The organism is Amycolatopsis sp. 505 (assembly GCF_031625235.1).
In the GTDB taxonomy this organism is placed as follows: Bacteria; Actinomycetota; Actinomycetes; order Mycobacteriales; family Pseudonocardiaceae; genus Amycolatopsis.
Genome location: NZ_JACKQP010000002.1, coordinates 225,036 through 282,706, shown reverse-complemented (window position 1 = coordinate 282,706; position 57,671 = coordinate 225,036). Strand labels below are relative to the sequence as shown.

General features: G+C 71.9%; 51 protein-coding genes (2 of these 51 cut by a window edge). 31 read left to right on the top strand and 20 right to left on the bottom strand.

Annotated features, from left to right (window positions below):
* Positions 1–525: the end of an MFS transporter gene (locus tag H5965_RS08295; RefSeq protein WP_310968765.1), read on the top strand. The gene continues 729 nt to the left of window position 1, outside the view; only the last 525 of its 1,254 coding nucleotides appear in the window; the start codon falls outside the window, past its left edge; its stop codon occupies positions 523–525.
* On the opposite strand, the gene glp is transcribed toward H5965_RS08295, so the two are convergent.
* On the bottom strand, positions 479–1,672 hold the full coding sequence (gene glp / locus H5965_RS08290) for a gephyrin-like molybdotransferase Glp (protein WP_310968763.1): 1,194 nt from the start codon (positions 1,670–1,672) through the stop codon (positions 479–481). The two genes, H5965_RS08295 and glp, sit on opposite strands and share 47 nt — an antisense overlap.
* A gap of 74 nt (positions 1,673–1,746) precedes the next feature.
* On the opposite strand from glp, the gene H5965_RS08285 reads away from it, so the two are divergent.
* The 5 genes from H5965_RS08285 to groL all read left to right on the top strand — a co-directional run bounded on the left by H5965_RS08285 (position 1,747) and on the right by groL (position 6,777).
* On the top strand, positions 1,747–2,424 hold the full coding sequence (locus tag H5965_RS08285; RefSeq protein WP_310968762.1) for a TIGR00266 family protein: 678 nt from the start codon (positions 1,747–1,749) through the stop codon (positions 2,422–2,424).
* Positions 2,424–3,047 (top strand): AIM24 family protein, encoded by a 624-nt coding sequence (locus tag H5965_RS08280; protein WP_310968758.1) that lies wholly within the window; start codon positions 2,424–2,426, stop codon positions 3,045–3,047. Before H5965_RS08285 ends, H5965_RS08280 begins: the two co-directional genes overlap by 1 nt.
* A 112-nt stretch (positions 3,048–3,159) precedes the next feature.
* Entirely contained in the window at positions 3,160–3,366 is a 207-nt protein-coding gene (locus H5965_RS08275; RefSeq protein WP_003085446.1) for a cold-shock protein, read from the top strand.
* Positions 3,367–3,430: 64 nt separating this feature from the next.
* On the top strand, positions 3,431–4,924 hold the full coding sequence (locus H5965_RS08270; protein ID WP_310968756.1) for a serine/threonine-protein kinase: 1,494 nt from the start codon (positions 3,431–3,433) through the stop codon (positions 4,922–4,924).
* Between the two features lie 224 nt (positions 4,925–5,148).
* Positions 5,149–6,777 carry a chaperonin GroEL gene (groL, locus tag H5965_RS08265; RefSeq protein WP_086857657.1) on the top strand — a complete coding sequence of 543 codons (1,629 nt, stop codon included), beginning with the start codon at positions 5,149–5,151 and terminating at the stop codon, positions 6,775–6,777.
* A gap of 47 nt (positions 6,778–6,824) precedes the next feature.
* On the opposite strand, the gene H5965_RS08260 is transcribed toward groL, so the two are convergent.
* The 3 genes from H5965_RS08260 to H5965_RS08250 all read right to left on the bottom strand — a co-directional run bounded on the left by H5965_RS08260 (position 6,825) and on the right by H5965_RS08250 (position 8,668).
* Entirely contained in the window at positions 6,825–7,145 is a 321-nt protein-coding gene (locus H5965_RS08260; RefSeq protein ID WP_310968755.1) for a hypothetical protein, read from the bottom strand.
* A gap of 298 nt (positions 7,146–7,443) precedes the next feature.
* A complete protein-coding gene (locus tag H5965_RS08255; RefSeq protein WP_310968754.1) occupies positions 7,444–7,662 on the bottom strand; it encodes a PspC domain-containing protein in 219 nt (72 codons plus the stop codon).
* A gap of 76 nt (positions 7,663–7,738) precedes the next feature.
* On the bottom strand, positions 7,739–8,668 hold the full coding sequence (locus tag H5965_RS08250; RefSeq protein ID WP_310968753.1) for an o-succinylbenzoate synthase: 930 nt from the start codon (positions 8,666–8,668) through the stop codon (positions 7,739–7,741).
* Between the two features lie 74 nt (positions 8,669–8,742).
* Between H5965_RS08250 and H5965_RS08245 the strand changes: the two genes are divergently transcribed.
* Positions 8,743–11,520 carry a BTAD domain-containing putative transcriptional regulator gene (locus H5965_RS08245; RefSeq protein ID WP_310968752.1) on the top strand — a complete coding sequence of 926 codons (2,778 nt, stop codon included), beginning with the start codon at positions 8,743–8,745 and terminating at the stop codon, positions 11,518–11,520.
* Between the two features lie 99 nt (positions 11,521–11,619).
* On the opposite strand, the gene H5965_RS08240 is transcribed toward H5965_RS08245, so the two are convergent.
* Both H5965_RS08240 and H5965_RS08235 read right to left on the bottom strand, forming a co-directional pair.
* Entirely contained in the window at positions 11,620–12,465 is an 846-nt protein-coding gene (locus tag H5965_RS08240) for a DUF72 domain-containing protein (RefSeq protein WP_310968751.1), read from the bottom strand.
* An 885-nt stretch (positions 12,466–13,350) separates the two neighbouring features.
* Positions 13,351–14,112: a DUF4253 domain-containing protein gene (locus tag H5965_RS08235; protein ID WP_310968750.1), complete on the bottom strand. Its 762-nt coding sequence runs from the start codon at positions 14,110–14,112 to the stop codon at positions 13,351–13,353.
* A gap of 294 nt (positions 14,113–14,406) precedes the next feature.
* Between H5965_RS08235 and H5965_RS08230 the strand changes: the two genes are divergently transcribed.
* Complete coding sequence (locus H5965_RS08230; RefSeq protein WP_310968749.1) at positions 14,407–17,457, top strand: BTAD domain-containing putative transcriptional regulator; 3,051 nt, start codon at positions 14,407–14,409, stop codon at positions 17,455–17,457.
* Between the two features lie 130 nt (positions 17,458–17,587).
* Here H5965_RS08230 and H5965_RS08225 read toward each other — a convergent pair whose 3' ends face one another.
* The gene (locus H5965_RS08225) at positions 17,588–19,234 is read right to left on the bottom strand and encodes a DNA repair helicase XPB (RefSeq protein WP_310968748.1); all 1,647 of its coding nucleotides are present in this window, start codon (positions 19,232–19,234) and stop codon (positions 17,588–17,590) included.
* Positions 19,235–19,323: 89 nt separating this feature from the next.
* Here H5965_RS08225 and H5965_RS08220 point away from each other — a divergent pair, with 89 nt between their 5' ends.
* Entirely contained in the window at positions 19,324–19,941 is a 618-nt protein-coding gene (locus H5965_RS08220) for a hypothetical protein (RefSeq protein ID WP_310968747.1), read from the top strand.
* Between the two features lie 3 nt (positions 19,942–19,944).
* Here H5965_RS08220 and H5965_RS08215 read toward each other — a convergent pair whose 3' ends face one another.
* Entirely contained in the window at positions 19,945–20,910 is a 966-nt protein-coding gene (locus tag H5965_RS08215) for an ABC transporter substrate-binding protein (RefSeq protein ID WP_310968746.1), read from the bottom strand.
* A gap of 186 nt (positions 20,911–21,096) precedes the next feature.
* Between H5965_RS08215 and H5965_RS08210 the strand changes: the two genes are divergently transcribed.
* From H5965_RS08210 to mdlC, 6 genes are all read left to right on the top strand, one after another.
* Positions 21,097–24,018, top strand: a complete 2,922-nt coding sequence (locus H5965_RS08210) for a nitrate- and nitrite sensing domain-containing protein (RefSeq protein ID WP_310968745.1) — start codon at positions 21,097–21,099, stop codon at positions 24,016–24,018.
* 13 nt (positions 24,019–24,031) lie between these two features.
* Positions 24,032–24,709: a copper homeostasis protein CutC gene (locus H5965_RS08205; protein WP_310968744.1), complete on the top strand. Its 678-nt coding sequence runs from the start codon at positions 24,032–24,034 to the stop codon at positions 24,707–24,709.
* A 418-nt stretch (positions 24,710–25,127) separates the two neighbouring features.
* Positions 25,128–25,340, top strand: coding sequence for a hypothetical protein (locus tag H5965_RS08200; RefSeq protein ID WP_310968743.1), 213 nt, complete (start codon positions 25,128–25,130; stop codon positions 25,338–25,340).
* Between the two features lie 44 nt (positions 25,341–25,384).
* A complete protein-coding gene (locus H5965_RS08195; RefSeq protein ID WP_310968742.1) occupies positions 25,385–26,347 on the top strand; it encodes a hypothetical protein in 963 nt (320 codons plus the stop codon).
* A gap of 166 nt (positions 26,348–26,513) precedes the next feature.
* Entirely contained in the window at positions 26,514–28,163 is a 1,650-nt protein-coding gene (locus tag H5965_RS08190; protein ID WP_310968741.1) for a S53 family serine peptidase, read from the top strand.
* 90 nt (positions 28,164–28,253) lie between these two features.
* On the top strand, positions 28,254–29,840 hold the full coding sequence (gene mdlC, locus H5965_RS08185; protein WP_310968740.1) for a benzoylformate decarboxylase: 1,587 nt from the start codon (positions 28,254–28,256) through the stop codon (positions 29,838–29,840).
* A gap of 45 nt (positions 29,841–29,885) precedes the next feature.
* Here the strand turns inward: mdlC and H5965_RS08180 are convergent, their stop codons facing one another.
* The 4 genes from H5965_RS08180 to H5965_RS08165 are packed head-to-tail and all read right to left on the bottom strand — an operon-like array spanning position 29,886 to position 33,386.
* Entirely contained in the window at positions 29,886–30,749 is an 864-nt protein-coding gene (locus H5965_RS08180; RefSeq protein ID WP_310968739.1) for an ABC transporter ATP-binding protein, read from the bottom strand.
* A 21-nt stretch (positions 30,750–30,770) separates the two neighbouring features.
* Positions 30,771–31,604: an ABC transporter permease gene (locus H5965_RS08175; protein ID WP_310968738.1), complete on the bottom strand. Its 834-nt coding sequence runs from the start codon at positions 31,602–31,604 to the stop codon at positions 30,771–30,773.
* On the bottom strand, positions 31,601–32,371 hold the full coding sequence (locus tag H5965_RS08170) for an ABC transporter permease (protein WP_310968737.1): 771 nt from the start codon (positions 32,369–32,371) through the stop codon (positions 31,601–31,603). Before H5965_RS08170 ends, H5965_RS08175 begins: the two co-directional genes overlap by 4 nt.
* Positions 32,372–32,381: 10 nt before the next feature.
* The gene (locus tag H5965_RS08165) at positions 32,382–33,386 is read right to left on the bottom strand and encodes an ABC transporter substrate-binding protein (RefSeq protein WP_310968736.1); all 1,005 of its coding nucleotides are present in this window, start codon (positions 33,384–33,386) and stop codon (positions 32,382–32,384) included.
* Positions 33,387–34,110: 724 nt separating this feature from the next.
* Between H5965_RS08165 and H5965_RS08160 the strand changes: the two genes are divergently transcribed.
* From H5965_RS08160 to H5965_RS08135, 6 genes are all read left to right on the top strand, one after another.
* Complete coding sequence (locus H5965_RS08160) at positions 34,111–37,254, top strand: nitrate- and nitrite sensing domain-containing protein (protein ID WP_310968735.1); 3,144 nt, start codon at positions 34,111–34,113, stop codon at positions 37,252–37,254.
* Between the two features lie 20 nt (positions 37,255–37,274).
* A complete protein-coding gene (locus H5965_RS08155; protein WP_310969662.1) occupies positions 37,275–37,733 on the top strand; it encodes a roadblock/LC7 domain-containing protein in 459 nt (152 codons plus the stop codon).
* 25 nt (positions 37,734–37,758) lie between these two features.
* The gene (locus H5965_RS08150; protein WP_310968734.1) at positions 37,759–38,538 is read left to right on the top strand and encodes a DUF742 domain-containing protein; all 780 of its coding nucleotides are present in this window, start codon (positions 37,759–37,761) and stop codon (positions 38,536–38,538) included.
* The gene (locus tag H5965_RS08145) at positions 38,519–39,127 is read left to right on the top strand and encodes an ATP/GTP-binding protein (protein ID WP_043776338.1); all 609 of its coding nucleotides are present in this window, start codon (positions 38,519–38,521) and stop codon (positions 39,125–39,127) included. The genes H5965_RS08150 and H5965_RS08145 overlap by 20 nt, the downstream gene beginning before the upstream one ends.
* Positions 39,128–39,493: 366 nt before the next feature.
* Positions 39,494–39,910: a roadblock/LC7 domain-containing protein gene (locus H5965_RS08140; protein ID WP_043776340.1), complete on the top strand. Its 417-nt coding sequence runs from the start codon at positions 39,494–39,496 to the stop codon at positions 39,908–39,910.
* 6 nt (positions 39,911–39,916) lie between these two features.
* Complete coding sequence (locus H5965_RS08135; protein ID WP_310968733.1) at positions 39,917–41,164, top strand: DUF742 domain-containing protein; 1,248 nt, start codon at positions 39,917–39,919, stop codon at positions 41,162–41,164.
* On the opposite strand, the gene H5965_RS08130 is transcribed toward H5965_RS08135, so the two are convergent.
* Together H5965_RS08130 and H5965_RS08125 are read right to left on the bottom strand one after the other, a co-directional pair.
* On the bottom strand, positions 41,161–41,721 hold the full coding sequence (locus H5965_RS08130; RefSeq protein WP_310968732.1) for a hypothetical protein: 561 nt from the start codon (positions 41,719–41,721) through the stop codon (positions 41,161–41,163). The two genes, H5965_RS08135 and H5965_RS08130, sit on opposite strands and share 4 nt — an antisense overlap.
* Before the next feature lie 56 nt (positions 41,722–41,777).
* Complete coding sequence (locus H5965_RS08125; RefSeq protein ID WP_310968731.1) at positions 41,778–44,015, bottom strand: helicase-associated domain-containing protein; 2,238 nt, start codon at positions 44,013–44,015, stop codon at positions 41,778–41,780.
* A gap of 90 nt (positions 44,016–44,105) precedes the next feature.
* Here H5965_RS08125 and H5965_RS08120 point away from each other — a divergent pair, with 90 nt between their 5' ends.
* A complete protein-coding gene (locus H5965_RS08120; RefSeq protein WP_176174556.1) occupies positions 44,106–44,285 on the top strand; it encodes a hypothetical protein in 180 nt (59 codons plus the stop codon).
* A 105-nt stretch (positions 44,286–44,390) separates the two neighbouring features.
* On the top strand, positions 44,391–45,779 hold the full coding sequence (locus H5965_RS08115; RefSeq protein WP_310968730.1) for an NAD-dependent malic enzyme: 1,389 nt from the start codon (positions 44,391–44,393) through the stop codon (positions 45,777–45,779).
* Positions 45,780–46,444: 665 nt separating this feature from the next.
* Here H5965_RS08115 and H5965_RS08110 read toward each other — a convergent pair.
* Positions 46,445–46,855, bottom strand: a complete 411-nt coding sequence (locus H5965_RS08110; RefSeq protein ID WP_310968729.1) for a PIN domain-containing protein — start codon at positions 46,853–46,855, stop codon at positions 46,445–46,447.
* Positions 46,843–47,109, bottom strand: coding sequence for a type II toxin-antitoxin system Phd/YefM family antitoxin (locus H5965_RS08105; protein WP_310968728.1), 267 nt, complete (start codon positions 47,107–47,109; stop codon positions 46,843–46,845). The genes H5965_RS08110 and H5965_RS08105 overlap by 13 nt, the downstream gene beginning before the upstream one ends.
* Before the next feature lie 80 nt (positions 47,110–47,189).
* Here H5965_RS08105 and moaC point away from each other — a divergent pair, with 80 nt between their 5' ends.
* Positions 47,190–47,660 carry a cyclic pyranopterin monophosphate synthase MoaC gene (gene moaC, locus H5965_RS08100; RefSeq protein WP_310968727.1) on the top strand — a complete coding sequence of 157 codons (471 nt, stop codon included), beginning with the start codon at positions 47,190–47,192 and terminating at the stop codon, positions 47,658–47,660.
* A complete protein-coding gene (locus tag H5965_RS08095; RefSeq protein WP_310968726.1) occupies positions 47,657–48,577 on the top strand; it encodes a molybdenum cofactor biosynthesis protein MoaE in 921 nt (306 codons plus the stop codon). The genes moaC and H5965_RS08095 overlap by 4 nt, the downstream gene beginning before the upstream one ends.
* A 390-nt stretch (positions 48,578–48,967) precedes the next feature.
* On the opposite strand, the gene H5965_RS08090 is transcribed toward H5965_RS08095, so the two are convergent.
* The 3 genes from H5965_RS08090 to moaA form a co-directional block, all read right to left on the bottom strand.
* Complete coding sequence (locus H5965_RS08090) at positions 48,968–49,603, bottom strand: transglycosylase family protein (protein WP_310968725.1); 636 nt, start codon at positions 49,601–49,603, stop codon at positions 48,968–48,970.
* Between the two features lie 973 nt (positions 49,604–50,576).
* Positions 50,577–50,828, bottom strand: coding sequence for a MoaD/ThiS family protein (locus H5965_RS08085; protein WP_310968724.1), 252 nt, complete (start codon positions 50,826–50,828; stop codon positions 50,577–50,579).
* 10 nt (positions 50,829–50,838) lie between these two features.
* Positions 50,839–51,846: a GTP 3',8-cyclase MoaA gene (gene moaA / locus H5965_RS08080; RefSeq protein WP_310968723.1), complete on the bottom strand. Its 1,008-nt coding sequence runs from the start codon at positions 51,844–51,846 to the stop codon at positions 50,839–50,841.
* A gap of 137 nt (positions 51,847–51,983) precedes the next feature.
* Between moaA and H5965_RS08075 the strand changes: the two genes are divergently transcribed.
* The 5 genes from H5965_RS08075 (at position 51,984) to H5965_RS08055 (ending at position 55,597) form a co-directional block, all read left to right on the top strand.
* Positions 51,984–52,463 (top strand): MarR family transcriptional regulator, encoded by a 480-nt coding sequence (locus tag H5965_RS08075; protein WP_310968722.1) that lies wholly within the window; start codon positions 51,984–51,986, stop codon positions 52,461–52,463.
* A gap of 33 nt (positions 52,464–52,496) precedes the next feature.
* A complete protein-coding gene (locus H5965_RS08070; RefSeq protein ID WP_310968721.1) occupies positions 52,497–52,901 on the top strand; it encodes a TOBE domain-containing protein in 405 nt (134 codons plus the stop codon).
* Entirely contained in the window at positions 52,898–53,707 is an 810-nt protein-coding gene (gene modA, locus H5965_RS08065) for a molybdate ABC transporter substrate-binding protein (RefSeq protein WP_310968720.1), read from the top strand. Before H5965_RS08070 ends, modA begins: the two co-directional genes overlap by 4 nt.
* Positions 53,708–53,768: 61 nt before the next feature.
* On the top strand, positions 53,769–54,533 hold the full coding sequence (locus H5965_RS08060) for an ABC transporter permease (RefSeq protein ID WP_310969661.1): 765 nt from the start codon (positions 53,769–53,771) through the stop codon (positions 54,531–54,533).
* Complete coding sequence (locus H5965_RS08055; RefSeq protein WP_310968719.1) at positions 54,530–55,597, top strand: ATP-binding cassette domain-containing protein; 1,068 nt, start codon at positions 54,530–54,532, stop codon at positions 55,595–55,597. Before H5965_RS08060 ends, H5965_RS08055 begins: the two co-directional genes overlap by 4 nt.
* A gap of 10 nt (positions 55,598–55,607) precedes the next feature.
* On the opposite strand, the gene H5965_RS08050 is transcribed toward H5965_RS08055, so the two are convergent.
* On the bottom strand, positions 55,608–57,386 hold the full coding sequence (locus H5965_RS08050; RefSeq protein ID WP_310968718.1) for a multicopper oxidase domain-containing protein: 1,779 nt from the start codon (positions 57,384–57,386) through the stop codon (positions 55,608–55,610).
* 190 nt (positions 57,387–57,576) lie between these two features.
* Between H5965_RS08050 and H5965_RS08045 the strand changes: the two genes are divergently transcribed.
* Positions 57,577–57,671, top strand: partial view of an HAD-IIA family hydrolase gene (locus H5965_RS08045; RefSeq protein ID WP_310968717.1) — the 5' portion only. It continues 700 nt past the right edge of the window; 95 of the gene's 795 nt are visible here — the first part of the coding sequence; it begins with the start codon at positions 57,577–57,579; the stop codon falls past the right edge of the window.

The following is a 57,671-nucleotide window of genomic DNA, read 5'->3' as shown; positions in this document are numbered from 1 at the left end:
CTGTCCCGCACGCTCGCCGCCGCACCCGGTCTGGTCGGCCTGGTGCTGGCGCTCGCCGCGGGCGGCGGGGTGCTCGGTGCGGTGCTGGCCGGGCGGCTCGGCGCGCGCTTCGGCACCGCCCGCGCGTTCCTGTTCTGCGAGGCGTTCGCCGCGCCGATGCTGTTGCTCGCGCCGCTGAGCGGACCCGGCTGGGGACTCGTGCTGTTCGTGCTCGCGGTCTTCGGGGTGTGCGCGGGCGTCGTCGCCTCGAACGTGCTGACCACGACGTTCCGGCAGCAGTATTGCCCGCCCGAGCTGTTCAGCCGGATCAACTCGAGCACCTCGATCGTCAACTACGGCACCATCCCGCTGGCCGGGGTGCTCAGCGGCGTGCTGGGCGAGGCGATCGGCGTTCGCCAGACGCTCTGGGTGCTGGCCGGGGTGCTGCTCGCCGCGCTGGCGATGCTCATCCCGCTGGCGAAGCTGCGGGACTTCCCGGTCAGAGCAGCAGCACGTCCACCTCTTCCCCTTCCCCAGCCGATGTGACGTCCTCCGGGAGCACGATCAGGCAGTTGGCCTGGGTGAACGCGGCCAGCAGGTGCGAGCCAGGGCCGCCGCGGGGGCCGACGATGCCGGTGACCTCCCGGTCGGACGGGGTGAACACGCCCCGGCGGTACTGGCGGCGCCCGGACGGCGAGGTCATCGCCTCGGTCAGCCGGGCCCGCACCCGCCGCCGCGAGACGTCGGTGTGGCCGAGTGCGGTCAGGATCGCCGGGCGCAGGAACGCCTCGAACGACACCAGCACGCTGACCGGGTTGCCGGGCAGCGCCACCACGGGCACGTCGTGCCAGCGCCCGCTGCCCTGCGGCCCGCCCGGCTGCATGGCGATCTTCGCGAACTCGACGCCCTGGCCGGTGAGGGCGTCCTTCACCACCTCGTACGCGCCCGCGCTGACGCCGCCCGAGGTGACCAGCAGGTCGGCGCCCGCCAGCCTGGGCTCGATGACCTTGCGGAACTCCTCGACGTCGTCGACGACGCTGCGGACCACCTCGACCTCGCAGCCGAGGCCGCGGATCGCCGCGGCGAGCATCACGCTGTTGGACTCGTAGATCTGGCCGTGGCGCAGCGGGGCGGGTGCGTCGATCAGCTCGGTGCCGGTCGAGGCCACCACCACCCGCAGCGGCCGGTGCACCCGCACCTCGGCGAGGCCGACCGCGGCCGCGAGGCCCAGCTGCGAGTGGCCCAGCACGGTTCCGGCGTGCAGGGCGACGTCGCCGTCGACGACGTCCTCACCGGAGCGCCGGATGTGCGCGCCTTCGCGGGCAGGCGCCGAAATGGTCACCTGCGACGTGCCGCCGTCGGTGTCCTCGACCATCACGACGGCGTCCGCGCCCGGGGGCAGCGGCGCGCCGGTCATGATCCGGTGCGCGGTGCCCGGTTCGAGGGGCCGGACGTCGACCCGGCCCGCCGGGATGTCGTCGGCGACCGGCAGGGTCACCGGGGCGGTGGTGACGTCGGCCGCGCGGACCGCGTAGCCGTCCATCGCGGAGTTGTCGAAGGGCGGCAGCGAGACGCCGGCGCGCACGTCTTCGGCCAGGACGAGGCCGGCCGCGGCGGCGAGGGGCAGCGTGGTCGCGGGGGCCGTGCCGAGGAGCGCGGCGACGCGGTCGCGGTAGTCGTCGACGGAGATCACCGGACCATCCTCCCCGCCATCGGCGGGCGTGCAAGACTCTGCCCCGTCACAGGCACGCCGGATGGGGAGCACGCATGCAGGTCGGAATCCGTCAACAGCCTTCGTTCGCCGTCGCCCGGCTGATGCTGGCGCCCGGCGAGCCGTGCCAGGTCGAGTCCGGCGCGATGATGGCGACCAGCTACGGCGTGCAGGTGCAGTCGCAGGCCCAGGGCGGGATCATGAAGGGCCTGGGCCGCGCGTTCCTCTCCGGCGAGTCCTTCTTCATCTCCACCTTCACCGCCCCGCCGAACGGCGGCTGGGTCGACGTCGCCGCCAACCTGCCCGGCGACATCCAGGTGATCACCCTCGACGGCCGCACCGGCTGGGCCGTCACCCGCGGCTGCTGGCTCGCGTCGTCGCACGGCGTGCAGACCGAGACCAAGTGGGGCGGGGTGAAGAACCTGATGGGCGGCGAGGGCGGCTTCCTGACCCACGCCACCGGCCAGGGCCAGCTGCTCGTCTCCTGCTACGGCGCGGTCGAGACCATCACGCTGCAGCAGGGCGAGATGGTGACCATCGACACCGGGCACGTCGTCGCCTACGCCGACACCGTGCAGTACCAGATCCGGAAGGTCGCGCAGGGCATCATCCAGTCGATGAAGAGCGGCGAAGGCCTGGTGTTCGACTTCGTCGGTCCCGGCCAGATCATGACGCAGACGCGCAACCCGTCCGCGCTGATCAGCTGGATCGTCTCCCACGTCCCGTCTCGCTGATGCGCGTCCAGACCCGGCACACGCCCGCCTTCGGGGTCGCCCGCGTCCTGCTGGACCCGGGCGAGGCCGTCCGCGCCGCGCCGGAAACCCTGCTCGCCAGCCGGTTCGGCGTCTCCGAGGCACCGGCCGGCCGGGCCGGTGCCCGCACGGGCAAGAGCGCGGTGTTCGTCTACACCGCGCCCTCCGACGGCGGCTGGATCGACTTCGCGCCGCTGCGCCCCGGCGACGTCTACCCGCTCGACGTCGGCGGCGGCACGGGCTGGTCGGTGCACCGCGACGCGGTCCTGGTGCGGCCGTCGTCGGTCCGGCACGACACCGGCTGGGGCCCGCTGCAGCAGCTCTTCGGCGCCGACTCGGGGTTCCTCGAGCACTACAGCGGAACCGGGCCGCTGGTGCTGGCCGCGCCCGGCCCGGTGGACGCCTTCGAGCTCGGCCAGGGCGAGCTCGTCACGGTCCGGCCGGACTACCTGCTGGCCTACCCCGACACCGTCCAGTGCCGGTTGCGGGCCCTCGATCCGGGCGGGCCGCAGTCGTTGCGCACGGGCGAAGGGCTCGCCCTCGACTTCGCCGGCCCCGGGACGGTGCTCGTGCACGCGCGGAACAGACGCCTTTCGGGTTCGTGATCTTCGGACGAATTGCCCATTGCCGAGGGGAATAATTCCGGTAGCGTGATTGGCACTTCCGCCGCTGGCCTCCGCTCGGGCCAGCGGATCCTTTGTGCTGAGGGAGGGCGCCGTGGCTGTCGGCACCGTCAAATGGTTCAACTCGGAAAAGGGCTACGGGTTCATCGAATCCACGGAGGGGCCGGACGTGTTCGTCCACTATTCGGCCATCCAGTCCGAAGGATTCCGCACTCTGGACGAAGGCGACCGCGTCGAGTTCGAAGTGCAGTCCGGTCGGGACGGCCGTAGCCAGGCAGCCGACGTCCGAAAGGTTTCGTAACACGCTCCTCCGCTGATCGGTGAACCCCCGGCAGGCGCCGAACCAGGGGCGTTAGGCTGCGGGCGTGACAGGCGATGTGTCGGGGGACCTCACCGGTCGCCGGCTGGGCAACTACCGCATCGACGGGGTGCTCGGCAAAGGCGGCATGAGCGTGACCTATAAGGCCACGGACGTGCGGCTCGGCCGCAAGGTGGCCCTGAAGGTCATCGGTGACCACCTCGGGGCCGACGCCGAGTTCCGCGAACGGTTCGTCGACGAGGCGCGCAACACGTCCGCGATCGACCACGCCAACGTCGTGCCGCTGTACGACTTCGGCGAGCTCGACGGCATGCTCTACATCGCCATGCGCATGGTCGACGGCGGCGATCTCGCCGGGCTGATCGCGGGCGGTGCCATCGGGCCCGCGCGCGCACTGACGATGCTCGACCAGGTCGCCGACGCCCTCGACACGCTGCACAACCGTGGTCTGGTCCACCTCGACGTCAAGCCGGCGAACGTGCTGGTGACGAAGAAGGAGACCGCACGCGAGCACGTGTACGTCGCCGACTTCGGGCTGACCCGGCGCGGCGCGACCGGGCACCGGACGCGCGGCGGCGACTTCCTCGGCTCGCCCACGTACGCGGCCCCCGAGCACCTGCGCGGGGAGCCGCTGGACGGGCGCACCGACCAGTACGCGCTGACGTGCGTCCTCTACGCCTGCCTCACCGGCAGCCCGCCGTTCAAGGGCGACGTCCCGACGGTGATCAAGGGCCACCTCAACGGCGAGCCGCCGGCGATCTCCCGCGCCGTTGCGCTGCCGCCGGCGATCGACGAGGTGATCCGGCGCGGCATGGCCAAGAACCCGGCCGACCGCTACCCCAGCTGCGTCGAGATGGTCGCGGCCGCCCGCCGCGCGCTCGGCCCCCTCGCCACGTCGGACACCCCGCCGGGTCCGCCCGGGTCCCATTCGGGCGGAATCCCCGCGCCGCAGCGTCCTGGTCAGGTACAACAGGGGCCGCACCAGAACAGCGCACCGCAGGGAGAGGGGGCCCCCGTGCACCCGTACGGAGGACAGCAGCAGCCCGGCTACGGCCAGGGGCCGCACGGGCCGGGCGGTCCGGGTGGGCCGCAGGGGCCGCCGCCGGGGATGCCGCCGCAGGGCCCGCCGCCCGGGTACGGCTACCCGCAGCAGCAGCAGCAGGGGATGCCGCCGCAGGGGATGCCACCCCAGGGCCCGCCGCCCGGGTACGGCTACCCCCAGCAGCCGGGCCTGCCCCCGCCGGGCTACGGCCAGGACCCGATGCGGCTGCGCCCGCCGATGCCCGCGGGCGGCGCCGGCGCGTTCGAGCAGCCGAAGAGCGGCGGCGGCAAGAAGTGGCTCTTCGTCGTGCTGGGCCTGGTCGTGGTGGCCGGCCTGGTCGTCGGCGCGATCTTCCTCTTCAGTGACGGCGGCAGCGGTGGGGGCGGCCAGACACCCGCGCCGAACATCCCGGTCGGCCCCGACGGCGGCTCGTCGACGAACGCGCCCTCGTCGCTGAACGCGCCCCCGACGTCGATCAGCATCAAGCCGAGTTCCTGATCGTGCGACGCTGAGCTGGGTTTCTTGCACTCTCCCCCCGAGAGTGCTAAACACGAACTTGGCACTCGACGCCGTCGAGTGCCAAAGGTCGGGACGGTGAGGCTGACCCCCACCCGGGTCCAGTCGTCCGTCGCGGGCACCGAGCCTGGCCGAGGAAAGAGTCCTGCTGCCGCCGCTGAAGACAAGCGCGGCGGTGGCGCCCAATACCGGAGGACCACACCGCAATGGCCAAACTGATCGCGTTCGACGAGGACGCCCGCCGCGGTCTTGAGCGCGGCTTGAACACCCTCGCCGAAGCCGTCAAGGTGACCCTCGGCCCGCGGGGCCGGAACGTCGTGCTCGAAAAGAAGTGGGGCGCGCCGACCATCACCAACGACGGTGTCTCCATCGCCAAGGAGATCGAGCTCGAGGACCCGTGGGAGAAGATCGGGGCCGAGCTCGTCAAGGAAGTTGCCAAGAAGACCGACGACGTCGCGGGTGACGGCACCACCACCGCCACCGTGCTCGCCCAGGCGCTCGTGCGCGAGGGCCTGCGCAACGTCGCCGCCGGCGCCGACCCGATCAGCCTGAAGCGGGGCATCGAGGCGGCCGTCGAGGCCGTCACCGAGCAGCTGCACAAGGCCGCCGTGCAGATCGAGACCAAGGAGCAGATCGCTGCTACCGCCTCGATCTCGGCCGCTGACCGCACCATCGGCGAGCTGATCGCCGAGGCGCTGGACAAGGTCGGCAAGGAAGGCGTCGTCACCGTCGAGGAGAGCAACACCTTCGGGCTCGAGCTCGAGCTCACCGAGGGCATGCGCTTCGACAAGGGCTACATCTCCGGTTACTTCGTGACCGACCCGGAGCGTCAGGAAGCCGAGCTCGAGGACCCGTACATCCTCCTCTTCGGCTCCAAGATCTCCACCGTCAAGGACGTGCTGCCGCTGCTGGAGAAGGTCATCCAGTCCGGCAAGCCGCTGCTGATCATCGCCGAGGACGTCGAGGGCGAGGCGCTGGCCACCCTGATCGTCAACAAGATGCGCGGCACCTTCAAGTCCGTCGCCGTCAAGGCCCCGGGCTTCGGTGACCGCCGCAAGGCGATCCTGCAGGACATCGCGATCCTGACCGGTGGCCAGGTCATCTCCGAGGACGTCGGCCTCAAGCTGGAGAACGCGGACCTGTCCCTGCTGGGCAAGGCCCGCAAGGCCGTCATCACCAAGGACGAGACGACCATCGTCGAGGGTGCGGGCGACGCCGACCAGATCCAGGGTCGCGTCAACCAGATCCGCGCCGAGATCGAGAACTCGGACTCGGACTACGACCGCGAGAAGCTGCAGGAGCGGCTCGCGAAGCTGGCCGGCGGCGTGGCCGTCATCAAGGCCGGCGCCGCGACCGAGGTCGAGCTCAAGGAGCGCAAGCACCGCATCGAGGACGCGGTGCGCAACGCGAAGGCCGCCGTGGAAGAGGGCATCGTCGCCGGTGGTGGCGTGGCCCTGATCCAGGCCGCCGAGGCCGCGTTCGCGGGCCTGAAGCTCGAGGGCGACGAGGCCACTGGCGCCAACATCGTCAAGGTGGCCGTCGAGGCCCCGCTCAAGCAGATCGCGATCAACGCCGGCCTCGAGGGCGGCGTCGTGGTGGAGAAGGTCAAGGGCCTGCCGCAGGGTCACGGCCTCAACGCCGCCACGGGTGTCTACGAGGACCTGCTCGCCGCCGGCGTGCCGGACCCGACGAAGGTCACCCGCTCCGCGCTGCAGAACGCCGCTTCCATCGCGGCGCTGTTCCTGACCACCGAGGCCGTCGTGGCGGACAAGCCGGAGAAGGCTTCGGCCGCTCCCGCCGACCCGTCCGGTGGCATGGGTGGCATGGACTTCTGAGCCACGCTCGAAAAGAGCCCGGTCCGCTTCGGCGGGCCGGGCTTTTTCTATGGCTTCGTGAAGAACCAGACGGCGTAGGCGCCGACGATCACGACACCGAGAGCGAGCACGCCCAGGCCCCCGAGCCAGGCGGTGCTCTTCCGGTCGGCTTCCAGGCCGACGACGATGGCGCCGATGCCGGTGAGCATGACCCAGATCGCCAGCGCCGCGGCGGTGTAGAGCACGGTCCTGGCGGCCCTCACCCCGCCGGTGTCACCGGAGGACAACACGGCATAACCGGCGAAAGCGGTCAGCCCCAGCCCGGCGATCAGGTACAACCCGCCCAAGATCCCGACGACGACCTTCGCGGCGGTGTTTCCGTGATCCACGAGCGCGAACCCTAGCCCCTCGAACGGGATTCGCGGTGCGGTTTTCGGCCGCTCGGCCGAGCCCGGTACGCCGAACGGCCCGGACGTCCCCTGGCGTCCGGGCCGTTCGCTTCGTGCCTGCCGCGTCCCCCGACGGCGGCATCCCCCCGACCCGCGCTCCCCACGCGGGTTGCTTCCCTCACTCGCACCCCCGCGCGAGTGGTGTCCGGTAGACCCGCGCCCCCGCGCGGGTCTGTTCAGCGCGCCCCCGGTGTCCGGCGGGCGCGGGCTTCCCCTGCGAGCCCGCGCCCGCCCGCGTTCAGGAGTCCTCTTCGGGGGTCAGGATGGCGGCGGCGACGTAGACCGGGATGGCGATCCCGACGGAGAGGAACACGGCGGCGACCATGCCGATCCGCAGGACGTTGGCGTCGATGCCGAGGTAGGTGGCCCAGCCGCCGCAGACGCCGGTGAGCATCTTGTCGGTCCGGCTGCGGCGGAGCTTCTTGGTGGTTTCCGGGGTGTACACGCTGTTCGTCATGGCTCAATAGTGGCTCCCGGGCACCCCGGCCACATCGGGAACGGCCCCGACCCCGACCCTGAACTTGCCCTCGGGGTCAGGACAGCGTGCGCACCCGGGCCAGCCGGTCCGCCCAGGCCGCCGCGACCCCGGGCGCCGCCGGGTAGGCCGCCGTGGGCTCCGGGGCGGCCCGCAGGACCGGCAGATAGCCGTCCACAGGGGACAGTGGATCCGCGCAGACGTCCCCCTCCAGCAACGAAAGCGTCCCGAGTCCACAAGCGAATTCCAGTGACGGCAGCGCGCCGGCCAGTGCCAGCCCGGCCGCCAGGCCCACGCTCGTCTCCACCGCCGACGACACCACGCACGGCAGCCCGCACGCCTCGGCGACCTCCAGGGCCCGCCGGACGCCTCCCAGCGGGGCGACCTTCAGCACCGCGATGTCCGCCGCTCCGGCGACCGCCACCTTCAGCGGGTCCTCCGCGCGGCGGATCGACTCGTCGGCCGCGATCCGGACGTCCACCCGGCGCCGGACCGCGGCCAGGTCCTCGATCGACGGGCACGGCTGTTCCGCGTACTCCAGCCCGCCCGCCGCCTTGTCGAGGTCGGCGATCGCGCGCACCGCCGTGTCGACGTCCCACGCCATGTTGGCGTCGACGCGGATCGCCCCGCCGGGGCCGAGCGCGTCGCGGACCGCCTCCACCCGGGCGCAGTCGTCGGCCAGGGAGACGCGCGGATCGGCGACCTTCACCTTCGCCGTGCGGCAGCCGGAGGCGCGGACCAGTTCGTGCGCTTTCGCGGGATCGACCACCGGCACCGTCGTGTTCACCTCGATCCGGTCGCGGACCGGCGCGGGCCAGCCGGCGTCGGTCGCTTCGACCGCCGAGTGCAGCCACGGGACGCTTTCGGCGTCGGAGTAGTCGGCGAACGGGCAGAACTCGCCCCAGCCCGCCGGGCCGTGCAGCAGCACGCCCTCACGGACGGTGATGCCGCGGAACCGGGTGCGCAGGGGGATCGCGTAGACCTTCATCGAGGCCGATCATGCCACCGTGCCGCGTCTCGCAAACAGGTGCCGAACTGCGCGTTTCCGGCAAGAATGACTCCGTGGTCCTCGATTTCCGCGTACTGGGTCCGGCCGAGGTCACGGCCGACGGCCGCCCGGTACCGCTCGGGGGCAGCCGGCCGCTGATCGTGCTGGCCGGCCTTCTGCTGCGCGCGAACCGGGTCGTGCCGGTCGACGAGCTCGGCCGCTGGCTGTGGAACGACGACCGCCGCCGCTCCAAGGGCGCGCTCCAGACGTACGTGCTCCGCCTGCGCCGGGCGCTCGGCGACCAGGTCGCCATCCGCACGGAGAGCGGCGGTTACCTGATCGAGCTCGACGACGACCTGCTCGACCTGACCCGGTTCCGCGCGCTCGCCGTCCGCGGCAAGGCGGCGATGGACCGCGGCGACAGCCGCCGGGCGGCCGCGCTGTTCGCCGAAGCGCTCGCGCAGTGGCGCGGCCCGGCGCTGCTGAACGTCGAGTCCGACGCACTGCACCGCGACGAAGCCGGCCAACTGGCCGAGGAACGGCTGCGCGTGCGCGAGCAGTGGGCGGACGCGCTGGTCGAAGTCGGCGAGTACGGCACCGTCGTCCCCGAGCTCGCCCGGCTGACCAGGGAGAACCCGCTACGGGAGCGGCTGCACGAGCAGCTGATGATCGCGCTGTACCGGTCGGGCCGCCAGGCCGAGGCGCTGGAGGTGTACCGCCGGATCAGCCGCGTGCTGGCCGACGAGCTCGGGCTCGACCCCGGGCCGTCGCTGCAGCGCACCCGGCAGGCGATCCTGACCGGTGCCGACGGCGGCGACCCCGTGCGCTACCGGCCCGGCGTCGACCCGCAGGTGCCGCACCAGCTGCCCGCCGACCTGCGGACCTTCTCCGGGCGCGAGGGCGACCTCAAGGCACTGCACGCGCTGCTGCCGGAGGCGGTCGACGCCGGCACGTCGACGCCGATCGCGTCCGTCGAAGGCATGGGCGGCATCGGCAAGACGACCCTGGCCGTGCACTTCGCGCACGAGATCGCCGACCGGTTCCCCGGCGGGCAGGTGTACCTCAACCTGCGCGGCTACGGCCCCGGCGAGCCGGTCGAGCCGTCGGCGGCGCTGGAGGCCGTGCTCACCGCGCTCGGCGTCCCGTGCGACCAGATCCCCGCCGACCTCGACGGCCGCGCGGCGAGCTGGCGGACGCACACCGCGGGACGGCGGCTCCTGGTCGTGCTCGACAACGCCAACCGCACCGAGCAGGTGAGCCCGCTGCTGCCGGGGCCCGGCTGCCTGGTCGTGATCACCAGCCGCTGGCAGCTGCGCGCGCTGGTCGCGACGCACGGCGCGCGCCGGATCGCGCTGGAGGAGCTCGGCGACGAGGACGCCGTCGCGTTGCTGGCGGCGACGATCGGCCACGACCGGGTGGCCCGCGATCCGGCGGCGGCCGAACGGTTCGTGCGCTACTGCGGCGGGCTGCCGCTGGCGATCCGGATCCTTGCCGTGCGCGCGGCGCAGTTCCCCGACCTGCCGCTCGACGAATTCGTCGATTCCCTCGACAGCGACCTGCTCGGCTCGTTCGACCTCGCCGACGGCGAAGGAACCAACATCCGGTCGGTGTTTTCGTACTCCTACCAGGCATTGGCGCCGTCGACGGCCCGGCTGCTGCGGCTGCTCGGGCTGCACACCGGCGTCGACTTCACCGCGCCGGCGGCGGCCGCGGTCGCCGGGCTCGACGTCGCCGAGACCCGGCCGATGCTCGAAACCCTGGCCGCCGCGCACTTGCTGGCCCAGCCACGCCCGGGCCGCTACCAGTTCCACGACCTCATCCGGGCGTACGCGGCTTCGCAGGTCGATTCGGCTTCGGAGCACGACGCCGCTCTGGACCGGTTGCTGGGCTGGTACCTGGCGTCGGCCCTGAACGCGTCACGGCGGATGCGGCCCGAGCGCTACTACCGGCTGCTGGAGCTCGACGACCTCGAGGGCGGCCTTGCGTTCTCCGAGTACCGCGAGGCGCTGGACTGGTTCGGCGAGGAGAACGGCAACCTCATCGCGGCGGTGCACCTGGCGCGGCGCCGGGGCCGCGACGACGTCTGCTGGAAGCTCGCCTGGCTGCTGCAGAGCTATTTCGTGACGCGCTCGCGGCTCGATGACTGGCGGTCGGTGTTCGCGGTGGCGCTCGAAGCCGCGCGGGCGAGCGGCCACCGGCCGGGCGAGGCGGGGATCCTGAGCGGGCTCGGCGTCGTCAACGGCGTCGCCCGGCAGTACGCGGAATCCCGGCGGTACCTGGAGCAGGTGCTCGCGATCCAGCGCGAGCTCGGGGCGCGCGAGGGTGAGGCGCGGGCGCAGTACAACCTGGCGATGGCGGCGCACAACCTCGAAGACTGCGCCTGGGCGTACGAGCACGGCGTGCAGGCGCTGGAGATCGTCCGCGAGCTGGGGCTGGGGCACTTCGAGGCGAGCGTGCTGCGGGCGCTGGGCGACATCTGCACGTCGATGGGCGATCACGAGCAGGCGCTGCGCCTGGCCGACGCGGCGCTGGCGATCCTGGACCCGGACGGGCGTCCGGTGGACACGCGGTTCACCCAGCACACGCGCGGCCTGGCCCTGATCGGCCTCGGCCGGGTCGAGGAAGGCATCGCGTGCATCCGCGACTCGGTGGAGATGTTCTTCGCGATGGACGAGCAGTACGAGGCGGCGGACGTCCTCGCCCAGCTGGGCACGATCCACCTGCGTCACGGCGACGCGGCCCTGGCCCGCGAGTGCTGGCTCCGCTCGGTGCGCCTGCTGACGGAGCTGGGTCACCCGGACGCGGACGACGTCCGCGCCAAACTGGCGGCGCTGGTGGTGGTGGGCGCCTGAATCTTCGGGTCCGGACGGCGCGCGTGCCGACCCCCAGTGGCAGCACGCAAGCCGTCCGGCCCGCAGGGTTCATTAGAAGGGGCGGCGCTCACTGTCCACTCACTGTCTCGTGATCGGTGCCACCCCGAGCAGGTCGGCGAGGCATTCGGCGTTCCGGGGAGCCTCGACTTTGACGTCGTTGTCGAAGTAGACGTGCACGTCCCGCCGTCCGCCGTCGTGCCAGGTCCGGATCTTTTCGGCCCAGTTGCGCAGGGCCCGGTCGGAGTAGCCGCTGACGTAGAGTTCTTCGTCGCCGTGCAGCCGGACGTAGGCGAAGTCGGCGGTCTGGTCTTCGAGGAACGGCCACTTGCCGGCGGTATCGGCGACGACGAGGGCGATGCCGTGTTTTTCGAGGAGCTTTTTGGCGGCGGGCTCGGCGAAGCTGGGGTGCCGGACTTCGAGGGCGTGCTGCAGTGGTTTCCGCGCGCCGGCTTTGAGGTGGGGAGTGCCCTTGAGCTTGTCGTCGTGCTTCGCGGCGAGCTGGGCGGCATCGGTGGTGGTGCGGGGAAGCAGGGCGAAGAAGTTCTCGAGCCGTTCGGGATCGAAGGAGAGTCGCGGCGGAAGCTGCCAGAGGAAGGGGCCGAGCTTCGCACCGAGGGCGAGGACGCCGGAGGCGTAGAAGTTCGCGAGCGCGGTTTCGACGCCGCGGAGTTGCTTCATGTGGGTGATGAAGCGCCCACCCTTTACGGCGAAGAGGAAGTCGTCGGGGGTTTCGTCGAACCAGGCGCGATAGCGCTCGGGGCGTTGCAGGGAGTAGAAGGAGCCATTGATTTCGACGGCGTTCATCCGCCGCGAGAGGTATTCGAGTTCCCGCCGCTGCGCGAGCCCGGGTGGGTAGAAAACCCCGCGCCACGGCGGATAGCGCCACCCGGAGGTCCCGATCCGGATCTCGGCGATCGTGCTCACCCGCCTTTCCGTCTGGGCGGGTGGTTCCCGGTCGTCCGGTGCTCCAAACGCGGGCTCGGCCGGACGGGCGGGCTGAGGGTTGGGACAGGTGACCCAGTTTCGTGGACGCTCGTCTTGCCTGTGTTCGAGGGCTGTCCTCGCCGGACGGGCAGGCTCTGGGATGAGCCCGGGGGCGCTTCTTGGCTCGCCTTTGTGTGTGGGTCGCCGGGTGGTCATCCCGTCGCCTGGGCGAGGCCTATCACTTTGAGCCAGGCCCGCAAGCTCGGGTTTTCGGCTTGGCTTGGTGGGGTGGTTGCGGGCCTGGCTCAAAGTGATTCGACGGCCTCAGGCGACGGGATGACCTCCCGGCTTCTTTTGGGTGGGCGGCTTTGCGGCCTGGCGGCCGCTTGCCGCCCAGGGGTGGCTGGCGTTCCGGCCCGGCCTCTGGCGCCGGCCACGCGACCGTCGCCGGCTCGCCGCCGGGCGGGGGCCGTCCGGTCGGTGGAACGGCGCGACCGTCGCCGGCTCGCCGCCGGGCCCCTCGCTGCCAGTCCGGGAGCGGCTGGAGTGCCGTCCGGCAGCGGAGCGGGCGCAACCTCGCCCTCGCCCGCGCCCGCGCCCGCGCCCGACCCGGCCTGGGTGCCCTCGCCCGACCCGCCCTGGCCTGCCTGGCCTGGCCTGGCCTGGCCGCGCGACCCTGGCCGCTCGCCGACCGGCAGCGGAGCGGGCGCAACCTCGCCCGCGCCCGGCTGGCCTCCGGTCTCCGGCCCGGCCGCGCGCCCTCGCCCGCTCGCCGCCAGGCGGGTGCGGCGTGCCGCCCGGCGGCGAAACGGGCGCAACCTCGCCCGCTCCGGCCCGGAGCCCGCGCCGACCCGGTCCCCGGCCCTGGCCGCGCGACTCAACCCGTCAAGCCCAGGAAAACCTCCAGTGCCGCGACTGGACCAGACCCGAGGCGTACTCCCGCAGATTCCCCGGCTGCCCCGCGAACGTCGGCAAGCTGAATGCCCGGTGCTCTGCCGCCACCGTCAGTGCGCGGGCCTGGTTCCTCGGTGGGGCCGCCACCGAGAGCTCCATTGCGTCGAACCCCAGCACCACCAGGGTTGCCCCGAAGCGGTCCTCCCAGCTCCTCAGCACCGCCGACAGCTCTGCCACCTGGTCCGTGCACTTGATCATGCCCGTCCAGCCCAGCAACGCCGGGATGTCGGCCGGGCGCTCCGTCTGGACCAAGCCCAGCCTGTGGGGTGCGCGCGTTGCCAGGATCGAACCCGTGTTGCCCGCCTCGGCCAGTGGGTCGGACCTGCGCGGGCTGCGCTTCGCCAGGCCCGGGAAGCGGGCGCCGAACGGACGGAGGCACGCGCCGTCGCAGCAGGAGCTGTCCCACCAGCGGGACAGGGCTGCCGCCGGGTCCGCTGTGGCCACCCGGTGGCCGGCCGGGGCCAGGCGGCCTCGGTCGTCGATCCAGTCCTCGCCGTTCGCCGCGAAGCGCTGGTCGTGGGGGATCAGCACCGGCCACAGCCCCGATCGCTCGAACTCGGCCACGCAGCCGAGGTAGCGCTCGGGCCGGGTCAGCGGCAGGTCGGACACCCACAGCCGGCCGTGCCACGACCCCGGTGGGAGGGTCTGGACCGGCGGCGCGGGCGTACCGGGGCGGAGCGGTGCGATCGTCATGGACGTCCCCTCGAACTTGTGTTCGGTTCCTGCATCTCGAACAGTAGTTCGAGGGTCCGACAATTTCCAGCGTTTCGGCCGCTCATCCGTTCGAGTGAATCGGCAAACATGCAGGTCAGCGCCTTGCTGATACGCGTGTGACGCAAGATGTTGCTGAGACACGCCACTGCGCCGAAGGGGTGGCGCAACCGACACGAGACGAACCCGACAGACCGGTCACCTGTGCGGATCTTGCCTAGCCGGTGATCGGTTGCCAGGCTCTCCGTCTAAGAGACACGCAGGCGGAGGGGGTGTATGGAATTCCACGTGCTCGGCCCGGTCGAGGTGGTCGTCGCGGGGACGGCGGCCGGCCTCGGCGGCCCGAAACCGCGCACGCTGCTCGCCCTCCTGGCCGTGAACGCCGGGCACGTCGTCCCGCTGAAGCAGCTGATCGACGCGATCTGGGGCGAAGATCCGCCCGAGCAGGCGCGCGCCGCCGTCTACACCTACGTCTCCGCCCTGCGCCGCGCGCTGGCCGACGGTGGTGACCCCGACGTCATCGCGCGGAGTGGTGGCGGTTACCGGCTGGCCGCCGACCTCGACCAGGTCGACCTGCACGCCTTCGTGCGGGAGGCGTCCGCGGGCCGGCGCGCCAAGGCGGCCGGCGAACCCCGGCGGGCCGTTGCCCACCTCCGGCAGGGGCTCGCGGTGTGGCGGGGGAACGCCCTCGGCGGGACGCAGGGCCGGTGGGCCGAGAACGAACGCGCCCGGCTGGACGAACTGCGGATCGCGGCGCTGGAGGACTGCGTCGACGTCGAACTCGAGACCGGCGAAGGCGAATCGCTCGTCTCGGAGCTGACGTCGGCCGTCGCCGAGCACCCGTTGCGCGAGCGGCTGCGCGCCCAGCTCATGCTCGCCCTGCACCAGAGCGGCCGCCGGGGCGACGCGCTCGCCTGCTACCAGGACGGGCGGAAGACGCTGCTCGCCGAGCTCGGCCTGGAGCCCGGCCCGGTGCTGCTCGCGGCCCACGAGCGCGTCCTGCGTGACGAACCCGAAGCGCCGGCGTCCCGGCCGGGAACCGACCTGCGGGTGCCGGTGCCGAGCCAGCTCCCGTTCGACATCGCCGACTTCACCGGCCGCGGGCACGAAGTGGCGGAGCTGACGCGCCGGCTGTCCGACGGCGAGGCCACCGGCTCGCGGCTGTGCGCGGTCTACGGCAAACCCGGCGCGGGCAAGAGCACCGTCGCCGCGCACGTCGCGCACCGCGTCCGGGGGCAGTTCCCCGACGGCCAGCTCTACGTCTCGCTGCGCGGGGTGCAGGCCGTCCGCGCCGATCCGGCCGAGGTGCTGGCGGGGTTCCTGCGCGCGCTGGGCGTGGCGGACGCGGACATCCCCGCGCGCCTCGAGGAACGCGCCCAGCTCTACCGCACCCTGCTCGCCGACCGGCGCATCCTCGTGGTGCTCGACGACGCGTCCGACGAACGCCAGGTCCGCCCGCTGCTGCCCGGCGGCCACACCGGCGCGGCGCTGGTGACGAGCCGGGAACGCCTCGGCGCGCTCGGCGGCGCGGCCCACCTGCACCTGCCCGTGCTGGACGAAGCGGAGGCGCTGGACCTGCTGGGCCGGGTCATCGGCGACGCCAGGGTGGCGGAGCAACCCGAAGCCGCCGGCGAGCTGGTGCGCTTGTGCGGCAACCTGCCGCTGGCCGTCCGGATCGCCGGGGCCCGCCTCGCCGCCCGGCCGCGGTGGAAGGTCGGCCGGCTCGCCGAACGCCTCCGCGTGCAGCACCGGGTCCTGCAGGAGCTCACCCTCGGCGACCTGGAGGTCCGCGGCAGTCTCGCGCTCAGCTACGACGGCCTGGACGACCGGGAACGGACCGCGTTGCGCCGGCTCGGCCTCCTCGACGTCTCCTCGTTCGGCGCGTGGGTGGTGGCGCCCCTGCTCGGCTGCGACGGCCACGAAGCGGAGGAAGTGGTCGAGCGGCTCGTCGACGCCCAGCTGCTCGATGTGTCCATTGTGGACGACAGTGGTGGCGCCCTGCGGTACCAGATCCACGACCTGACGCGCGCCTTCGCCCGGGAACGCGGTGAGGCGGAGGAGACCGCGGACGAGGCCAAGGCGTCGGCCGAGCGGGCGGCCGAGTGCTGGCTCGGCCTCGTCGAGCTCGCGGGCAGCCGGGCGCCGCACGCTCCCGCCGAGGGCAGCACGCTGGCGCGGTACCTGACGCCGGCGCAGGTCGACGAAATCCTCACCGACCCCGAGGCGTGGTTCGACGCGGAGCAGACCGGCCTGGTCGGGGTGGTCGAGCGCGTCAGCGGGCTGGACCTCACCGACGTCGCCACCCGGCTGGCGGCGGCGTTGTGCTCGTCGGTGTTCGCCGTGCGCAACCTGTTCGGGCAGTGGTGGCGCACGCACAACGCCGCGCTCGCGGCCGCGCGCCGGACCGGCGACCGCATCGGTGAGGCGCGGCTGCTGTCGGGCCTGGGCTGGCTGCGCTACGAACAGGACCGCTTCGACGAGTCGATCGCCTACCACGAGCAGGCCCTCGCCGCCTACGAGCTGGACGGCGACCGGCGCGGGGAGGCGATGAGCCGGCTCGACCTCAGCGTCGTGCAGTGCGAATACGGCCAGTTCGCCCAGGCGCGGCACTCGCTCGACCTCGCCCTGCCCGCGCTGCGGGAGCTGGGCGAGAAGCAGGCCGAGATCCAGGCGCTGCACGGGCTCGGCCGCGTCCTCGCCGAGCAGGGCGAGCTGGACGAGGCCCTGGTCGCCGCCGAACTCGCCGTGGCGGGGTACGCGTCGACGGGCGACAAGAGCAGCCACGCGCTCGCCCTGCGCTCGGTGAGCCTCGTGCACCGAGCCGCCGGACGGCTCGCCGAGGCGGCCCGGTGCAGCCAGGAGGCGGTGGACCTGCTGCGTCCCGCCGACGACCCGCTGATGTCCGCCTACGCCGTGCAGGCGCTCGCCAAGGTCCGCATCCGCCAGGGCCGGGGCGCGGAGGTGCGCGAGGCGATGCTCGCCTGCCTCGCCACCTGCCACGAGATGCAGGACGGCTTCGGCCAGGGACTGATGCTGCGCACCCTGGGCGAACTGGAGCTCGCCGCCGGCCGCTTCCTCGACGCGCGCGCCCACCTCGAGCGGTCGGTGCAGTGGTGGGACGCGCTGCTGCTCCCGGTGTGGCGGGCGCGTGCCCTGCGGGACCTCGCCACGACCCTCGACGCGCTCGGCGAGACCGCGGGCGCCGAAGCGGCGTGGACGGAGGCCGTGGGCATCTTCCGGCTGCACGGCAGCCGCGAGGCGCGGGAGCCCCGGCCGGTGCTCCGGCTTCCGAACCCGGCGGAGAGCTCTCCTACCGTTCGGAACTGATCGTTTCCGCTGGCCAGAGCGTTTTAGGTTTCTTTGATCGTGGTGGGAGACGCTGGTTCCGGGGTAAGGGTGAGGGCCACGTCGAGGGGGCGTGACCCTCACCCTTCTACTGACCCGGGCGCCTACCGGCTCACAGCGGCCTGAGCAGGTCGTCCGCGTCCACGATGTGGTACGCGTAGCCCTGCTCCGCCAGGAACCGCTGGCGGTGGGCCGCGTACTCCGTGTCCACCGTGTCGCGCGAGACGATCGAGTAGAAGTGCGCCTGCCGTCCGTCGCCCTTCGGGCGCAGCAGCCGGCCCAGCCGCTGGGCCTCCTCCTGGCGGGAGCCGAACGTGCCCGAGATCTGGATCGCCACCGATGCCTCCGGCAGGTCGATCGAGAAGTTCGCCACCTTCGAGACCACCAGCGTGCGGATCTCGCCGCGGCGGAATTTGTCGAACAGCTCCTCGCGCTCCTTGTTGCGGGTCGCGCCCTGGATCACCGGGGCGTCGAGCTCGTCGCCGAGCATCTCCAGCTGGTCCAGGTACGCGCCGATCACCAAGGTCGGCTCGCCCGCGTGCTTGGCCACGATCGACTTGATCACCGGGGTCTTCGTCAACGCCGTCGCCGCCAGCTTGTAGCGCTCGTCGGCCTCGGCCGTGGCGTACTCGAGGCGCTCGGCGTCCGTCAGCGTGACGCGGACCTCCGTGCACTCCGCCGGGGCGATCCAGCCCTGGGCCTCGATATCGCGCCACGGGACGTCGTAGCGCTTCGGGCCGATCAGCGAGAACACGTCGCCCTCGCGGCCGTCCTCGCGGACCAATGTCGCCGTCAGGCCCAGGCGGCGGCGGGACTGCAGGTCCGCCGTCATCCGGAACACCGGGGCCGGGAGCAGGTGGACCTCGTCGTAGACGACCAGGCCCCAGTCGCGGGAGTCGAACAGCTCCAGGTGCTTGTACTCGCCCTTGGTCTTGCGGGTGATCACCTGGTAGGTGGCGATCGTGACCGGCCGGATCTCCTTCTTCTCGCCGGAGTACTCGCCGATCTCCTCCTCGGTCAGCGACGTCCGCGCGATCAGCTCGCGCTTCCACTGCCGGCCGGCGACCGTGTTCGTCACCAGGATCAGGGTCGTCGCCTGGGCACGCGCCATCGCCGCGGCACCGACCAGCGTCTTGCCGGCGCCGCACGGCAGCACGACGACGCCGGAGCCGCCCGCCCAGAACGCCTCGGCGGCCATCCGCTGGTAGTCGCGCAGGTGCCAGTCCTGCTCGTCCAGCGCGATCGGGTGGGCTTCGCCGTCGACGTACCCGGCCAGGTCCTCGGCCGGCCAGCCGACCTTCAGCAGCGCCTGCTTCAGCCGCCCGCGCTCGGACGGGTGCACGATGACGGTGTCCTCGTCGATCCGGGCGCCCAGCATCGGGCTGATCTTCTTGTTCCGGACGACCTCGGCCAGCACCGCGCGGTCGGTGGTGGACATCACCAGCCCGTGCGCCGGGTGGTTGGCGATCTGCAGCCGCCCGAACCGGCCCATGACGTCGACGACGTCGATCAGCAGCGGCTGCGGCACGGGGAAGCGCGAATACGTCGTCAGCGCGTCGACGACCTGCTCGGCGTCGTGGCCGGCGGCACGCGCGTTCCACAAGGCCAGGGGCGTGATCCGGTAGGTGTGGACGTGCTCGGGTGCGCGTTCGAGCTCGGCGAACGGCGCGATCGCGACCCGCGCGTCATCGGCCTGGGGGTGGTCGACCTCCAGGAGCACGGTCTTGTCGGACTGGACGATCAACGGGCCATCAGTCACAACTACTGTTATACGTGCCTCGCTCCGGCCCGCTCCGCTCGCGGGTCCGCCGGTGGGACGAGGTGCCGAGGGGATCACTGGAGGGCACGTTGACCACACCGCCGTTCGACGACAACCCGTTCCGGTCGCCGGGCTACGCGCAGTCCGCGCCGATGCCGCCGGTTCCGGGGCAGCAGGCGATTCCGCACTGGTTCACCACGAAGGTGCGGATCACGCTGGTCGCGTGCGTCGTCGTCGCGCTGGGCCTGGGCGCGCTGGGCGCGATGGCCATCTACTGGGCCGACCGCAGCGGGCCGCCGTCCGACGGCGACTGCCTGTACCTGACGCGCGAGGGGGCGGGCAAGCTCGCCTACCACCGCGTCGGCTGCAGCGCGGACAGCGCGACGTACAAGGTCGAAAACACCTACCGCAGCGGCATCGCGTGCGGCTCCGGCGACTACGTGCGGTTCCGGCTCGGTTCCGGTTCGGCCTCCGGCCGCACGCTGTGCCTGGCCCTGAACGTCAAGGCCGGCGACTGCCTGCGTGACGTCGACGACGAGAGCACGATCGGCAAGGTCCTCTGCACCGACCCGGCGGCGCAGGAGCGGGTCGAGATCCTCTCCGGCTACGGCCGCGACGACAAGTGCGAAGGCGCCGACATGGTGTTCAGCTACTCCGGCCCGCCGGCCCGCACGGTGTGCCTGATCAAGACCGGCGAGAACATCTGACCGTCAGTAACCGGTCTGGTCGGGGAGCAGGCCCTGGACGTCGAGGCGATTCGCCAGCAGACCCGAGTTGTGCATCAGGTCGGCGACGCGCTGTAGCCGGATGCCGTTGAGCGAGGCCGGGTAGGAGCCGAGCGAGATCAGCGCGGCCGTCGTCGTGTCGATGTCGGAGAACTTCGGCAGCGCGTCGCGCACGATCGCCGGGTCGGTCGCGCTCTCCTGGGCCGTGCCCAGCGCGGTGCGGAACGCATGGAGCGTCCGCGGGTTGGCCTGCGCGAACGGCTTGGCCGCCGCGTAGCCCGACAGCGGGAAGTCCAGCGTCGACCCGCGGGCGCCGTCGGCCAGGATGTGCGCGCCGAGGTCCTTCTCGGCGCGGGTGATGTACGGCTCGATCATCAGCGCGGCGTCCGCGTCGCCCGCCTGCAGGGCCTGCGGCATCCGGTCGAACGGCACCGCCTGGAACTTGATCTTCGCTTCGTCGACGCCCGCGGTGCCCAGCACCGAGCGGGCGACGAGCGCGCCGACGTCGTCCAGCATGTTCACCGCGATCTTCGGTGACCTCTTCGCCGTCGGCACCGTGTAGTCCGAGTCCGGCAGGGTGACCAGGGCCATCGTGTTGGGGCCGGACGTGTAGGCCTCGCCCTGCAGCTGCAACGCCGTCCCCCCGGCCGCGGCCCGGAACATCGCGATGTCGGAGGCGAAGGTGACGTCGAGGTCGCCGGCGGCCAGCTTCGCGAGCCCGTCGTCCGCGCCGAGTTCGACGAGCTGCACGTTCAGGCCGGCGGACCCGAACTTCCCGGCCGCGACGGCGATCCGCAGCGGGGCCGTGTCGATGGCGTTGCCCACACCGACGCGCAGCGTGGTCCGCTCCAGCGGCGGCGGAGGCGCGGGCGTACCGGAAGAGAACACGCTGCACCCCGCGGTCGCCAGGAGCGCCGCTACCAGCGGAATCAGTCGTCCGCGTCTGTTCATGAACCTTCACCTACCGCGAGAATCTGGTTCTCGTGCTGGATCGTATGGTCCGCGCCCCATACGATCGCGGGCAGGGCCGTATCGTGCCAGCGCGGCTTTCGGATCTTCATGGGGCGGGCTACCGTTCAGTAGGTTCGAGTGTCGTTCGATCCGCGGGTTCCCGCCCGCGGCGGAAAAGGAAACCAGGTGACCCGTCGCGACAAGCGTCCCCGCAAGGGCGGCGACGCGGCGGACCCGCGTCCGGCGGGTGGCCGCTGGCGGCTGCGGAACTGGCGTCTCGGCACGAAGCTCTTCGCCGTCCTCCTCATCCCGGCGCTGGCCGTGATCGCGCTCGTCGGCCTGCGGATCAGCTCCGACCTGCGCGACGCCCGGCAGCTCGCCGAGTTCGCCACGCGCGGCCGGGTCGACAGCACGGTCGCCGAAGCCTTGCACGAGCTGCAGCGCGAGCGCGACCTCACCGTGCGCTTCGTCGCCCAGAACCGGCAGGGCGACACCGCGGACCTCACCGCCCAGCGCACCCGCGTCGACAAGGGCATCGGCACGTTCGAACGGACGCTCGCGGAAAGCAAGCCGCGGCTCGACGCGAAGGCCGCGGAAAGCCTGCAGCAGACCGACGACCGGCTGCGCGTGCTCGGTGGCCTGCGGTTTTCCGCGGAGCATTCGGCCTTCCCCGCGGACGCCGTGCTGCGCTCCTACAGCGAGCTGATCTCCGGCCTGCTCGACATCAGCGACTCCGCCGCGGCCGACGTCGCCGACCCGGAACTCGCGCGGATGCGGCTGGCGGGCAACGCCCTCGCCCGGATCAAGGACCAGATGTCGGTCAAGCGGGCGGTGATGGCCGAGGCGCTGGCGTCGGGCACCCTCAACCGCGACCGCACACGCGCGCTGCTCGGCGCGGAAGCCGAACTGGCGGCCGCGCGCAGCGACTACCGCACCTTCGCCACCCCCGACCAGCAGCGGATGTTCGACGACACGGTGATCGGCCTGGTCGTCGACATCGGCAACGACATGGTCGAATCCGCGCTCACCCGCACCGAAAACGGCCAGAACCTCTCGGGTCTCGACCCGAACCAGTGGGACACTTCGGCGACGCACACGGTGAACCTCGCCCACCAGGTGCAGCAGGCACTGCTGGTCCAGTTGCAGGAACGCACGGACGCCCTTGCGGCGCAAGCACGGACGGCCGCGCTGTGGGACGGCGGTGTCGTCCTCGGCGTCCTGCTCGTCGCCGGCGTGCTGTCGGTGGTCATCGCGCGGTCCCTGTTGCGCCCCTTGCGGATTCTCCGCCGGACGGCGCTGGAAGTGGCCGAGCACCGGCTGCCCGCGGCCGTGCAGAACCTGCTCACCGATCCCGAGCCCGCCCCGGAGAACCTGCGGAAACGGCTCGCCGTCGCGCCCGTGCCGGTGTTCACCCGCGAAGAACTCGGCCAGGTGGCGCGCGCGTTCGACGCGGTGCACGGCGAGGCCGTCCGGCTCGCCGGCGAGCAGGCGATGCTGCGCGAGAACGTCAACGCGATGTTCGTCAACCTCTCGCAGCGCAGCCAGGACCTCGTCGAGCGGCAGCTTTCGGTGCTCGACCGGATGGAGGCCGACGAGCAGGACCCGGACACCCTCGCCGGGCTGTTCGAGCTCGACCACCTGGCGACGCGGATGCGGCGCAACAGCGAGAACCTGCTGGTCCTGTCCGGCAACGACTCCGCGCGCGAGGACGCCGGCCCGGTGCCGGCCGACGAGATCATCGGCGCCGCGCTCTCGGAGGTCGAGCACTACCAGCGGATCGAGCTCGGACCGGCGCCGCAGGTCGCGGTCCGCGGCGAGGCCGTCAACGACCTCGTGCACGTCGTTTCGGAGCTGCTGGAGAACGCCACGCGCTACTCCGGCGACGAGATGGTCACCGTGGCGAGCGCCGAAACCCACGACGGCGACTGGCAGATCGAGATCGTCGACCACGGGGCCGGCATGCCGCAGGCGGAGATCGACCGCACCAACGCGCGGCTCGCGCACCCGCCGGACGTCGACGTCGAGGTGTCGCGCCGGATGGGCCTGTTCGTCGTCGCGACGCTGGCCACGCGCCACCACATCGACGTCAGCCTGAGCGCGGGCGCGGACTCCGGGCTGGTCGCGACCGTGCTGGTGCCGGCGGCGCTGATCGTCGAGCTGCCGCCGATGCCGGCGCCACCGCCGCCCGCCGAGCCGGCCGCTGTTCCGGAACCGGAGCTGCTGGCACCGCTCGCCCCGCTGACGCCGCCGGAGCCGGAACCCGAGCCGGAGCCGGAAGAGCTGTCGCCGCCGTCGATCGAGGCCGGCCCGCCGCGCCGGGCCCCGGTGGTGGCCCGCGACCACCCGCCGGAGTGGCCGACCGTGGACGACGAGGCCCACCTGGACCTCGACGCCCCGACCGAGCGGATGCCCGCCTACCGCGACGTCCTGTCCCGCTGGTTCGACGCCTCCGCCGCGCCCGAACAGCCGCGGAAGCCTGCGGAGCCGCTCCCGGTCGCCGAGGCGCCGCGGCCGCCCGAGCCCCAGCCACGTCCGGCCGAGCCCCAGCCTCGGCACGCGCTCGCCGCCCCGCCACCTCCGCTGCCGTCCCGGGAAGCCCCGCCCCCGCCGCTGTTGCCTTCGCGGGAAGCTCCGGCCCCGCCGTTGCCTGCCCGGGAAGCTCCAGCTCCGCCGCTGCTGCCTGCCCGGGAGACTCCGCCCCTGCCTTCGCGGGAAGCGCCGCTTTCCCGGGAAACCCCGGCCGAGGCGCCGATTTCCGGCGGAAGCTTCGCCCCCGAGCCCGTCGACTCACCGCTTCTGCGGGAAATCGGCGAGCCGAGGCCGGACGACGAGGACACCGAACCACGGCTGACGCCGGTCGCGCCGCCCGCCGCGGTCGAGCCCGCTTACGAGTGGCCGACCCCCGCCGAACTGGAGCAGGAGGACGGCGCCGAGGACACCTGGCCGTTCCTGCAGCCGCTGGATTCCGCGGCCAGCCCGGGAGCGGTGCCGGAACAGCGGCCGATACTCTCTCTTTCCCCGGAAGCGGTGCGCGAGCGGATGACGAGCCTTCAAGGCGGCTTCCGGCGAGGGCGGCATGCGAGGGGGGACGACACCCGGAACCAGTGAAACGGATTGAGGCATGAGCTCGAAGACGCCCCTGCTGGAAGTGATCGCGCTGGACGCGGCGGACGCCGAAAGCGCGCAGGCGGGCGGGGCCGACCGCCTCGAACTGGTTGCGGACATGGCGCAGGACGGCCTGACGCCGTCGGTCGAGACGCTGCGCGACGTGCTCTCGGCGACCGACCTCCCGGTGCGGGTCATGCTGCGGGACAACGGTTCCTTCGCCGTCGGCGACCTGGAAGGGCTGCGCGCGGACACCGGCAGGCTGATCGACGCGGGCGCGCGGGAATTCGTCTTCGGCTTCCTCAACGTCGACAGCGAGATCGACGTCGACGCCTGCGAGGCGCTGATCAAGGAGGTCGACGGCCTGCCGTGGACGTTCCACCGCGCCATCGACCGCACGCGCGACCCGGTGCGCGCCTACGACCAGCTGGCCTCGCTCGGGTGTGACACCGTGCTCGCCGCCGGTCACCCGAACGGCGTGGCCAGCGGCCTTTCGGTGCTGCAGCGGCTCGCGCAGCGCGACGGCGGCCCGGAGCTGCTGGTGGGCGGCGGTCTGCGTGCCCAGCAGGTGCACCTCCTGCGCGCGGGCGGCGTGCGCGGATTCCACGTCGGCAGCGCGGTGCGGCCGGGTGGCTGGCAGGCGCCGGTGGACGCCGCGGCCGTGCAAACCTGGGTCGAGCTCGTCAAATCCTGATCGACTACGCCGTTCTCGCGCAGGATCGGCGGAGTAGAACGATTTCTTCCGTTGTTTTCGCGTGCCCGCGGCAATCGTGAACCGGCATGCGAAATTGCATCCGCCGCGTGCAGTGTCGCGCTGGGCGTTGCGCGTGCCGCTGCACGAGCATTTCCAGCTTTGACCTGGTTGGTGGCTGATTTTACGGTGATCGGCTGGCTACGGTTGTCCCGCATTTCGCGATCCGGCCGATCTTCAAGGAATCGATCTGCAGTGCGGGAGGCGGCGCCGTGTGCGCGCGTATTCAGTTCGAGAACTCGTTGCGAGGACAACAGGAAACCAGGATGCCGACGATCAGGTGGATTTCCGTCACCTGGGGACGGCTGATTCCCCGCGGAAGCCGCCCGGGCGCGGCCGCGGCGAGCCGGAAGGCCGAATCGTGACCAGCGCGATACCGCGCCAACGCGGAACCGGAACCTCCGAAGACGATTTCGCGAAACTGGGGCTCGGCGGCTCCCTCGCCCTGACCGGGCTGCTGGCCGTCGTCAAGATCGCGGAAACCGCCACGGGTGTGGTGCTGACCGCCACCGGGGTGCTGCCCGGTGCCAGTCCCTCGAAGGAGCGGGCTCCGGCCTGGCCGGGAGGGGAATGAGCGGGGCTGCCCGATCGGCAGCTCTCTACGGACGGAGGGCTGCCATGACCGGCAGTGACGGGCGGGACGAACGGAGCGGTACGCGCGTGGGTCTCGCCGACGTGCGGCAGCTCGAAGACAGCGTCGCCGAGCTGAGGGCGCTGGACTACCGGTACGGCGGCGGTTCGTGCCGGGCGGCCGTGGAGTCGCGGTTGCCCGCGGCCGTGGCCCTGCTGGACGGCGAGGCGAAGACCGTGGTCCAGGCGCGGCTCTACACCGCCGTCGCCGACCTCTACAACCTGGCCGGCTGGACCAACTTCGACCAGGACCGTCCGGCCGCCGCGCTGGAGGCGTTCGCGCGGGCGCTGGAGCTGGCCGTCGAGGCCGGGAACGACGACCTGCAGGCCAACATCCGGTACCGCGTCGGGCGGCTGCACCTGCACTACGACGCGGTCGACGCGGCGCTGGTCGAGTTCGCGCGGGGCCGCGAGGCGGCCGTCTCGGCCCATTCCAAGCTCGCGCAGGCGATCCTGTCGGCCAACCAGGCGTGGGCGCACGCCCGGAAGGCCGACGTCACCGGCGCGCTGACCTACCTGCGCCGCGCCCGCCAGGAGTTCGCGGAGGCCGAGGGCCGCGAACCGTCGCCGTGGGCGGCGTTCTTCGGCCCCACCGACATGGCCGCGATGGTCGGGACGGTGCACGGCGAACTGGCGCAGATGGTCGACGTCCGCCACGGCCGCGACGGCATCCCCGCCCTCGCCGAGGCGATCGAGGGGTACCAGCGGGGCATGACGCGCAGCCGCTCGCTGACGTTGATCTGGCTGGCCACCGTGCACGCGCTGGACGGGGACCTCGACATCGCCATCACGGTCGGGGAGGAGGCCGTCGAGCTGGCCGGCGCGCTGCGGTCGCCACGGGTGCGACAGCGGCTGCACTCGCTTTCGGCGGCCGCCCGCCGGTTCTCCGGCAATGCCGACGCTCGGGAGATCGTCGACCGCGTCGACCGTCTCGGACATTCCGGACGCTAATCGAATGATCAGCCAAAGGTAAACGTATCGGAAAATGAAAATGGGATCCGTCGAAGACCGGCCAAAAGTAGGTTCCTCGGCGTGATCGCGGCTTCTTATGCTTCTCGGCAACCTGCGGCGAGCATTCCGCGCAGGCCCGGTCCCCACCGCCGAGAGGAAATTCCCCATGCGCTTGCGCAAGCTCGTCGCGGCCGCTGTGCCGCTGCCGGCGTTGCTCGGCCTCGCCGTGGCCGTCCCGGCCGCCGCGGCGTCGGAACCCCTGGTCACGCTGGCCGACAACGCCGCGCCGCTGATCAACAGCGCGCGCACCGGTGACGTCCCGGCCGACCGGCCGATCACCGCCGCGCTCTCGCTGAAACTGCACAACCAGCAGGCGCTCGAAAAGTTCCTCGCCAACGTACAGAATCCCGCTTCGCCGCAATACCACCGGTTCCTGACCCCGGCGCAGTTCAATGCCAGGTTCGGCCCGACCCAAGCCGATGTCGACAAGGCCGTCTCATTTCTCGGGAAAGCCGGGCTGAGCGGGATCGAGGTTTCCGGCAACCGGCAGGCCGTCACGTTCACCGGCTCGGCGGCGCAGCTGGAGTCGGCCTTCCGCACCCGGATCGGGACCTACCACGACCAGGCGTCCGGACGGGACTTCTTCGCCAACGACGCCGTCCCGGCCGTGCCGGCGAGCGTCTCGGACGTCGTGGGCGGTGTCGTCGGCCTCGACGACCACGCGGTGCGCACGCACTCGGCGAAGCCGCTGGCCCAGCCCAACGTCGTCAAGTCCGTCACCCCGCCGGTGCTCAAGACCGCGTACGGCACCAGCGGCCTGTCCGCGACCGGCCGCGGCGTGAACGTCGGCTTCGTCGAGTTCGACGGCTACCAGAAGTCCAACATCACCAAGTACGACAGCACCTACGGCCTGTCCGCGGGCACGGTGACGACGGTCGGCGTCAGCGGCGCGAACTACGACTCGTCGCCGGGCGACGGCCAGATCGAGGTCGAGCTCGACATCGAGGTCGTGCACGCGCTGGCCGCGGCGGCCAACGACTACGTCTACGAGGCACCGAACTCGAGCGCCGGCGAACTGGCGATGTACCAGAAGATCGCCTCGGACGCGAAGGTCAACGTCGTCTCGATTTCCTGGGGCGCCTGCGAAGCGGCCGAAGGTTCGAGCGCGGCGAAGAGCGTCAGCAGTGCGATCGCGACCGGCACCGCGGAAGGCATTTCGTACTTCGCGGCGGCCGGCGACGACGGCACGACCGACTGCTACCGCCAGACGGGCTCGGCGGCCAAGGGCGTCGACTTCCCGGCGTCGAGCCCGAACGTGACCGGCGTCGGCGGGACGAAGCTGAGCGTGACGTCGGCCAACGGCTACAGCAGCGAAGTGACCTGGAACGACGGCAACAGCGGCGGCTCGACCGGCGGCGGCATCTCGACGGTGTTCACGGCGCCGTCGTGGCAGTCCTCGCAGAGCACGACCTACCGCAAGGTGCCGGACGTGTCCGCGGACGCCTCACCGACCTCGGGGTACTACATCTACAGCGCGGGCAGCTGGGGAACGGTCGGCGGCACGTCGGGTGCGGCTCCGCTGTGGGCGGCCTTCGCGACGCTGCAGAACCAGGTGCACGGCGGTGGTCTGGGCAACCTGAACCCGAAGTTCTACTCGATCGGCAACGGTTCCTCGTACGGCACCGGGTTCCACGACGTGACCTCGGGCAACAACACCCTGCACGGCACGACCGGCTTCACCGCCGGGACCGGGTACGACCAGGTGACCGGCTGGGGTTCCTTCAAGGGCACCGGGCTGTCCGGCCTGCTCGGCTGAGTGCGTGACCAGCGGCGCAGGGCCGGCCCGCCCGGCACTGCGCCGCTTGGGGGACTTTGCTTCGCAAGACTAAGCGTTAACCTGGGCGGCATGATCAAGCGCACGGTGCTGGACGCCACCCGTGAACTCCTCCGCGAACTGGGCCTCACCACGGTGTTCGGCAACCCCGGCACCACCGAGGTGCCCTTCCTCACCGACTGGCCCGACGACTTCGACTACGTCCTGGGCTTGCAGGAATCTGCCGTCGTGGCGATGGCCGACGCCTACGCGCAGGCCACCCGCCAGGCGGTGCTGGTCAACCTGCACTCCGCGGGCGGGGTCGGGCACGGCCTCGGCAGCCTCTTCAACGCCTACCGCAACCGGACGCCGATGATCGTCGTCGCCGGGCAGCAGATCCGGTCGCTCATCCCGCACGAGCCCTTCCTCGGGGCCCTGGAAGCGCCCGAATTCCCGAAGCCGTACGTGAAGTGGTCGATCGAGCCCGCCTCTGCTGAGGACGTCCCGGCCGCGCTCGCGCGGGCCTACCACGTGGCCACGCAGGCGCCGTCCGGCCCGGTTTTCGTGTCCGTTCCCGCCGACGACTGGTCCGTCGCCACCGAACGGCCGATCGTCTCGCGGCCCCGGATCCGCGGCTACGCCCCCGATCCCGAAGCCGTCGACGAGCTCCACACCGCGCTGGAAGCCGCCGAACGGCCGGCCATCGTCGTCGGGGGAGCCGTCGACCAGGACGGTGCCGTCGTCGAAGCCGTCGCGCTCGCCGAGCGGCTCAACGCCGCCGTGTGGGTCGCGCCGATGTCCTACCGCTGCTCGTTCCCCGAAGACCACCCGCTGTTCCAAGGGTTCCTCGATCCCGAACGCGGGGCCGTCGCCGACACGCTCGCGCCGTACGACCTCGTCGTCGTGCTCGGGGCGCCCGCCTTCACCTACCACGTCGACCGCGGGCGCGGGGAAGCCCCGCTGCCGCCGCTGTTCATCGTCAGCGACGACGAGCAGGTCCTCGCCCGTGCCTCCGAAGGCACCGGCATCCGCGCCACGCCGAAGCTGGGCATCCGCGCGCTGCTCAACGTCGTCGAGCGCAGCACCCGGCCCGCGCCGGCCCCGCGGCAGCGCCCGGCCAAGCCGAGCGGTGACGCGCTGACCGGCGAACTCGTCTACTCGACGCTCGCGGAACTGTTGCCGGACAACGCCCTGGTCGTCGAAGAGGCACCCAGCCACCGCGGGATCCTGCACGACCACCTGCCGATCACGGCCACCGACACCGGCTTCCTGACGATGGCCTCCGGCACGCTCGGCTACGGCGTCCCCGGCGTGGTCGGGGCGGCGCTCGCCCGCCCGGACCGCAAGGTCGTCGGCGTGATCGGCGACGGCTCGAGCATGTACGGCATCCAGGCCCTCTGGACGGCGGCCCGCGAAGAACTGCCGGTGACGTTCGTGATCCTGGACAACTCCGAGTACGCGGCGGTGCGCATCCTGGGCGACGCCATCGGCGGTGCGAAGCTGCCGGGCACCGAACTGGGCGGCATCGGCTTCGCGGCCTTGGCGGAGAGCATGGGCTGCCACGGCGTGACGATCACCGAGCCGTCAGAGCTGGCCCCGGGCCTCACGGCGGCACTGGCCGACCCGCGCCCGACGCTGGTCCACGTCCGGGTGGCGGCGTCGTCGAAGTCGCTGTACTGAGCCGTCGGTGGTCCACAGTGGACATCCACTGTGGACCACCGACGGTCAGCTGCGGGTCTTGGTCTCCCGGACGTCGTCGGACGCCCGCTCGGCCAGTTCCCACTCCGCGGCGTCGGACGCGGCCGTGGCGGCCTCTTCCGGCGAACCGCCGTGCAGCAGCCGGGCCACTTCGCCGCGCAGGGTCACGAACTCCGCCGACTCGCGCGTGGTGATCTGGTCCCGCGCGGCGGGCAGGCCCACCGGCAGGTCCGCCACGATCGACGCCGGTGACTTCGACAGCACCAGGACGCGGTCGGACAGGTACACGCTCTCGTCGATGTCGTGCGTGACGACCAGGACCGTGCTGCCCTGCTCGCGCTGCACGCGCCGGGTCAGGTCCTCGAGCTCGAAGCGGGTCTGGGCGTCGACCGAGGCGAACGGCTCGTCCATCAGCAGCAGGGCCGGGCGGCTGGCCAGCGCGCGGGCGATCGACACCCGCTGCTGCATGCCGCCGGACAGTTGCCACGGGTACTTGCCGCCGACGCCGGACAGGCCGACCTGCTCGAGCGCCTCGGCCGCCCGCGCACGTCGTTCGGCCTTCGAGATCGGCCGCCACCGCAACGGGAACTCGACGTTCTTCTGCACCGAAAGCCAGGGGAACAGCGAGCGGCTGTAGTCCTGGAACACGACGGCCAGGTCGTCCGGCACGCCGGAGACGCGGTCGCCGTGCAGGCTGACCGTGCCGGCGGTCGGCCGGGTCAGCCCGGCGATGCAGCGCAGCAGCGTCGACTTCCCGCAGCCCGACGGGCCGACGATGCTGGCCAGCTGCCCGGCCTCGACGGTGAACGAAAGGTTGTTCACCGCGGTGTGCGCCTTCGCGCCGGCGCCGTAGGTGTGGCTGAGGCCGGACACTTCGAGCATGGTGGACATGGGGAGAGGCCTTTCGAAGCGTCAGTCGCGGCCGAGGCGGGCCGGCTGCCAGGCCAGCACCCGCCGCTCCGCGGCCAGGAAGATCGTGTTGAAGACGTAGCCGAGGATGCCCAGCAGCACCAGCCACGACCACATGGTCGGGAATTCGAAGTCCTGCTGGGCGTTCAGCAGCGACCGCCCGATGCCGTTGTACGCCCCGACGAGCTCGGAGACGACCATCAGCAGCAGCGAGATCGACAGGCTGACCCGCAGCCCGGCGAAGATCTTCGGCGCCGCCGCCGGCAGCACGACCATGCCGAGCCAGTACGCCTTGGGCGTGCGGAACGACCGCGCGGTCTCCTCCTTCACCTGGTCGACCGAGCGGGCCCCGTCGACCGCGTTGAGCAGCACCGGCCACACCACGCCGAAGACGATCGACCCGATCTGCATGCCCGAGCTCAGCCCGAACAGCACCGCGAACACCGGGATCAGCGTCGGCGGCGGGATCGAGCGGAAGAACGCGAAGAGCGGGCCGACGTAGTCCATCGCCGTCGCCGACCGGCCGAGCAGCACGCCGAGGACGATGCCGACGACCGCGGCCGCTCCCCAGCCGCCGAGCGTGCGGCCGAGGCTGGGGAAGACGTTGTCGAACACCGCGTCGGTGAGGAACAGGTGGGACGCGGGCCCGGTGAACCACAGCTTCGCCGCCGTGGCCGCGATCTCCGTGGGCGGCGGGAAGTACTTGCTGCCGCCGGCCCGGGCGGCGAACTCCCACACGACCACCAGGATCGCGAACAGCAGCCAGTTGCGCAGGACCGCGGTGGCGCCGCGCGCCGCGCGCCGGCCCACCCGGCCCGAGAGGGTCGCCGCCGTCACGCGATCGCCTCCCGGTCCACCGTGCTCCACCGGAACAGCCGCTTGCCGAGCTGTTCGAGCCCCTCGTTGATCAGGTAGCCCAGTGTCCCGGCGACCACCGTGCCCGCCAGGACCAGGTCGAACCGGACCGAACCGGTGCTGGCGACGATGATGAAGCTGCCGAGCCCGAGCTGGGAACCGGCCAGGAACTCGACGCTGACCACGGCGATCAGCGCGATGGTCGCCGACAGCCGGACGCCGGTGAAGACGAACGGCGCGGTCTGCGGCAGCGCGACCGACGACAGGATGCGGAACCGGCTGGTCCCGCACGCCCGGGCGGTCTCCATCAGCACCGGGTCGATCTCGCCCATGCCGTAGATCGTGTTGAACATGATCGGCCACAGCGAGGCGTAGGCGGCGAGGGTGATCTTCGCGTCGGGACCCGAGCCGATCACCAGCAGCACCAGGGGAACCAGCGCGGTGACCGGGATCGGCCGCAGGAACTCCACGATCGCGGCGGTGGCCGTGCGCAACGCCGGGATGCTGCCCAGCAGGAGCCCGGCGGGTACGCCGATCGCGATCGCGACGACGATGGCGATCACCCAGGCCAGCATCGTGGCGATGATGTCCCGGATGAACTCGGGGTCGCCCAGCAGGTTCCCGACGGTGCCCAGCACGACGCTGGGCGGCGGGGTGAACGTTTTATCGACCAGGCCGACCTGGACGACGACCTCCCAGAGCAGGAGGAAGCCGGCCAGGCCGACCAGGCCGCGGAGCAGTTTTTTCACGGTGAGCGCGTCAGCTGGTCGCCTGCGGGGCGATCATCGGCGCGGCGTCGACCTTGCTGGTGATGACGCCCATCTGCAGCAGCAGGTCGGGCACCCGCTGCAGGCGCCGGGCGTCCAGGACGGAGCCGTAGCCGGGCAGGGTGAGCAGCTTGGCCGTGTCCTCGTCGATCTTCGCGTACTTGACGAGCAGCGGCTCGACCTTCGAGCGGTCGTTGATCGCGTCGCTGGTGGCCTTCTTCATCGCCCGCTGGAAGGCCGCGAGGGTCTTCGGGTTGCCCTGCACCCACTTCGTCGTCGAGCCGTAGCCGGTCAGCGGGAAGTCCTGGCTGGCGCCGGTGTTGATGTCGATGACCGGCGTCGCGCCGACGGTCTTGGCCGCCTGCGTGAGCATCGGTTCCGGCATGTAGGCCGCGTCGACCTGGTTGTCCTTCAGCGCCGCCGCCATGTTCGGCAGCGGGACCAGCACCCAGTTGACCCCGTTGAAGTCGACGCCGTGGTCCTTCATGACGGACTTGGTGAGGATGTCGGACGCGGTGTTCTTGGCCGTGATCGCGATCCGCTTGTCCTTCAGGTCGTTGACCGTCTTGACCGGCGAGTTCGGCACCGTGACGATGGCGTTGCTCTTCGCGTTCACCGACGTGCCGTCGGCGACCAGCTGGATGTCCTCGCCCTTGCTCTTGGCGACGAAGAACGGGGTGTACGTCGAGAGGGCGATGTCGACCTCGCCGGAGATCGCTTTCTGCATCGACTCCTGGCCGCTCTTGGCGACGACCTGCTCGACCTCGAGGCCCTCGGCCTTGAAGTAGCCGCCGTCGAGCGCCAGCCAGAAGGGGCCGAGGTCCGTGGTCGGCATGATCGAGACCTTGATCTTCGACTTCTCCAGGCTGCCCCCGTTCGACGAGGCGTTCGAGCCGTCCGCGCCGAGCGCACTGCAGCCCGTGAGGGCTGTGGCTGCTGCGACGGTGAGGGCGAGCCCGAGCGCGGCGCGGCGAGTGCGAACCCGGCCACTGCTCATGGCGTTTCCAAGCAAGGCCTGCTCCTTGAAGAAAAGTGACGGTTGAGGAACCGATTCCGATGGAAGTGCGTGACTCATTCTCGGAACCACCCGGGCCACTGTAGAGAACGTGACAGCTTGCTCACAATGGGTGGAATCACTACCTAACCGAGTGGCGCACGTCACTCTTTCGGCCTCTGGTCTAGACCCACTGCTCCACTCGCCGTAGCCGTTCACCCAGCGTAGGGTGAGGTTCTTGAATCGGCGACGTCCGCTGTGCGTCGACTGAGCGAACGCTGTGCAAGATTGAGCGGGTCCTGTCGGGAGGGTTACATCTTCCCCTGCCGTTCGCTACCCTCTGCACCTGCGGGGAGGTATCAACCTCCGATGTAGTGAGAGAGAGTGCCTGGATGGCCGATCAAGAAGTTCCACTTCGGTGTACCAGCACACACTGTGCTTTTCCTGAGAGAATCTTCCCCGCGAAGACCACTGCCTGGCCGGGCACAACCGCCGCGCCGGTGGGTTAGGCCGACCAACAGACCGATGCAGGACCAGCGCAGGGACCCGACCGTGATGCTCGAGCTGAACCGATTCCGTCCGCACGGACGGGGTTCAGGAACCCCCAGTGGCGACACTGAAGACGATCTTTTCACCCGTACGGGTAGCGTCTGGCGCTGGGCTCCTTCCGATGGGCCGGAGCGCCGGAAGGCCGGGAGCGTGCAGACGAGTGGCTGAGGAGAACGCGATGCGCCCTGGCGGGCGCTGGACCGACCAGGGTTTCCCGAGCACGAACGATGATGGTGGAGCGGCGGTGCCGAACGAAGACGCCGCGGGGGTGGGAGGGGCCCCCGCGCAGTCGCCCGGAGCGGATCCGGGCCGGAAGGCCGGGCTGTTCTCCGGCATGCGCGACTGGCGGCTGCGGTCCAAGCTGGCCGCGGTCCTGATCATCCCGACACTCACGGCGCTCGCACTGGGCGCGGTACGCGTGATCGACGACGCCCGCGAGGCGGCCGAGTTCCAGCGCACCGCCGACCAGGTCGCGTTCGCCGTCAAGGTCACCACAGTGGTGCACGAGCTGCAGAACGAGCGGTCGCTGGCGGTCGCCCGGATCTCCTCGCAGAACCAGCTGCTGCAGACCGGGCTCGACGCGCAGATCGCCAAGGTCGACCGCGAGGTCCAGGACCTGCGCGCTGCGAAGCAGAACCTCGACTACGACGACCAGGCGACCAACGACCGCTACACCCGCGGTCTCCAGCGCCTGGACGCCCTGCGTCCGCTGCGGGCGGCGTTCAACACCCAGAACAGCCTGCCCGACATCACGGTGCTGACCGCCTACTCGGGCGTCATCGACTCGCTCATCGAGCTCGGCCGCGAGGTCACCACCGCGGTCACCGACCGGGACGTGCTGCGCCTCGGCACGAGCACGCAGGCGATCAGCGAGGCCAAGGAGTTCACCACCCGCTCCGACGCCGAACTGCAGATCGCGGCGTTCCGCGGCAACTTCCCCGGCGACCTGCTGGACCAGACGCGCGCGTCGGCGTCCAGTGCCGACGCCTCGGTCGCGGCCTTCCTCGCGAACGCCGACGACGACCAGCGCCAGCTCTACAACGACACCTACTCCGGCCCGGAGGTCGACGACCGCCGGCGGATCCAGACCTCGGCGTTCTCCTTCGCCCAGCTGGGTGACCCGCCGAACATCGACACCACCGCGCTCGGCAAGGACAGCACCGTGTCGGCCGACAAGCTGCACGCGGTCGAGTCGAACCTGCTGGCCCAGCTGAAGACCCGCGCCGACGACCTCGCCACGCAGGCGGTCAACTCGGCGTGGATCGGCGGTGCCGTGGTGCTCGCCGCGCTGGCGCTCGCGGTCGTGCTGATGCTCATCGTCGCCCGCCTGATGCTGCGCCCGCTGCGGGTGCTGCGGAAGAGCGCGCTGGACGTCGCCTACACCCGGCTGCCGGAAACCGTGCAGGCGATCCTGGACGACCCGGACCCGGTCGGCGCCTCCAAGAAGGCCGTCCAGCCGGTGCCCGTCACCTCCCGCGACGAGATCGGCGAGGTCGCGCGGTCGTTCGACATCGTCCACGAACAAGCCGTCAAGATGGCCGCCGAGCAGGCCCTCCTGCGCGAGAACGTCAACGGCATCTTCGTGAACCTGTCCCGCCGGTCGCAGCGGCTGGTGGAACGCCAGCTCGGCGTCATCGACCGGCTGGAAGCCGACGAGCAGGACCCGGACCACTTGGCCAGCCTGTTCGAGCTCGACCACCTCGCGACGCGGCTGCGGCGCAACGGTGAGTCCCTGCTGGTGCTCTCCGGCGCCGGCCTGGCGAAGTCGGTGCCCAAGCCAGTGCCCGCCGCCGACGTCATCGGCGCCGCGGTGTCCGAGATCGAGCAGTACGCCCGGATCGAGGTCGGCATCGTGCCCGACGTCGCGGTCCAGGGCCTGGCGATCCACGACCTCGTGCACGTCCTCGCGGAGCTGCTCGACAACGCAACCTACTTCTCCGAGCCGGAAACGAAGGTCATCGTGCGGGCCGTGGTGACCCGCCGCAAGGCGCTCGCCATCCAGGTCACCGACCACGGTGTCGGCATGAGCGAGGAGCGGCTGGCCGAGGTCAACGCGCGCCTGGCCGACCCGCCGGACCTGGACGTGTCGGTGACCCGGCGAATGGGTCTGTACGTGGTTTCGCGGCTGGCCAAGCGCCACGGCATCGAGGTCCGGCTGCGCGAGAACGAGGACATCGAAGGCGGCGTGATCGCCCGGGTCGTCGTCCCGGCCGAGCTGCTCACCCAGCTCCGCCCGGGCATGCAGCGGCAGACGCCGCCGCCGGCGAACCGCTCCGAGACGTCCATGTCGATGCCGAGCATCCCGATCCCGGCGGCGCGCTCGGACTTCGACCAGACGCAGTCGTTCGCGCAGACGCCGCCGGCACCCTCGGCACCGCCGCCCCCACCGCCGCCGCCGGTGCACGAGCCCGTGGCGAACCAGGGCGGCCTGGTGCCGCTCGACCAGCCGATCAGCCTGGACGACCTGGTCAGCGGCGGCCGCGCGGCGGGCCCGTTCCTCTCGCCGGAACTGCCCAAGCCCGAGACGCCGGCCTGGCCGACCGCCGAGGACCTGGCGCCGCTGACGCCGTCGTCGAACGGCGACGGGGCCAGCTCGCGGGCCGCCGACACGCAGTTCGCGCCGCTGGTGCTGCCCAAGCGCGAGCCGAAGTACGTGCCGCCGGAGGAGCCGCCACCGGCACCGCCGCCCGCGGCCGAGGTCGGTTCGTCGGCGCTCGAGGACGATGTACCCACCCGGCGGTTGCCCATCTACCAGTCGGTGCTGTCACGCTGGTTCAGTGAGGGTGACGACTCGGCCGCCGACCCGGTGCCGCCGCAGGGCAGTGAGGGCGAAGACCCCAACCTGCCGCCGCTCACCGGTAGCGGCGAGCCGCCCGCGGCACCCGTGCCGGCCGAGCCGTCCCGCGACGAGCTCCAGCCGACCGCGGCGACCCGGCACCCGCTGCTCCCCGCCGACGACGGCTGGCACAGTGCCTCCGACGACGGCTGGCAGGCGGCGCAGTCGCTGCTGGAGTCCAAGAACGAGGAGATCACCCCGGCCGGGCTGCCCAAGCGCGTCCCGAACGCCTACCTGGTGCCGGGGTCGATCAGCAGTCCTTCGGTCGACGCGCCGCCCCAGAACAGCTTCGCGGACAACACGGCGGGCATGCCCGGAACGGGTGCGATCACCCGCTCGGCGTCCGCGGCGCGGAGCCGGATGGCAAGCTTCCAACGGGGCTACACCTCGGGACGGCACGCCTTGAAGGAACTCCCGGCCGAAGAGCAGCTGCAGGACAGCAGGGTTCCGGGGCGTGGCAACACCACAGACAGCAGTGAGGAGTGAAAGTGACACGGGCGGGTGCAATGCAGCCGGGTGGCTCCGTGCCGAACGGCCAGGCGCATGCCAAGGCGAACAATGCCGGCAGCTTCGCTTGGCTGATCACGGATTTCGTGCACCGGGTGCCCGGCGCGGCCCACGCGGTCGTGGTTTCGGCCGACGGCCTGCTCCTGGCGGCCTCGCGAGGCCTGCCGAAGGACCGGGCGGACCAGCTGGCGGCCGTGGCTTCGGGGCTCACCAGCCTCGCGCGCGGCGCGGCCAAGGTGTTCGAGGGCGGCACGGTGGCGCAGACCGTGGTCGAGATGGCCAACGGTTTCCTCTTCCTCATGTCGGTTTCCGACGGTTCGTGCCTGGCGGTTCTGGGGTCGCCGGAGAGTGACATCGGCCTGGTCGTCTACGAGATGACCTTGCTGGTGGAGCGAGTCGGCCAGCAGCTGACTCCGGAGATGCGGGCCCAACTGCAGGGTGCGGCCGTCCGCCGCTGAGGACCTGGGAACCGAGGAGAGAGCCGTGGACGACGGGCGCTTGAGGGGTGATGGCCGGCTCGGTGACGACTTCTCCGGCGGGTGGTCCGACCAATCGGACGAAAGCCGCGAGGACTGGCAGTCGTTCCGGGATCGCGTCGACCGCGAGTGGCGCGCGCGGCGGGTGCAGGCCTCCGACAGCGACCCCGTGCGGGAGCCGCCGAACTGGCTGACCGACAGCAATGCCGGGCAGGAACCGCTGCGGCCGATCGCCGGCGGCACCGAGTACCGCGACCGCCTCCTCGGCGGTCCGGGCGCGGAGCTGTTCGGCGGTTCGAGCGGGCCGCTGTACGACGCGCACGAGTTCGCCGCGTACAGCGCCGAACGGGACTTCTCGTCGGGACCGGACTCCAGTGAGTTCGCCGCGGCCCTGCCGCAGCAGGCCCACCAGGAGTACGTGGACACGCCGCCGGCGACGGAGATGGAGACGTCCGGCCTGGTCCGGCCGTACTTCCGGACCCGCGGCCGGACGAAGGCGACGCTCGACCTGGCCATCGAGGCGTTGATCTCGACCAGCGAACAGGGCCGGATGCTCGACCGGGTCCGGGTGCCCGAGCACCGGTCGATCTGCGACCTGTGCCTCGACACCAGGTCGGTGGCCGAGGTGGCGGCGCTGCTGCGCCTGCCGCTCGGCGTGGTGCGGGTGTTGATTGGTGACGTGGCGGGCCTCGGGCTGGTGCTGGTGCACTCCAGCAGCCCGACCGTGGGCGACCGCCCGAGTATCGAGTTCATGGAAAGGGTGCTCAGTGGGCTTCGGAGAATTTGACTCCGACGCGAACGCGCCGCAGGTGACGGGTCCGACCTCGTCGGCCAAGATCGTGGTCGCCGGCGGGTTCGGTTCGGGGAAGACAACGTTGGTCGGGGCGATCTCCGAGATCGACCCGCTGACCACCGAGGCCATGATGACCGAGGCCAGCGTCGGGCACGACGACACCTCGGCCACGCCCAACAAGACCACCACCACCGTGGCGATGGACTTCGGGCGCATCTCGCTGGACTCGGACCTGGTGCTGTACGTGTTCGGCACCCCGGGTCAGCACCGGTTCTGGTTCATGTGGGACGACCTCGCGGTCGGCGCCATCGGCGCGGTCGTGCTGGTCGACACGCGGCGGCTGGCCGACGCGTTCCCGTCGATCGACTTCTTCGAGAACCGGAAGCTGCCCTACGTCGTGGCCATCAACTGCTTCGACCGGCTGCTGCACCACCAGATCGAGGACGTCCGGCACGCGCTGACCATCGCGCCGTCGGTCCCGATCATGGCGTGCGACGCGCGCGAGCGCGAGTCCGCGAAGCAGGTGCTGATCTCGGTCGTCCAGCACGCGATCGCGCACGATTCGGCGTTGCGCGCGGGATAGCCCATGACGCCCCGATCCGGATGCGGCCGTTGGAGTGAACTCCGCGGGCTTCACCCACTTCGGGGAGCGCCGTCACCGTCCGCAGGAGCAGCCGGCCGGTCCAGGCCCCGGCCTTCCGGCCGCGCTGGGTCTGACCTGCGTCGATGCCGCACGGGTGCGAGCCGTGGGGTGTCCCCCGGACGGGGGAGGCGGGGCGGGCTGCCGCCGAACTCGGCCGGGTGCACACGTAGGGTGCGCAGCGGCCGGCCGGTGGCGGACTCGACACCACCGGCGGTGCGAATACGCTTTACCGTGGCGTCGCCGACCGGCCGTGCCGGGCGCTCCGGGGTGCGGCGGGCGACGCCGCACGAGCAAGGAGGAGCAGGAGTGACGGCTTCCGGCCAGGGTTCGTTCGGCTGGCTCATCACGGACTTCGTCCGCCGGGTACCCGGTGCCGCGCACGCCGTTCTGGTGTCCGCGGACGGGTTGCTGCTGGCGCCGTCGGAAGGGTTGCCCCAGGAACGCGCCGAACAGCTGTCGGCGGTGGCGTCCGGGCTGATCAGCCTGACCGCGGGGGCCGCGCGCTGCTTCGAAGCGGGCGGCGTCAACCAGACCGTGGTGGAGATGGAGCGCGGCTACTTGTTCCTGATGTCCGTTTCGGACGGTTCGTCGCTGGCCGTGCTGGCCGCGCCGACGTGCGACATCGGCACGGTCGCGTATGAGATGACCCTGCTCGTGGAGCGGGTCGGCCAGCAGATCACCCCCGAGCTGCGCGCCCAGCTGCAGGGTGGCGTGCGTGGGTAGGGCGAGATGAGGATTTCGGGATTCGACGATCCGGACTCCAGCGGCTGGGACGCACTGCACCGCGGCACCGAGCGCGAGGGTTTCGATTCGCCCAGCAAGTTCGACATGTCGACGCTGTCGATGATCATGCCGAAGCGCAAGCCGTCGCGCCCACAGCCGGACGCGGAGGGTTACACGGACGAGGACACCCGCGAGTGGGGCTCCTCGGCCGACGACGAGGAAGAGTACGTCGCCCCCGAACCTGTCGAAGACGAGCCCACGGGGCGGCGGGCCAGGCGTTCGCGCTCGTACGCGGGTGAGGACGACCGCCGCGACCCCACGGGCTACCACGGCAAGCGCTCTCCGGAGGCCGGCGAGGACTACGCCCGCCCGGAGCCTGGCGGCTTCCCGACCCGGCGCGCGCCCGACTTCTCCGGCGACGAGCCCGCCCGCCCGGCGTTCGGGGGCTACCAGAACCGCCGCGCGCCGGAGTCCGGCGACGAGCCGCCCCTTCCGGACCCCTTCGGCTACCAGGGCACCCACTCGCCCGTCGTGGCCGATGACGGCTACGACCCCGTCGAGCCCGAGTGGCAGGACGACGAGCGGTTCGAACCGGAACCCCCGCCGCTGGAGCCCGCGTGGACTCCGCCGCGCGGCGCCCGCCCGCCCGCTCCGCCGAGCCACCAGCGGTCGGGCCCGCGGCCGCCCGCACCCCGCCCGCCCGCGCCGCGGCCACCGGCCCCGGTCTCGCGGCCGCACCCGGTGGCCCCGCCGGTGTCGCGGCAGGCGGCACCCCCGCCCGCGTGGGCCCCGCCGCCCGCCGATTGGACGCCGCCGCCGGACCCGGAGACCCGCTGGATCCCGAACCCGGAACCGTGGGAGGACCCGGCCTGGAACGAGCCGGCCCGGGTGGTGAGCCCGGTGCCCGTCGCGTCCCCCGGATCGCGGGTCCGCCCGTACACCCGCACCGGCGGCCGCACCCGGTCCGACCACAACCTGGCGCTGGAGGCCCTCGTCTCGACGTCCGATGACGGGCGCCGCTACCGCGGGGTCCGCTCGGTCGAGCACCGCCGGATCTGCGACTTGTGCCTGGACACCCGGTCCGTCGCCGAGATCGCCGCGCACCTGCGGCTGCCCCTCGGCGTGGTGAAGGTGCTGGTCGGCGACATGGCCGACATCGGCCTGGTGCTGATCCACCAGACCGAGCTGATCCTCGGCGACCGGTCGTCCCGCGAGTTCATGGAACGCGTCCTGGCCGGCCTGCGCGCCCTCTAACCGCCGGCGAGGTCCAGGACCAGGGTGTTGCCCGGACCCGGGATGACGGCGTTGATCATCGGCGTTGCCGAGCCGCAGTTCTCGAAGGCCCCGATCGCGTAGGTCGCTTCGAGACGCCCGCCCGTGCCGACCGCGAAGTCGTCCGACGTCAGTTCGGTCGTGAGCGGCTCGGCCGTCCGGCACTCGTCGCCGACGTCGTAGGCCACGCCGCCGACGCGGACGTCGGAGAGCGCCACCGCCCAGGTCGCCGCGCCGGAGAAGCCGCCGGAGAGTGAGCCGTCGGCGTGGCCGGGGCCGAGCGTGACGGTCCCGCTGACCCGGCCGACGCCGGGCAGCGACCGGGTCACCTCGACCGGCGGCAGCGTGATCGTCCCGGAGAAGGTGCCGGGCCCGGTGTCCAGCTCGGCGCGGCCCGGCCCGAGCTCGAGATCGACGTCCGGCTTCGCGATGTGCGTGGTCCCGCGGACGGTGTACGCCGAGTGGCCCGCCACGGCGAAGCCCGTGCCGCTCACCACCGCCGCGGCCACCAGCGCCGTGACCCGCGTTCCCTGCTTCATGATCCAGGCCTACCACCGGCCCGGACGGTCCGGCGGGGGATTCACCGGATCCGGCGTCAGTCCTCCACGAGCGCCGCGGACGTGATCCGGTGCAGCGAGTAGCGCTCGTTGTTCTCGCCTTCGAGGACCCCGCCGCCGACGCGCACCGGCCGGACCACGCGCTGGCTCGCCGTGCCCCGGGAGTCCACGAACCCGATCCACACCTCGCGGCGCTCCAGCGTCGCCCGGGACAGCAGTTCGAGCGTCGCCGACGTGTCCGCGCCGCCGCCGACCGGCGCGCGCACCGCGGAACCGCGGCGGCGGGCCGAAGCCGCGTCGCCCGCCCGGAGGTTGGACACGATCCGGGCCGCTTGGTCCTCGGTCAGTACCGCCTGCTCGCCCGGGCTGCGGCGGGCCGCCCGGGCCTTGGCCGGCAGGCGGCGGCCGCCGGGCCGGATGTCGACCACGCGGCCGTCCGGGCCTTCCGCCGCCGGGGCGAACCCGGCGCCGCGCAGCGCGGCGAGGACCTCGTGCAGCGGGTCCGGGCTGATCACGACGGTCGGCGCGATCAGCCGCAGCGCGTGTTCCGCCGCGACCGGGTGGGCCAGCACCTCGGCCAGCAGCGCCTCGTCGTCGCAGCGCAGGAAGGACGCCGCGACGCCGCCGCGCAGCCGTCCGTGCCGCCGGGCGACGTCGTCGATCAGGTAGCTCAGCCCCTGCGGCACCGGCGTCGCCGACTTCGTCTTGAACAGCGCGTGCAGCTCGTCGGCGGTGCGGCCGGTGTCCAGCGCGCGCCGCACCGACGCCTCGGTGATCCGGTAGACCGTCGCGTGCCCGGCCGATTCGACGTCGGCGGTGGCGGAGATTTCCGCCGCCAGCTCCGGTTCCAGTGGCCCGGGCGCGACGACCGTCAGGTCGGCCTGCAGCAGCACGCGGTCCACCGGCGCGGGCAGCGCGTCCAGGATCGTCTCGACCGCGCCCGGCCGGTCCTCGGCGAGCAGCGCGCGCGTCGCCGTCGTGACGCCGCCGAGCCCGACGATCCCCAGCGCGCTCGCTTCGGCCATCGTCCAGCGGACGGTCTCGTCCCGCAGCCGCCCGCCCCGGCGCGGCGCCCGCCAGGCCAGCACGGCGACCAGTTCGTCGACGCTCTTCACGCCGGCGCCCCGGGGCAGGTCGGCCAGCGCGGAGAGGATCCGCCGCCGCGCGACCGGCGCCAGCGGGCGGCGCAGGTCCTCCGACAGCGGCGCGATCGGCTTGTCCTTGGCGTCGCGGCCGCCGGCCATCCCGGGTAGCCGCGGCAGCTCCAGCCACGCCTGGGCGAGCGTCATCCACCGCTGCGCGGTCGGCGACGCGAGCCACGAGTCGGTCAGCGTCGTCGGCACCCACTCGGGGACGGACGCTTCGCTGTCGGCGACGAGCCCGGCGCCCACGGCCAGCTCGGCCACCAGGATCGCCTGCGTGTCTTCGATCTCGAGGTCCTTGGCAAGCTTCTTCAGCTCGCGCACGCCCAGGCCGCCGGACTTGAGCACCGGCGGCGGCGCGGCCGACCACGCGCGCAGCAGGGCTTCGGTGTGGCGCAGGAACTCCATCGCCTCACCGGCCGCCGCCTCGTCCAAAGTGGACGGCTGGTGCGGGTGGACCGGCAGCTCGGGCTCGGTGAGCGTGCCGGGCGCGAACGCCCCGCCGCGCACCGCCATGCCGAGTTCGCGCGGCAGCTCGACGGTCTGGTCGTCGCGCCGCAGCAGGAGGCCGCGGGCGAGCAGCTTCTGCACCGGCGTCTCGGCCTTCTCCAGCGAGAGGTCGAGGCCGGCGTCGCGGGTGCGGCCGATCGGCGGGCCGGCGGCGAGGGCGGTCAGCACGCCGCGTTCGTCGTCGGACAGCTCGGCGAGCCGCGCGCCGAGGTCCTCACCGGCCAGCGCCGGCGAAGAGGTGCCCAGCCCGGCCGGGAACGGCCCGAGCGCCTCCCGGGCCGCGGGCGGCACGCGCAGGGCGTCGTCGGGTCCCCAGGTCAGCGCCCGCGCGCGCAGGCACGCCAGCGGCGCGGCGATGTCGGCGCCGACGAGCTTGGCGACGTCTTCGACCGGCACCGGGTCGCGGTCCGCGCCGGCGAGCAGGCAGGCTTCGAGCACGGCGAGGGTGAAGGTGTCGAGGTCCTCGCAGGCGCGCGCGACCGAGCCCGGCGTGCCGGCCCGGGTGGCCAGCACCGTGCTGTCGGAGGGCGGGGGCGTGGACAGGTCGCGCCGCGTGCGGAGCAGCTCTGCGAGTGCGTCGTCGGACTCCGCACGCAGCCAGTCCGCCAAAGAGGTCGCGGGCATAGAAGACCAGGGTACCGGGCGGTTGCGCTTCGCTGCCGGGCCTCAGGCAGACTGTCTGCGTAAGACCGTCGTGCGGCTGTGGAGGACGTTGTGGCCAAGGGTGAGAAGAAGCACAAGGGCGTCGACCCGACCTGGCCGGGCGAGGCCGGCGAGCACCCGGTGACCGAGCTCGCGTCCGACCGCCAGGGCGCGCTGTCGCCGTTCGGCGACATCACCTTCCCCCTCGACACGGTGCCCTACGTGCACCCGGAGACCGAGATCAACCGCTGACCGCATAGTTACTGGTCAGTACCGGTATCGGCCCCTCGTGAGGGCGGTCACGGGAGTAGGTTTCCTCCCGTCCCAGCCCACCTTTCCCACCACGGGGGTAGTACCATGCCGGTTCCCGGTCCCGGATATTCGATCACCGTCCGGGTGGAGGCCCCGGCCTCGGTCACGGCGGCCGGTGACCTGACCGCGGCCGTCGGGCGCGTCGGGGGCGTGCTGACCGCGTTCGACGTCGTGGAGTCCCACTCCGACTCGATCGTGGTCGACATCAGCGCCAACGCGCTGTCGGAGAACCACGCGAACGACATCACCCAGACGCTGGACTCGCTGCCCGGCGTCCGCGTCCGCAAGGTTTCGGACCGGACGTTCCTGATCCACCTCGGCGGCAAGATCGAGGTCACGCCGAAGGTCGCGCTCCGCAACCGTGACGACCTCTCCCGCGCCTACACCCCGGGGGTGGCCCGCGTCTGCCAGGCGATCGCCGCCAACCCCGAGGACGCCCGCCGGCTGACCATCAAGCGCAACACCGTCGCGGTGCTGACGGACGGCTCGGCGGTGCTCGGCCTCGGCAACATCGGCCCGGCCGCGGCGCTTCCGGTGATGGAGGGCAAGGCGGCGCTGTTCAAGAAGTTCGCCGACGTCGACGCGTGGCCGGTGTGCCTGGACACCCAGGACACCGAGGAGATCATCCTGATCGCCAAGGCGCTGGCCCCGGTGTACGCGGGCATCAACCTCGAGGACATCGCGGCCCCGCGCTGCTTCGAGATCGAGAAGCGCCTGCGCGAGCAGCTGGACATCCCGGTGTTCCACGACGACCAGCACGGGACGGCGATCGTGGTCGTCGCGGCGCTGCGCAACGCCCTGCGCGTGGTGGGCAAGAGCATCGAGGACTGCAAGATCGTGGTCAGCGGCGTCGGCGCGGCCGGCTCGGCGATCATCCGCCTGCTGCTGCAGAAGAACCCGGGCGACATCGTCGCGGCGGACATCGACGGCATCGTGCATCCGGCGCGCGGCAACCTCGACGACAACCTGGCCTGGATCGCGTCGCACACGAACAAGGAGCAGGTCAGCGGCACCCTGCACGAGGCACTGGTGGGCGCCGACGTGTTCATCGGCGTGTCGGCCCCCAACCTGTTCGGAGCCGAGCAGGTGGCGACGATGAAGCCGGACGCGGTGGTTTTCGCCCTGGCCAACCCGGACCCGGAGATCGACCCGCTGGAGGCCCAGAAGCACGCCGCGGTGGTGGCGACGGGCCGCAGCGACTTCCCGAACCAGATCAACAACGTCCTGGCGTTCCCGGGCGTGTTCCGCGGGCTGCTGGACGCCAACGCGCACAACATCGACGACTCGATGCTGCTGGCCGCGGCGGACGCGATCGCGGACGTGGTGGACAACGGCAAGCTGAACGCGTCGTTCATCGTGCCGAGCGTGTTCGACAGCGCGGTGGCGCCCGCGGTGGCCGAGGCGGTCCGGAAGGCTGTGCTCGCGGAGCGCTGAGCCTCGGGGTGATCCGCGCCCGCGGCGGCGGCCCGACATCGGGCGGCTGCCAGCTCCGGCTGCTCGGCGGTGGCGGCTGCCCGGCATCGGGACGGCTGCTGCGTGGCTGCCCGTCGGCAGGCGGCTCCGGTTGCCGGCGGTGGGGCGGCTGCCGCTGCACGGTGGTGGCTGCCTGGCATCGGGGCGGCTGCCGCTGCACGGTGGTGGTGGCTGCCCGGCATCGGGGCGGCTGCTGCGGTGGCGGCTCCCGGCAGAAGGTTCCGATTGCCGCCCGTTGGCGGCTGCCGCAGCACGGCGGTGGGCGGCTGCCGCGGCACGGCGGTGGGCGGCTGCCGCGGCACGGCGGTGGGCGGCTGCCGCGGCACGCCGGTGGGCGGCTCCGGCTGCTCGGCGGCAGGCGGCTGTCGCTGCACGGTGGTGGGCGGCTGCCGGAGGTGGCGTCCCCGGCGGCGGGCTGGCCGTCGGTGGGCAGGCTGCCGCGGTCGTCACCTGGTGGTGGGCCAGCCGCCGCGGGGCCTGGGCGCGTGCGTTTCGGCGGATGCCCCACCGGGCGCGCGCCCTCCCGGCGGCCGTGCCCGCCGAGCGTTGACCGCCGCGAACCCGCACCCGCCGTCGCTGACCGACGGACGTCCCCCGGGAATGCCGCACTCGCGGAGCGCCGAGCCTCAGCTGATCCGCTCCAACAGCCTCACCTCGACCTCCGGAAGTTCCTCGAACCGGGCCCGGCCGTCCGTGGTCACCAGCGTGCGGCCGGTGGCCCGGGCGGTCGCCGCGATGATCAGGTCGTGGGCGCCGCGGGCCTGCCCCGTGCGCTGGAGGTGGGTCAGCAGCTCGGCGTGGTGCTCGACGACACTCGTCGTGTAGTCCACCACCGGCGTCACCGCCAAGAACTCCGCCAGAAACGCACTGTGCGCCGCCCGGCGGGCCGGGTTCGGGTCGAGCCGCAGCCCGACCTCGTATTCGGTGATCGCCAGGGCCGGTACGGCGACGTCGTCCTCGTCGCCGATCGCTCCCGCGGGCAGCCGTTGCCGTGCGGCGTCGACGAGGATGCCGGTGTCGAGGATCAGTCGCGCCACGGGTCACCGTCCAGCTCCGCCGACGCCGTCTCGCGGACCTTCGTCACGTTCTCCTCGAACTCGCCGCCGACCTCGAGCTTTCCCGCCCAGCGGTGGAACACCGCGCACACCTCGGCGCCGTTCGCGCGCGGCGCGGGCACGATCAGCGCCACCCGCCTGCCGTTGCGGGTGACGACGACCGTTTCGCCCTTCTCCGCTTCGTCGAGCACCGCGGAGAACGACCGGGAAGCTTCCGATGCCGTCAGTTCGATCACGGAATCAGATTATCAGATTCCGGGGTTCTGAACACCGCCGCCGCCGCATTGTCCCCCGATGGTGGAAGTAGCCTCGGCTCGTGAGTGAACTCAGCCACGTCGACGAGACCGGCGCCGCCCGCATGGTCGACGTCTCCGGCAAGACCGCCTCCGCGCGCACCGCGCTCGCCGCCGGCACCGTGCGGACCACCGCCGAGGTGCTGCGGCTGCTGGCCACCGACGGCCTCCCCAAGGGCGACGCCCTCGCCACCGCGCGCATCGCCGGGATCATGGGCGCCAAGCGCGTCCCCGACCTCATCCCGCTGTGCCACCAGATCGCGCTGTCCGGGGTCAAGGTCGAGTTCGTCCTCGGCGAGGCCGAGGTCGGCATCCGCGCGACGGCGAAGACCACCGACGTCACCGGCGTCGAGATGGAGGCGCTGACCGCGGTCGCCGTCGCCGGGCTGACGCTGCACGACATGATCAAGGCCGTCGACCCGGCGGCGACGCTGGACGAGGTCCGCCTGCTCCGCAAGGACGGCGGCAAGACCGGAACCTGGGAGCGGCCGTGAAGCGCAGCGCGCGCGTGATCGTGGCGTCCAACCGCGCCGCGAAGGGCGTCTACGAGGACAAGACCGGCCCGGTGATCGCCGACTGGCTGGCCGACCGCGGGTACGACGTGCCGGCGCCGGTCGTCGTCGAGGACGGCGACCCGGTGGGCGTCGCGCTGCGGGCGGCGCTGGCCGACGGCGTCGCCGTGGTCCTCACCACCGGCGGCACCGGCATCTCGCCGACCGACCGCACCCCGGACGTCACCCGCGCGGTCCTCGACCACGAGCTGCCGGGCGTCGCGGACGCGATCCGCGCGGCCGGCCTGCCGAAGGTGCCGACGGCGGTGCTTTCGCGCGGCCTGGCGGGCGTGGCGGGCCGGACCCTGGTGGTGAACCTCCCGGGCTCCAGCGGCGGCGTCAAGGACGGCTTGGGCGTGCTGGACGGCATCCTCGAGCACGCGGTCGACCAGCTGGCGGGCGGCGACCACCCGCGCACCTCCGCTCCGGCGCCCGAGGTGCGGGTCGCGCGGGCGCTGGTGACCGAGGAGACGCTGTCGGTCGAGGAGCACGCCCGCCTGGTCGAGGACGACGCGGCGGGCGCGGTGGTGACGTTCGCGGGCGTGGTCCGCGACCACGACGGCGGCAAGGGCGTCCGCGACCTGACGTACGAGGGCCACCCGAGCGCGAGCCAGGTGATCGCCGACGTCGTCGCGGACCTGTCGGCGCGCTGGACCGGCGTCCGCGCGGTGGCCGTGAGCCACCGGCTGGGGGCGCTGACGATCGGCGACGTCGCGCTGGCCTGCGCCGTGGCGGCGGAGCACCGCGGGCAGGCGTTCTCGGCGTGTTCGGAGCTCGTCGACGAGGTCAAGGCGCGGCTGCCGGTGTGGAAGCACCAGCACTTCACCGACGGCACGGACGAGTGGGTCAATTCGCCGTGATCCGGACGCGCTGAGGGCGCCTTTGAGTGGTCCTGTCCGGTTCGCCGGGCTGAGGCCGGTTTGCGCACCCTTGAGGGGCGCTGAGAGGGCGCTGAGCGCCTTGAAGGGTTCCCGGCCAGTCTGAAAGAGATGAGGCGGCTGTGCGGCGGCGAGCATGTCCGCGTCGGGGCGACCCTGCGGCAGCCGGCTTGACCCAGCGAGTTGTCCGCGGCGGGGCGCCTGCGTGACAGGAGGCTTGGCCTCCGGCCCCCGGTATCCAGCTTACCGGCGGGGACCGACAGTTCCGGCGCCCCGGAAACGCGTGAAGGGCTCCCACCGCCCGGGGGATCGGCGGTGGGAGCCCTTTCAGGTCACGGCTCGAGGCCGGACTCGCGCATCACTGCGTGATCGTCACTTGGTGGCGATCTTCTGCCCGACGAGGATCAGGTCCGCGTTCGGGATGTACTTCGCGTTCAGCTCCTGCAGCTTCTGGTAGCCGCCCTGGACGTTGAACTGCTTGGCGATCTTGGACAGGGTGTCGCCCGCCACGACGGTGTAGTCACCGGCCGGGTTGGAGCTGCTCACGCCGGTCGCCGCGGGGGCAGCCGGGGCCGCCTTCTTCGGGGCGGGCGCGGAGGTGCTCTTCTTCGGGGTCACCTTCTTGGTGACCTTGCCGGTGGCCTTGGGGGCCGACGAACCGCTGCCGCCCTTCTTGCCGCAGACCGGCCAGGCGCCGATGCCCTGACCCTGCAGGACGCGCTCGGCCACGGCGATCTGCTGCTCGCGGGAAGCGTTCGCCGCGCTGCCGGTGCCGCCGTAGGCCTTCCACGTGCTCTGCGAGAACTGCAGGCCGCCGTAGTAGCCGTTGCCGGTGTTGGTGCTCCAGTTGCCGCTGCTCTCGCACTGCGCGATGGCGTCCCAGTTGGTCGCCGACGCGGGGGTCGCGGCGATCGCGAGGGGAGCGCCGACCGCGATGCCCGCGATGGCGACGCGAGCGACGGTGCGGGTGGCAGCGGACATCTTGCGGTGCTTGCCTCGGTAAGACATTTGGATGCTTCTCGGTTTCCCAGCGCCTACGAACCGGTGTGAGGGTCAGGATCGGGGTCCTGGCGCCGGCCATCCCAGGCCGGCAGGCGAGTCCGACGCACGGCGCGTCTTCGTCGTCCCCTCGTCCCTGTCCGGAAATGCTTTCGCTCGGGGTATGGGTCCGGGGATCCGTCGGACAGGGCTAGGCGCTACGGATTCCCGGTCTTGCTTCGGTCGGTCGGGGCCAACCGAAAAGCGACGGTACGTAACGATGGCCGTGATCGGAAATTATTCGGGGCGTGACCTACGTCACAGTAACGGCACGCAACCCCTGTCGATATGCCTGTTTGTGCAGGTCAGGCGGCCGTTATCTGCCCGTTTCCTCCCCGAGATAAAACACGGATCGTGAGGCTTGCATCACGTGTTTCGGGCAGCGAATGGGCCATTCGCGCGGTCCGGATCGCGATTGGAGCGCGCATCTTATGGGCCTGACCGGCAGGTCGCCAGACTTGACAATCCTGCCTCAGTTGCCCCAAGAGTCACAGCAGTCCCACCTGTTCGTGGGGTTTCCCGACCCGGTCGGAGCGGTGACGGCGGCCACATCCCCGAGCCGACACCGACGCAGGGCGACGGACCAGGTGAAACAGGTCACCGGAAGGCGTGGTGGCCGGTCGCGGTCAGCTTCTCGCGAACGCCCGGAATCGGTGACGCGCCACGCCGGGCGCCGGAAAGCCGGTCGCCGAGCGGTCGGCCGCCGTACCCGAGCGGTCGCCGTTTTACAGGGAAGCCGAAGTCCGCGGCCCTCCGCCGGATGGACCAACCCCCCGGCCCACGTGCTTGGAGAGTCGACACGCGTGATCAGAGGGACGACACGCGTGATCAGGAGGACGACACGCCGTGGCGGCCTGCCTGGGCCGTGTCGACCCTTCAATCACGCGTGTCGGCTGCTCGATCACGCGTGCCGACCCTGCGATCACGCGGGTCCGCGGGCGGGTCAGCCGCCGGCGAAGGGAGGGAGGACGTCCAGCTCGGCGCCGTCCCGCAGGGGGCGGGTGAGGTCGCGGACCGCGATGCCGTCCAGGAGGTAGCTGACCGCGTCGAGGATCCGCGGCAGGGAAGAAGGGTGCAGGCGGGCCAGCTCGGCCACCGCGTCGGCGACCGACGCCCCGTCCGGCAGCTGGACCTTCTCCTCGTCCACGCCCGCCGCGGCCCGCGCCGAAGCGAAGTACCGCACTACGATGGTCACCGTCGCCACCTCAACCGCCGATCGCGCTCATCGGCCGGATCGGCTGCGCGAACCCGGCGTCGTTGATCTCGTGTCCGGCGAGCTTGCCCCACATCGTCGCCCGCCAGGCGTCCGCCACCTCCTCATCGCGCGCGCCCGCGCGCACGAGGGACCGCAGATCCGTCTCGTCGTTGCTGAACAGGCAGGAGCGCACCGCGCCGTCGGCCGTCAGCCGCGTCCGCTCGCAGGCCGAGCAGAACGGCCGGGTCACCGACGCGATCACGCCGACGTCGCCGGGGCCGCCGTCGACCAGCCAGCGCTCGGCGGGCGCCCCGCCGCGCGCCTCCGAGGCCGGCGTCAGCTCGAACGACGACGCCAGCATCGAGAGGATCTCGGCCGCGGTGATCATCTCGCCGCGGTTCCAGCCGTGCTGGGCGTCCAGCGGCATCTGCTCGATGAACCGCAGGTGGTAGCCCTCGTCGAGGCAGAACTTCAGCAGCGGCACGGCTTCGGTCTCGTTGAGCCCGCGGATCAGCACGGCGTTGACCTTGACCGGCGACATCCCGGCGTCCCGCGCCGCCGCGAGGCCCGCGAGCACGTGCGAGAGCCGGTCGCGGCGGGTGATCGTCTTGAACAGCTCGGGGTCGACCGTGTCGAGCGAGACGTTGATCCGGTCCAGCCCCGCCTCGGCGAGGCCCGCGGCGCGGCGGGCCAGCCCGATCCCGTTGGTGGTCATGGACAACCGCGGCCGGGGCGACAACGCCGTGATCCGCGCGACGAGGTCCTCGAGGCCCGGCCGGAGCAACGGTTCCCCGCCGGTGAGCCGGATGTCGGTGACGCCGAGCAGCTCGACGGCGATCCGCATCAGCCGGACCAGTTCGTCGTCGGTCAGCACCTGTTCGCCCGGCATCCAGTCGAGGCCTTCCGCGGGCATGCAGTAGGTGCAGCGCAGGTTGCACCGATCCGTCAGGGAAACCCGCAGATCGGTGGCCACCCGGCCGAAGGTGTCGATGAGATGGGGGTTCTCGGGCCTGGGCACGCGAGATGACCCTCGTGTACCGGGGACGCGAGGAAACCCGAGATCCACTGCTGTCATTACGCACAGAGTAGCTCTCCGAACGCCGACTAGGATACTTTGCGCAGTGAGTGGTTCAGTGGACGAACTAACGAGGGCTCGTGACGGAAAAGACTTACCCGGTCACCGAAGAGGAACTCTTCCGCTTCGCGGAATTGGGCAGGCAAGGCAGCACCTTCACCGTCCTGCGGCACGCCAGGATCGCCGAGCGGATGGGCCTGTCCGGCACCGACCACAAGACGTTCGACCTGGTCATCCAGGCCGGCGGACCGCTCACCGCCGGCCGGATCGCCGGGCTGACCGGCCTGTCCACCGGCGCGGTCACCGGGGTCGTCGACCGGCTGGAGAAGGTCGGCCTGGTCCGCCGCGTGCGGGACCCCGAAGACCGCCGCAAGGTGCTCGTCGAGGTGGTGCCGGGAGCGGAGGAGCGCTTCGCGCCGCTCTTCGAGTCGGCCTTCGACACCCTCCGCGAGACGCTCGCGCAGTTCTCCCCGGCCGAGCGAAAAGCCATCGAGCGTTATCAGAATGTCATCCTCGAACAGCTGCGCGCCGAAGTCATGGGCAATTCGCGCCCCGCATAGCTTTTCCTCAACTGCGGAGATAATGTCTGCGGCATGCCGCAATTTCGGTTGTCCGAGGCCGCGCGCCTGCTCGGCGTCAGCGACGACACCGTCCGGAGGTGGGTGCGCGCGGGGCAGCTGACCGCGACCGACGACGCCGCCGGCCGCAAGGTCGTGGACGGCGCCCAGCTCGCCGGGTTCGCCCGCGCACAGGCCGCCGCGCCCGACGACCCGTCCGCGGTCGGCCGGTCCGCCCGCAATAGGTTCGTGGGGCTGGTCACCGAGGTGATCGCCGACAAGGTGATGGCCCAGGTGGAACTGCAGTGCGGGGCGCACCGCGTGGTGTCCCTGATGAGTACGGAAGCCGTCCGCGAGCTGGGCCTGCGCCCCGGCGTGCTCGCGGTCGCGGTGGTCAAGGCGACCACTGTCGTGGTGGAAACACCGGAAGGAAGTCGATGAAGAAACTTGCCCTCGCTGTGGCCGCCGTCGCCCTGTTCGCGGGCGCGTGCAGCAGCTCGGACGAGCCCAGCACGCAGACCGGCGGGTCGTCCGTCACCGCGCCCGCGCCGAAGGGGGCCGCGAACGCCGGCGGCGGCACGCTGACCGTGTTCGCCGCCGCGTCGCTCACCGAGTCGTTCACCGCGCTCGGCAAGGCGTTCGAAGCCAAGCACCCCGGCACCACCGTGAAGTTCAGCTTCGCGGGCTCGTCCGGCCTGGTCCAGCAGCTGACCAACGGCGCCAAGGCCGACGTCTTCGCCTCGGCCGACCAGGCCAACATGGACAAGGCCGTCCAGGGCGGCGTGATCGACGGCCGGCCGACGGTCTTCGCGACCAACAAGCTCGCCATCGCGGTCGCCCGGGGCAACCCCAAGGGGATCAAGTCCTTCGCGGACCTGAACAAGGCCGGCCTGACCGTGATCACCTGCGCCCCGCAGGTGCCGTGCGGTTCGGCGACCAAGAAGGTCGAGACGGCGACCGGCGTCACGCTCAAGCCGAAGAGCGAAGAGCAGGACGTCAAGCAGGTGCTGAACAAGGTCGCTTCCGGTGACGCCGACGCGGGCCTGGTCTACGTCACCGACACGACGTCGGCCGCGGGCAAGGTCGACAAGGTCGACTTCCCCGAGGCGGCCCAGGCGGTCAACAGCTACCCGATCGCCGTGGTCAAGGGCGGCCAGAGCGCGCTGGCCAAGGAGTTCGACGACTTCGTCCTCGGGGCCGAAGGCAAGACCGAGCTGAGCAAGGTCGGGTTCGGCCCTGCGCAGTAAGCGGTCCTCCGACGGCCGGCCGGGATCCGTCCCGGCCGGCCGTTCGCGCGTCCCGTGGGTCCTGGCCGTCCCGGCCACCCTCGCGCTGGCCCTCGTCGTCCTCCCGGTCGTCGGGCTCCTGGTCCGCTCGGACCTGACGCGGCTGCCGTCGCTGATCGCCACGCCGTCGTCGTGGCACGCGCTGCGGCTGTCGCTGCTCACGGCCGCGTTGTCCACACTGGCCTGCGTGCTGCTCGGCGTGCCGCTGGCCGTCGTGCTGGCCAGGGCCCGCTTCCGCGGGGTCCGGCTGCTGCGCTCGATCGTGCTGCTGCCGCTGGTCCTGCCGCCGGTCGTCGGCGGCCTCGCGCTGCTCTACCTGCTCGGCCGCAAGGGCTTCCTCGGCGCGCTGATCACCGCGCTGACCGGGGAGTCCGTCCCGTTCACCACGACCGCCGTCGTCATCGCGCAGACGTTCGTCGCGATGCCGTTCCTGGTCGTCAGCCTCGAAGGCGCGCTGCGCGGCTCCGGCGACCGCTACGAGCAGGTCGCCGCGACCCTCGGCGCGCGCCCGTGGACCGTCTTCCGGCGCGTCACGCTGCCGCTGCTGCTGCCCGCGCTCGGCTCCGGCGTCGTCCTCAGCTTCGCCCGCGCGCTCGGCGAGTTCGGCGCCACGATCACCTTCGCCGGCAGCCTCGAAGACGTCACGCGCACGCTGCCGCTCGAGGTCTACACGCAGGCCGAAGTGGACATCGACAGCGCCGTCGCGCTCTCGCTGCTGCTCATCGTCGTGGCGGTGGTCGTGATCGCCGTCGCGCGGCCGCGCTCGTGGGAAGGCGGCCTCCGGTGAGCCTGACCGCCCGGATCGCCGCCGTCCGCGGCTCGTTTTCGCTGGACGTCGACCTCGACGTGCCCGCCGGAACCGTGCTGGCCCTGCTCGGCCCCAACGGCTCGGGGAAGTCGACGGTGCTGGGCTGCCTGGCCGGGCTGATCACGCCGGCGGCGGCGGAAATCACCGTGGCCGGCCGCGCGCTGGCCGGCGTCGCGCCGCACCGCCGCGGGATCGGCCTGCTTTCCCAGGACGCTCTGCTCTTCCCGCACCTTTCGGCGGCGGACAACGTCGCCTTCTCGCCGCGCTCGACCGGCGCCGGCCGCCGCGCCGCCCGCGAGCGCGCCTTCTACTGGCTGGCCGAAGTGGACGCCGTCGCGCTGGCCGACCGGCGGCCGGGACAGCTGTCGGGCGGGCAGGCCCAGCGCGTCGCGATCGCCAGGGCCCTGGCCGCCGAACCGGATCTCCTGCTGCTCGACGAGCCCTTCGCCGCCCTCGACGTCGACGCCGCGCCGGCGATCCGCGGCCTGCTGCGGCGGGTGCTCAAGACCGGGCCGACGACCGTGCTCGTCACGCACGACCCGCTGGATGCGCTCGCGCTCGCCGACCACGTCGCGGTGCTGAACGACGGCCGGATCGTCGAACGCGGCCCGACCCGGGAGGTGCTTTCGGCCCCGCGGACGGCGTTCACCGCCCGGATCGCCGGCCTGAACCTCGTGGCCGGGACCGCGGTGACCGAAGGGCTGCGGACGGCGTCCGGCGAGGTCGTCAGCGGCCTCCCGGCGGCCGACGTGGTGCCGGGCGAGCCCGCGGTGGCGGTGTTCGCGCCGAACGCCGTCGCCGTCTACCCGCACGACGGCGAGCACCGCGGCAGCCCGCGCAACACCGCCGACGCCGTCGTCGCGGCCCTGGAGCCGCACGGGCCGGTGATCCGGGTCCGGGCCGAGGCAGGCGGCTGGGCCCACGGCCTCACCGCCGACCTCACCCCGGCCGCCGTCGCCGAGCTCGCCCTGGAGCCCGGCTCGGCGGTGACGCTCTCGGTGAAGGCCGCGACCGTGGCGATCCACCCGGCCGCGGCCTCCTGACCGGCGGGGATCAGGCCGCGTCGTCGTGGTGGTGGCCGCCGCCGGGGTGGACGTGGAACTTGGCCACCGCCGGCGGGTGCACGACGAACGGCCGCATCATGCCCTCGTCCTCGTGGTCGAGGATGTGGCAGTGGTACATGAACTCGCCGGTGCCACCGCCGAACTGCCCGGCGACGCTCACCCACTGGCCGGGGTTCACGATGATCGTGTCCTTCCAGCCCTCCTCGTACTTCTCCAGCGGGACGTCGGTGAAGCCGTCGATCGGCGTCGTCGTCCGCGCGCCGGCCTGGTCGAACGTCGTCGTGAAGCGCCGCCGGAACAGCGCCTGGAACTCCGTCAGGTGGATGTGGATCGGGTGGGCCGGCCCGCCGTTCGCCACGTGCAGGATGTTCCACACCGCCCACCGGTCGTGGTCGATGAAGACGCCGGTGGTGTCGTCGAAGATCCGCCCCACCATCCGGAACGTCTTCAGGCCGCCGTTCGGGTCCTGGAGCTGGATGATCCCCTCGCCGCCCGGGTCCGCCTCGACCTGCTCGAGGTCCCACATCTCCGGGTGGCTCGCCTGGTTGAGCAGCAGCGCGACCCAGACGTGGTCGTGGTCCTCGGGCAGCGTCGTGCCGTGCTGCAGCCGGACGTACGACGTCGAGATCTTCTCCGGCAGCGTGAACGGGTCGTGCCGGGGCCGGCCGTCGACCCGGAACTCCATCAGGTCCGGCTCGACGCCGCCCAGCCGCGGGTCGGCGTTGCGCAGCTTGAGCTTCCGCCCCGGGAAGCGGCTGAAGTCGATGAGGACGTCGAAGCGCTCGGCCGGGGCGACGGCCAGACCGCCGGTGGGCAGCGGCGCCGGTGCCGGCAGCAGGCCGCCGTCGGTGCCGATCAGGCGGACGGCGTCGTTCACCGGGTTGTTGTCCTCGTCGACCAGGTTCAGCGTGTAGAACCGCGAGTTTGCCGCGTTGAGCAGCCGGAAGCGGTACCACCGCGGGTCGACCTCCAGGTGCGGCCAGATCACGCCGTTGACCAGGTTGAACGGGCCCGAGAACGGGATCGCCGGGCCACCGGGGATGACCGGGAACTTGAACAGCAGCTGCCCGGTGAGCGCGCCGGTCGCCGGGTCGGTGTCGAGGTTCCGGTCGGTCAGGATCAGCGGGATCTCGCGGTCGCCGTGCGGCAGGCCGAGCGCGTCCTCCTCGTCGTCGCGGATGAGGTACAGCCCGGCCAGGCCCGTGTGGACGTTGAAGCGCGTGATCGCCATGGCGTGGTCGTGGTACCAGAGCGGCATCGCCGGCTGGCGGTTCGGGTACTCGGCCAGCTGGGACGTCCCTTCGAGGCCGGCGTTGTGCGCCCAGCCGTCGTTGCCGGCGTTGGTGCGCGCGCCGTGGAGGTGGACGACCGTCCACGCGGGCAGGTCGGCGACGCCCTCGACGATCGAATAGCCCTCCTTGTCCAGTTCGCGGCCCGGCCGGCTGGTCGGCGCGCTCGCCAACGGGCCCTGAACGGCGACGAGCGGGAACGCGCCGTCGATTTCGTTCGACCACGAAATCCGCAGCTGCCGGCCGCTGCGCACTTCGATCGTCGGACCCGGGAAATGTCCCGCGTACGTCCACAACGTACTTTCGGGCAATTCCGAGTGCAGCCGCTGCCGCTTGGTCACCATCGGAATGGTGATCGTTTCCCGGCCGCGTGGCCGGAACACTGGTGGAATGCGGAGTGGGTCGAGGAACTTGGTGAGTCCCCAGTTCGGCCCGGTGATCGGCTCGGCCGCTGCCGGGCACTCGATGATTTCGGTCATGATTCTCCCCCTTCGGAACGGGGGCAGGAAGAATTGCGCGGCGGCGCGCACGCCGTCGACGTCGAAAAGTATTCCCCCGAACCCCCTCGGTGGCCGGCAACGCGACTCCCCTCGCGATACCGGCAATTTCAACTGTAGCCCTTTTCGGCGTATCACGCAGGTGTCTCGCGCGCGTGATAGGTTCCGCACCATGAGCGAACGCCGCTGGACGTACCTCTCCGACATGGACGGCGTCCTGGTGAAGGAGGAGCACCTCGTCCCGGGGGCCGACGAGTTCCTCGCCGA

Bases quoted from the DNA above. Each gene is read 5' to 3' on its own strand.
- H5965_RS08285 (WP_310968762.1), top strand. From the start codon at position 1,747: ATGCAGGTCGGAATCCGTCAACAGCCTTCGTTCGCCGTCGCCCGGCTG.
- H5965_RS08280 (WP_310968758.1), top strand. From the start codon at position 2,424: ATGCGCGTCCAGACCCGGCACACGCCCGCCTTCGGGGTCGCCCGCGTC.
- groL (WP_086857657.1), top strand. From the start codon at position 5,149: ATGGCCAAACTGATCGCGTTCGACGAGGACGCCCGCCGCGGTCTTGAG.
- H5965_RS08255 (WP_310968754.1), bottom strand. From the start codon at position 7,662: ATGACGAACAGCGTGTACACCCCGGAAACCACCAAGAAGCTCCGCCGC.
- H5965_RS08250 (WP_310968753.1), bottom strand. From the start codon at position 8,668: ATGAAGGTCTACGCGATCCCCCTGCGCACCCGGTTCCGCGGCATCACC.
- H5965_RS08235 (WP_310968750.1), bottom strand. From the start codon at position 14,112: ATGACGATCGCACCGCTCCGCCCCGGTACGCCCGCGCCGCCGGTCCAG.
- H5965_RS08230 (WP_310968749.1), top strand. From the start codon at position 14,407: ATGGAATTCCACGTGCTCGGCCCGGTCGAGGTGGTCGTCGCGGGGACG.
- H5965_RS08215 (WP_310968746.1), bottom strand. From the start codon at position 20,910: ATGAACAGACGCGGACGACTGATTCCGCTGGTAGCGGCGCTCCTGGCG.
- H5965_RS08205 (WP_310968744.1), top strand. From the start codon at position 24,032: ATGAGCTCGAAGACGCCCCTGCTGGAAGTGATCGCGCTGGACGCGGCG.
- H5965_RS08195 (WP_310968742.1), top strand. From the start codon at position 25,385: ATGACCGGCAGTGACGGGCGGGACGAACGGAGCGGTACGCGCGTGGGT.
- H5965_RS08190 (WP_310968741.1), top strand. From the start codon at position 26,514: ATGCGCTTGCGCAAGCTCGTCGCGGCCGCTGTGCCGCTGCCGGCGTTG.
- mdlC (WP_310968740.1), top strand. From the start codon at position 28,254: ATGATCAAGCGCACGGTGCTGGACGCCACCCGTGAACTCCTCCGCGAA.
- H5965_RS08180 (WP_310968739.1), bottom strand. From the start codon at position 30,749: ATGTCCACCATGCTCGAAGTGTCCGGCCTCAGCCACACCTACGGCGCC.
- H5965_RS08165 (WP_310968736.1), bottom strand. From the start codon at position 33,386: ATGAGCAGTGGCCGGGTTCGCACTCGCCGCGCCGCGCTCGGGCTCGCC.
- H5965_RS08160 (WP_310968735.1), top strand. From the start codon at position 34,111: ATGCGCCCTGGCGGGCGCTGGACCGACCAGGGTTTCCCGAGCACGAAC.
- H5965_RS08155 (WP_310969662.1), top strand. From the start codon at position 37,275: ATGCAGCCGGGTGGCTCCGTGCCGAACGGCCAGGCGCATGCCAAGGCG.
- H5965_RS08135 (WP_310968733.1), top strand. From the start codon at position 39,917: ATGAGGATTTCGGGATTCGACGATCCGGACTCCAGCGGCTGGGACGCA.
- H5965_RS08130 (WP_310968732.1), bottom strand. From the start codon at position 41,721: ATGAAGCAGGGAACGCGGGTCACGGCGCTGGTGGCCGCGGCGGTGGTG.
- H5965_RS08125 (WP_310968731.1), bottom strand. From the start codon at position 44,015: ATGCCCGCGACCTCTTTGGCGGACTGGCTGCGTGCGGAGTCCGACGAC.
- H5965_RS08115 (WP_310968730.1), top strand. From the start codon at position 44,391: ATGCCGGTTCCCGGTCCCGGATATTCGATCACCGTCCGGGTGGAGGCC.
- H5965_RS08090 (WP_310968725.1), bottom strand. From the start codon at position 49,603: ATGTCTTACCGAGGCAAGCACCGCAAGATGTCCGCTGCCACCCGCACC.
- H5965_RS08070 (WP_310968721.1), top strand. From the start codon at position 52,497: ATGCCGCAATTTCGGTTGTCCGAGGCCGCGCGCCTGCTCGGCGTCAGC.
- modA (WP_310968720.1), top strand. From the start codon at position 52,898: ATGAAGAAACTTGCCCTCGCTGTGGCCGCCGTCGCCCTGTTCGCGGGC.
- H5965_RS08050 (WP_310968718.1), bottom strand. From the start codon at position 57,386: ATGACCGAAATCATCGAGTGCCCGGCAGCGGCCGAGCCGATCACCGGG.